General features: G+C 59.5%; 41 protein-coding genes (1 of these 41 only partly in view). 20 read left to right on the top strand and 21 right to left on the bottom strand.

The window, feature by feature from the left end:
- Positions 1 to 523: 523 nt before the first annotated feature.
- Positions 524 to 3,004, top strand: coding sequence for a glycogen/starch/alpha-glucan phosphorylase (locus tag ACFSYH_RS12955; RefSeq protein ID WP_377467456.1), 2,481 nt, complete (start codon positions 524 to 526; stop codon positions 3,002 to 3,004).
- A 301-nt stretch (positions 3,005 to 3,305) separates the two neighbouring features.
- On the opposite strand, the gene ACFSYH_RS12950 is transcribed toward ACFSYH_RS12955, so the two are convergent.
- From ACFSYH_RS12950 to ACFSYH_RS12925, 6 genes are all read right to left on the bottom strand, one after another.
- The gene (locus ACFSYH_RS12950; RefSeq protein WP_377467454.1) at positions 3,306 to 3,671 is read right to left on the bottom strand and encodes a hypothetical protein; all 366 of its coding nucleotides are present in this window, start codon (positions 3,669 to 3,671) and stop codon (positions 3,306 to 3,308) included.
- Between the two features lie 130 nt (positions 3,672 to 3,801).
- Positions 3,802 to 4,692, bottom strand: coding sequence for a succinate--CoA ligase subunit alpha (sucD, locus tag ACFSYH_RS12945; protein ID WP_377467452.1), 891 nt, complete (start codon positions 4,690 to 4,692; stop codon positions 3,802 to 3,804).
- A 19-nt stretch (positions 4,693 to 4,711) separates the two neighbouring features.
- Positions 4,712 to 5,878 (bottom strand): ADP-forming succinate--CoA ligase subunit beta, encoded by a 1,167-nt coding sequence (gene sucC, locus ACFSYH_RS12940; RefSeq protein ID WP_377467450.1) that lies wholly within the window; start codon positions 5,876 to 5,878, stop codon positions 4,712 to 4,714.
- A gap of 173 nt (positions 5,879 to 6,051) precedes the next feature.
- The gene (pcrA, locus tag ACFSYH_RS12935) at positions 6,052 to 8,541 is read right to left on the bottom strand and encodes a DNA helicase PcrA (protein ID WP_377467448.1); all 2,490 of its coding nucleotides are present in this window, start codon (positions 8,539 to 8,541) and stop codon (positions 6,052 to 6,054) included.
- Positions 8,542 to 8,713: 172 nt separating this feature from the next.
- Positions 8,714 to 9,196, bottom strand: a complete 483-nt coding sequence (locus ACFSYH_RS12930; protein WP_377467447.1) for a DUF456 domain-containing protein — start codon at positions 9,194 to 9,196, stop codon at positions 8,714 to 8,716.
- Positions 9,197 to 9,298: 102 nt separating this feature from the next.
- Positions 9,299 to 9,652 carry a hypothetical protein gene (locus ACFSYH_RS12925; protein WP_377467445.1) on the bottom strand — a complete coding sequence of 118 codons (354 nt, stop codon included), beginning with the start codon at positions 9,650 to 9,652 and terminating at the stop codon, positions 9,299 to 9,301.
- Between the two features lie 457 nt (positions 9,653 to 10,109).
- Between ACFSYH_RS12925 and ACFSYH_RS12920 the strand changes: the two genes are divergently transcribed.
- From ACFSYH_RS12920 to cobA, 5 genes are all read left to right on the top strand, one after another.
- On the top strand, positions 10,110 to 12,044 hold the full coding sequence (locus tag ACFSYH_RS12920; RefSeq protein WP_377467443.1) for a nitrite/sulfite reductase: 1,935 nt from the start codon (positions 10,110 to 10,112) through the stop codon (positions 12,042 to 12,044).
- A complete protein-coding gene (locus tag ACFSYH_RS12915; RefSeq protein ID WP_377467441.1) occupies positions 12,041 to 12,865 on the top strand; it encodes a phosphoadenylyl-sulfate reductase in 825 nt (274 codons plus the stop codon). Before ACFSYH_RS12920 ends, ACFSYH_RS12915 begins: the two co-directional genes overlap by 4 nt.
- Complete coding sequence (gene cysD / locus ACFSYH_RS12910; protein ID WP_377467439.1) at positions 12,862 to 13,797, top strand: sulfate adenylyltransferase subunit CysD; 936 nt, start codon at positions 12,862 to 12,864, stop codon at positions 13,795 to 13,797. Before ACFSYH_RS12915 ends, cysD begins: the two co-directional genes overlap by 4 nt.
- Entirely contained in the window at positions 13,797 to 15,101 is a 1,305-nt protein-coding gene (locus ACFSYH_RS12905; RefSeq protein WP_377467437.1) for a sulfate adenylyltransferase subunit 1, read from the top strand. Before cysD ends, ACFSYH_RS12905 begins: the two co-directional genes overlap by 1 nt.
- Positions 15,102 to 15,208: 107 nt before the next feature.
- On the top strand, positions 15,209 to 16,510 hold the full coding sequence (gene cobA / locus ACFSYH_RS12900) for a uroporphyrinogen-III C-methyltransferase (RefSeq protein ID WP_377467435.1): 1,302 nt from the start codon (positions 15,209 to 15,211) through the stop codon (positions 16,508 to 16,510).
- A gap of 244 nt (positions 16,511 to 16,754) precedes the next feature.
- On the opposite strand, the gene ACFSYH_RS12895 is transcribed toward cobA, so the two are convergent.
- The 3 genes from ACFSYH_RS12895 to ACFSYH_RS12885 form a co-directional block, all read right to left on the bottom strand.
- On the bottom strand, positions 16,755 to 17,540 hold the full coding sequence (locus tag ACFSYH_RS12895) for a sirohydrochlorin chelatase (RefSeq protein WP_377467433.1): 786 nt from the start codon (positions 17,538 to 17,540) through the stop codon (positions 16,755 to 16,757).
- A gap of 258 nt (positions 17,541 to 17,798) precedes the next feature.
- Positions 17,799 to 18,452, bottom strand: a complete 654-nt coding sequence (locus ACFSYH_RS12890) for a response regulator (RefSeq protein ID WP_377467463.1) — start codon at positions 18,450 to 18,452, stop codon at positions 17,799 to 17,801.
- On the bottom strand, positions 18,446 to 19,810 hold the full coding sequence (locus ACFSYH_RS12885) for an ATP-binding protein (RefSeq protein WP_377467431.1): 1,365 nt from the start codon (positions 19,808 to 19,810) through the stop codon (positions 18,446 to 18,448). Before ACFSYH_RS12885 ends, ACFSYH_RS12890 begins: the two co-directional genes overlap by 7 nt.
- 166 nt (positions 19,811 to 19,976) lie before the next feature.
- On the opposite strand from ACFSYH_RS12885, the gene ACFSYH_RS12880 reads away from it, so the two are divergent.
- Positions 19,977 to 21,737 carry a PspC domain-containing protein gene (locus ACFSYH_RS12880; protein WP_377467429.1) on the top strand — a complete coding sequence of 587 codons (1,761 nt, stop codon included), beginning with the start codon at positions 19,977 to 19,979 and terminating at the stop codon, positions 21,735 to 21,737.
- Complete coding sequence (locus ACFSYH_RS12875) at positions 21,734 to 21,970, top strand: hypothetical protein (RefSeq protein WP_377467427.1); 237 nt, start codon at positions 21,734 to 21,736, stop codon at positions 21,968 to 21,970. The genes ACFSYH_RS12880 and ACFSYH_RS12875 overlap by 4 nt, the downstream gene beginning before the upstream one ends.
- A 284-nt stretch (positions 21,971 to 22,254) precedes the next feature.
- Here ACFSYH_RS12875 and ACFSYH_RS12870 read toward each other — a convergent pair whose 3' ends face one another.
- From ACFSYH_RS12870 to ACFSYH_RS12850, 5 genes are all read right to left on the bottom strand, one after another.
- Entirely contained in the window at positions 22,255 to 23,853 is a 1,599-nt protein-coding gene (locus tag ACFSYH_RS12870; protein WP_377467425.1) for a hypothetical protein, read from the bottom strand.
- Between the two features lie 222 nt (positions 23,854 to 24,075).
- Positions 24,076 to 24,699: an aromatic ring-opening dioxygenase LigA gene (locus tag ACFSYH_RS12865; RefSeq protein ID WP_377467422.1), complete on the bottom strand. Its 624-nt coding sequence runs from the start codon at positions 24,697 to 24,699 to the stop codon at positions 24,076 to 24,078.
- A 119-nt stretch (positions 24,700 to 24,818) separates the two neighbouring features.
- The gene (gene guaA, locus ACFSYH_RS12860; protein ID WP_377467420.1) at positions 24,819 to 26,399 is read right to left on the bottom strand and encodes a glutamine-hydrolyzing GMP synthase; all 1,581 of its coding nucleotides are present in this window, start codon (positions 26,397 to 26,399) and stop codon (positions 24,819 to 24,821) included.
- A gap of 83 nt (positions 26,400 to 26,482) precedes the next feature.
- Positions 26,483 to 27,223 (bottom strand): hypothetical protein, encoded by a 741-nt coding sequence (locus ACFSYH_RS12855; protein ID WP_377467418.1) that lies wholly within the window; start codon positions 27,221 to 27,223, stop codon positions 26,483 to 26,485.
- 8 nt (positions 27,224 to 27,231) lie between these two features.
- Complete coding sequence (locus tag ACFSYH_RS12850) at positions 27,232 to 27,615, bottom strand: DUF3817 domain-containing protein (protein ID WP_377467416.1); 384 nt, start codon at positions 27,613 to 27,615, stop codon at positions 27,232 to 27,234.
- Positions 27,616 to 27,715: 100 nt separating this feature from the next.
- On the opposite strand from ACFSYH_RS12850, the gene ACFSYH_RS12845 reads away from it, so the two are divergent.
- The 3 genes from ACFSYH_RS12845 (at position 27,716) to ACFSYH_RS12835 (ending at position 32,219) form a co-directional block, all read left to right on the top strand.
- Positions 27,716 to 29,494, top strand: coding sequence for an ABC transporter ATP-binding protein (locus ACFSYH_RS12845; RefSeq protein WP_377467414.1), 1,779 nt, complete (start codon positions 27,716 to 27,718; stop codon positions 29,492 to 29,494).
- Positions 29,491 to 31,254, top strand: a complete 1,764-nt coding sequence (locus ACFSYH_RS12840) for an ABC transporter ATP-binding protein (RefSeq protein ID WP_377467412.1) — start codon at positions 29,491 to 29,493, stop codon at positions 31,252 to 31,254. The genes ACFSYH_RS12845 and ACFSYH_RS12840 overlap by 4 nt, the downstream gene beginning before the upstream one ends.
- A 290-nt stretch (positions 31,255 to 31,544) precedes the next feature.
- The gene (locus ACFSYH_RS12835) at positions 31,545 to 32,219 is read left to right on the top strand and encodes a YceI family protein (RefSeq protein ID WP_377467410.1); all 675 of its coding nucleotides are present in this window, start codon (positions 31,545 to 31,547) and stop codon (positions 32,217 to 32,219) included.
- A 5-nt stretch (positions 32,220 to 32,224) separates the two neighbouring features.
- On the opposite strand, the gene ACFSYH_RS12830 is transcribed toward ACFSYH_RS12835, so the two are convergent.
- On the bottom strand, positions 32,225 to 33,148 hold the full coding sequence (locus tag ACFSYH_RS12830) for an SURF1 family protein (protein WP_377467408.1): 924 nt from the start codon (positions 33,146 to 33,148) through the stop codon (positions 32,225 to 32,227).
- Positions 33,149 to 33,581: 433 nt separating this feature from the next.
- Here ACFSYH_RS12830 and pta point away from each other — a divergent pair, with 433 nt between their 5' ends.
- Both pta and ACFSYH_RS12820 read left to right on the top strand, forming a co-directional pair.
- Positions 33,582 to 35,726 carry a phosphate acetyltransferase gene (pta, locus tag ACFSYH_RS12825; RefSeq protein WP_377467406.1) on the top strand — a complete coding sequence of 715 codons (2,145 nt, stop codon included), beginning with the start codon at positions 33,582 to 33,584 and terminating at the stop codon, positions 35,724 to 35,726.
- Between the two features lie 34 nt (positions 35,727 to 35,760).
- Positions 35,761 to 36,957, top strand: a complete 1,197-nt coding sequence (locus ACFSYH_RS12820) for an acetate/propionate family kinase (protein ID WP_377467404.1) — start codon at positions 35,761 to 35,763, stop codon at positions 36,955 to 36,957.
- Between the two features lie 366 nt (positions 36,958 to 37,323).
- On the opposite strand, the gene ACFSYH_RS12815 is transcribed toward ACFSYH_RS12820, so the two are convergent.
- Positions 37,324 to 37,917 carry a hypothetical protein gene (locus tag ACFSYH_RS12815; protein WP_377467402.1) on the bottom strand — a complete coding sequence of 198 codons (594 nt, stop codon included), beginning with the start codon at positions 37,915 to 37,917 and terminating at the stop codon, positions 37,324 to 37,326.
- A 402-nt stretch (positions 37,918 to 38,319) separates the two neighbouring features.
- Complete coding sequence (locus tag ACFSYH_RS12810; RefSeq protein ID WP_377467400.1) at positions 38,320 to 39,450, bottom strand: GuaB3 family IMP dehydrogenase-related protein; 1,131 nt, start codon at positions 39,448 to 39,450, stop codon at positions 38,320 to 38,322.
- A 169-nt stretch (positions 39,451 to 39,619) separates the two neighbouring features.
- On the opposite strand from ACFSYH_RS12810, the gene ACFSYH_RS12805 reads away from it, so the two are divergent.
- On the top strand, positions 39,620 to 40,342 hold the full coding sequence (locus ACFSYH_RS12805) for an exonuclease domain-containing protein (protein WP_377467398.1): 723 nt from the start codon (positions 39,620 to 39,622) through the stop codon (positions 40,340 to 40,342).
- Positions 40,343 to 40,439: 97 nt separating this feature from the next.
- Here the strand turns inward: ACFSYH_RS12805 and ACFSYH_RS12800 are convergent, their stop codons facing one another.
- The 3 genes from ACFSYH_RS12800 to ACFSYH_RS12790 form a co-directional block, all read right to left on the bottom strand.
- Entirely contained in the window at positions 40,440 to 41,477 is a 1,038-nt protein-coding gene (locus ACFSYH_RS12800) for a pseudouridine synthase (protein ID WP_377467396.1), read from the bottom strand.
- Between the two features lie 2 nt (positions 41,478 to 41,479).
- Entirely contained in the window at positions 41,480 to 43,000 is a 1,521-nt protein-coding gene (gene guaB / locus ACFSYH_RS12795) for an IMP dehydrogenase (RefSeq protein ID WP_377467394.1), read from the bottom strand.
- 116 nt (positions 43,001 to 43,116) lie between these two features.
- The gene (locus tag ACFSYH_RS12790; protein WP_377467392.1) at positions 43,117 to 44,280 is read right to left on the bottom strand and encodes a MerR family transcriptional regulator; all 1,164 of its coding nucleotides are present in this window, start codon (positions 44,278 to 44,280) and stop codon (positions 43,117 to 43,119) included.
- A gap of 605 nt (positions 44,281 to 44,885) precedes the next feature.
- Here ACFSYH_RS12790 and ACFSYH_RS12785 point away from each other — a divergent pair.
- Positions 44,886 to 45,200, top strand: coding sequence for a WhiB family transcriptional regulator (locus tag ACFSYH_RS12785; protein ID WP_377467390.1), 315 nt, complete (start codon positions 44,886 to 44,888; stop codon positions 45,198 to 45,200).
- Between the two features lie 272 nt (positions 45,201 to 45,472).
- On the opposite strand, the gene groES is transcribed toward ACFSYH_RS12785, so the two are convergent.
- Positions 45,473 to 45,766, bottom strand: a complete 294-nt coding sequence (gene groES / locus ACFSYH_RS12780) for a co-chaperone GroES (RefSeq protein ID WP_377467388.1) — start codon at positions 45,764 to 45,766, stop codon at positions 45,473 to 45,475.
- Between the two features lie 514 nt (positions 45,767 to 46,280).
- Here groES and ACFSYH_RS12775 point away from each other — a divergent pair.
- From ACFSYH_RS12775 to ACFSYH_RS12755, 5 genes are all read left to right on the top strand, one after another.
- On the top strand, positions 46,281 to 47,501 hold the full coding sequence (locus ACFSYH_RS12775) for a class I SAM-dependent methyltransferase (RefSeq protein WP_377467386.1): 1,221 nt from the start codon (positions 46,281 to 46,283) through the stop codon (positions 47,499 to 47,501).
- 105 nt (positions 47,502 to 47,606) lie between these two features.
- Positions 47,607 to 48,746: a glutamate--cysteine ligase gene (locus ACFSYH_RS12770; RefSeq protein WP_377467384.1), complete on the top strand. Its 1,140-nt coding sequence runs from the start codon at positions 47,607 to 47,609 to the stop codon at positions 48,744 to 48,746.
- Between the two features lie 89 nt (positions 48,747 to 48,835).
- A complete protein-coding gene (locus ACFSYH_RS12765; RefSeq protein ID WP_377467382.1) occupies positions 48,836 to 50,161 on the top strand; it encodes a hypothetical protein in 1,326 nt (441 codons plus the stop codon).
- A gap of 26 nt (positions 50,162 to 50,187) precedes the next feature.
- A complete protein-coding gene (locus ACFSYH_RS12760) occupies positions 50,188 to 51,600 on the top strand; it encodes a hypothetical protein (protein ID WP_377467380.1) in 1,413 nt (470 codons plus the stop codon).
- A 32-nt stretch (positions 51,601 to 51,632) separates the two neighbouring features.
- On the top strand, positions 51,633 to 52,845 hold the 5' portion of the coding sequence (locus ACFSYH_RS12755) for a hypothetical protein (protein WP_377467378.1). Its footprint extends 203 nt past the window's final position; 1,213 of the gene's 1,416 nt are visible here — the first part of the coding sequence; its start codon is at positions 51,633 to 51,635; the stop codon falls past the right edge of the window.

Here is a 52,845-nt window from a genome sequence, read left to right as displayed (position 1 = left end):
TATTGAGATATCAAACAACAACCACACACCAACCCAAACCCCCACCACAACAGCAGGAACCCGAACCGGGGCAACCTCTCAACCCTACCAGCACCACACCACAACCACAAAAACGATCACAGCACAACACAGGAAAAGAGAAGAGGAGGTGGTCAGCATCATCCCCACCGGCATACCCCGTGGTGTCGTGCTGACAGATAAAAACATTAGTGGCCCACGACTATGAAAATCAAACCCACACAACGTGACACCGCACACAGCGGCTCCTAACTGCGTAAACGCACCTCAATCGTCGCCAATGCAGACAGAACTAAGAGACCACCATACGGTTCGCCCAGAGACCACCAAGCAGCGCCAAAAGTACGGGCACAAAGATTTAACCGAAATGCTCACGTCTACCGCGGTCCTAGCGCGATAGCATCGAACAGGTTCAACTTCCGCCTCCCCGCTCCCAGCGACTGCAGGCAAAGCAAGCCACACAGATCTCAGTTGAACGCCGAACACACAGTTAAGGACAGGCCCCATGGACGCACGGACATCAACCGTCTCCCCCGAGGCAGCGCAGGACCACGAACCATCTCCCGCATTGGATGCCACGGAGTTTGTCCGCGTTTTCACAAATGAACTGCAATACACCCGCGGTGTCACACTCCCGCAGGCTTCCAATCAAGATAAATACATCGCACTCGTGCGCACGGTTCTGCGCCCGCTGATTGACCGCTGGCAGGCAACGCAGGCCCGTCAAGCTGAACAGAACGGGAAGACAGTCGCCTACCTGTCGGCGGAGTATTTACTGGGCCCACAGACCGGGAATGCGCTGCTGTCTACCGGACTCGAGGACACCGCCCGCGAGGCGCTGTCCACCCTTGACATTGACCTTGACGAACTCATCGCGCACGAGATCGAGCCAGGTCTCGGGAACGGTGGTCTGGGACGTCTCGCCGCGTGCTTCATTGACTCCTTGGCGACCAAGGACATCTCAGCCATTGGCTACGGCATCCGCTACAACTACGGTATTTTCCGCCAGACGTTCGTCAACGGACACCAGGTGGAACAGCCAGACACCTGGATGTCACACGGTACGCCGTGGGAGATCACGCACCCTGAACTTGCACAACCTATCGGTTTTGCAGGTCGTGTTGAGGACACGATCAACTCCGCGGGGCAACCTGCCCGCAAGTGGGTACCGGGCTGGTACGTCCAAGCCGTGCCCTGTAACTATCTAGTTCCGGGCTACGGAACCGACACCGTCAACACGCTGCGTCTGTGGAGTGCCCGCGCAGCCGATGAGTTCAACCTGCACATCTTCAACTCCGGTGACTTCGAGAACGCGGTTCGCGCCCGCACCTACGCGGAGAACATCTCCAACGTGCTCTACCCAGAGGACTCGACTCCACAGGGTAAGGAGTTGCGCCTTCAGCAGCAGTACTTCTTTGTGGCGGCCTCCATCCGCGACCTCGTTGCACGCACCCTCGAACGCGGGGTTTCCTACGCGGACCTGCCACAGCACATCACGTTCCAGTTGAACGACACCCACCCGGTCGTTGGTATCCCGGAACTGATGCGCCTGCTTGTGGATGACCATGAGCTTGAGTGGGACGATGCTTGGAGCATCACCCGCGAGATCTTCAACTACACCTGCCACACCCTCCTGCCTGAGGCTCTTGAGGTGTGGCCCGTTGACCTGTTTGGCCGCCTGCTGCCGCGTCACCTTGAGATCATCTACCGCATCAACGAGGAGTTCCTGAACGAGGTTCGCCTCAATACCGGTAACGAACTGTTGGTCCGCCAGATGTCGATCATTCAAGAGCAGCCGTTCCGCGCAGTGCGCATGGCGCACCTTGCGACGGTCGGTTCACGTCGCGTCAATGGCGTTGCAGCATTGCACTCGCAACTGCTCAAGGACAATGTGCTCAAGGACTTCTCGGCGTACTGGCCGGACAAGTTCACGAACGTCACGAACGGTGTCACGCCACGAAGGTTCGTACGTTTGTCCAACCCGGAGTTGTCAGACCTGCTGAATGACGCGATCGGCACCGGTTGGGTGCGCGATCTCTCGCAGCTTTCGCAGCTTGAACCGCTTGCCGACGATTCTGGTTTCCTTGAGCAGTTCGCGCTGGTGAAGGCGCACAACAAGTCGCGTATCGCGGCGGTCCTTGCGGCCCGCGATGGTATTGAGCTTCCATCGGATGCGATCTACGACGTCATGGTCAAGCGCTTGCACGAGTACAAGCGCCAGTCCCTTAAACTCCTGCACGTGGTGTCGCTGTATGCACGCGTTCTTGCGGGAACCTTGAACGCTGAGGACATCGAGCCTCGCGTTGTCGTGTTCGGTGCGAAGGCAGCGCCGGGCTACCGCATGGCCAAGGAGACAATTGCCCTGATCAACGCCGTGGCGGCCCGGATCAACAACGCCCCCGAGCTTCAGGGGCGTTTGAAGATCGCCTTCCCAGCAAACTACAACGTCACCCTTGCAGAGAAGTTGATTCCTGCCGCTGACCTGTCCGAGCAGATCTCGTTGGCCGGTAAGGAAGCGTCAGGTACGGGAAACATGAAGTTTGCCTTGAACGGGGCGCTCACCGTCGGAACGCTCGATGGCGCAAATGTTGAGATCCACGAACTCGTGGGCGACGAGAACTTCTTCCTCTTCGGCATGACTGAACCTGATGCTGAGTCACTCGCTCAAGCCGGGTACGTGCCATCGAAGTTCTACGAGAAGGATGCCGATTTGAAGCTCGCAATCGACCTGATCGCCTCGGGTGCGTTCTCGAACGGTGACCGCAGTGCGTTCGAGTCGATTGTCTCGGACTGGCTGTGGCACGACCGGTTCATGGCTCTCGCTGATTTCCGCTCCTACCTGGACATCCAGACAAAGGTCGAGGAGAAGTACCGCGACAAGGCCGCGTGGAACCGTTCAGCCGTGCTGAATGTGGCCCGCACCGGGTTCTTCTCCTCTGACCGTTCGATCCAGGACTACCTGGACCGCATCTGGATGGAGAAGTAACCGGTACTACACCCGGGCAATCTGTAAAAGTGGTGTGACCTGCAACCTGTATAGTTGCGGGCCACACAACTTTTGTCTAGGAAGATACTAGATTTTCGACGAGTCGGGCTGGTGCGCTTTCATCTCTCGACCTAGCCGGGCTGGGTCGGGACGGGAGTGCGTGAGGTGACCGGATCGTCGCCAAGCCAGCGCCCCAAATTAGGGGTACTGGTTTTGTCTGGTGTGCGAGTGCCTGGGACACTCGCACACCAGACAAAACCAATACCCTTAACCACACCCACCCGCGCGGAAGGGGTGGAGATCAGCCGATGACGCCAACCCAGCCAAGCACGAGATACACGATGTATGGCAGCGAACCAATGACCGCGCCAAGTCCAGCTACGAGGAGGCGTCCACGCATCCGGTCGGTTTTTTGCAGGCACGCCCCTACGATCACAATCAGCACGCCAACACCAGCCGACAGGAATGCCAACGCCGGTGAGGTAACCAGCGCCACTAGCAGTGGGATCCAGAACCACGCGGTCTTGAACAGCGACGGTTCAGAAACCTTCTTAGCGACCTTGCGCGCCGCCTTCCTCTGCTCAGCGGCGGAAAGTTGGGTTGCCTTACGGACCTGTGGGGTGTGGGCCTTTTTCTTCTTCGAACGGCCCTTCGTTGCGTTTGCCATGACACGAATGTAGTCGTTGCGCCGTGAAAAACAAAAGGGCCGAACCTCCTAGATGGAGGTTCGGCCCTACGCAACGTCGAATTACGGGTACGACGCGTTGTTCCAACGCTTCTTCTATGGGAGGTAGGCGTCAGGCGGAAAGGATCTCACGCATGAGAGCAGCGGTTTCCGACGGGGTCTTGCCCACCTTCACACCTGCGGCTTCCAGCGCTTCCTTCTTCGCTGCTGCTGTTCCGGACGAACCGGAAACAATAGCACCAGCGTGTCCCATGGTCTTACCCTCGGGAGCGGTGAATCCAGCGACATAGCCGACAACAGGCTTGGTCACGTTTTCCTTGATGAAGGCTGCAGCGCGCTCTTCAGCGTCACCACCGATTTCACCGATCATGACAATTGCCTCGGTCTCTGGGTCTGCCTCGAACGCTGCCAGAGCATCGATGTGGGTGGTGCCGATGACAGGGTCACCACCGATTCCGATTGCGGTGGAGAATCCGAAGTCCCGCAACTCATACATCATCTGGTAGGTGAGGGTGCCAGACTTCGATACGAGTCCGATCTTTCCTCCACCAGTGATGTCGGCTGGGATGATGCCGACGTTGGACTTTCCGGGGCTGATGATACCTGGGCAGTTCGGGCCGATCAGGCGAACACCCTTCTCGGCTGCGAGGGTGTAGAACTCTGCGGTGTCTGCCACGGGCACGCCCTCGGTGATGATGACCACCAACGGCATGCCTGCCTCGATGGCCTCAACGACAGCGGCCTTGGTGAAGGCTGGTGGCACGAAGATGACCGACACGTCCGCACCAGTTTCCGCGATTGCGTCCGCTACCGAACCGAAGACAGGAACGGAAACAGTCTCTTCGCCGCGTGGGAAGTCAACCGAGGTTCCGGCCTTGCGTGGGTTTACACCACCAACAATGTTGGTTCCCGATGCGAGCATGCGGGTGGTGTGCTTTTGTCCCTCGGAACCGGTCATACCCTGAACGATGACGCGGGAGTTTTCGTTGATGAAGATAGCCATGTGTCTTCCTTCTTCCCTATCAGGCGTTCGCGAGTTCGGCGGCCTTATCGGCTCCACCGTCCATCGTCTCGGCAAGGGTTACGAGCGGGTGGTTAGCTGCCGTGAGGATCGCGCGACCCTCTTCAACGTTGTTTCCGTCGAGGCGCACGACGAGCGGCTTGGTTGCTGCATCGCCGAGGATTTCGAGTGCCTTGACGATACCGTTGGCCACCTCGTCACATGCGGTGATACCACCGAACACGTTGACGAACACCGACTTGACCTGTGGGTCGTTGAGGATGACATCAAGACCAGCGGCCATGACTGCCGCGGAAGCGCCACCACCGATGTCGAGGAAGTTAGCTGGCTTCACGCCACCGTGGTTCTCACCGGCGTATGCGACAACGTCGAGGGTACTCATCACAAGGCCAGCACCGTTACCGATGATTCCGACCTGTCCGTCAAGTTTGACGTAGTTGAGGTCGTTTTCCTTTGCCTTTGCCTCGAGTGGATCGGCTGCTGCCTTGTCCTCGAGTGCTTCGTGGTCTGGGTGACGGAAACCCGCGTTTTCGTCGAGCGAGACCTTTCCGTCGAGGGCAACGATCTTGCCGTCTTCGGTCAGGACCAGTGGGTTGACCTCAACGAGGGTCGCGTCTTCCTCGGAGTAGACAGTCCACAGTTTCTGGAACGTGTCAACGATCTGGTCCTTGATGTCGTCCGCGAAACCAGCAGCCTCAGCGATTTCGAGGGCCTTGGCAGCGTCGATTCCGACGTTGGGGTTGACCTCGATCTTTGCAAGGGCCTCTGGGCGTTCAACAGCGAGCTGTTCGATTTCCATTCCACCCTCAACACTTGCCATTGCAAGGTAGGAGCGGTTTGCGCGGTCGAGCAGCACCGAGAAGTAGAACTCCTGGGCGATCTTGGCGCCAGCAGCGATCATGACTCGGTGGACGGTGTGACCCTTGATGTCCATTCCGAGGATTTCGCTGGCGCGTTCTTCCGCTTCCTGTGGCGAGTGAGCGAGCTTAACGCCTCCTGCCTTTCCACGGCCACCGGTCTTTACCTGGGCCTTCACGACGACTGTTCCGCCGCCTAGTTTCTCTGCGCCTTCGCGTGCCTCTTGTGGAGTGGTTGCAACGACGCCGCCCAATACAGGTACGCCGTGCTTCTCGAAGATGTCGCGAGCTTGGTATTCGAACAGGTCCACCCTGCTGAGTCCTTCCATCGACCGGGCTAGAAAATATCTCGACGTCGAGACATTTTCTTAAGATTAACTGTTATCGGGTCTTAAGTCACACAAGGGCCTGTGGAGTGAACCACTTTTGTCAGCCTCCCGCGCAAAGCCCTGTGGTGAAAGGCATGGAGCCTCTCCGCCAAGTCCTAGAGTTTGGTGACCGGGGCAAACCTGAGAAGCAGCCGTTTCGGCCCATCTCCCCCGAAATCCACGGTGGCCGTTGCGTTACGCCCAACCCCCTCCACGGAGACAACCGTACCGAGACCAAACGAGTCGTGCGTTACCCGATCTCCAGCAGCCAGTTGCGGGATGTCTGCCTCAGACTTGGCCCTGGGGTTGTTGAACATCGGTGTCTTGTCTTGGGAAGTAGCTGGCTTCTTTTTCCACGCAGGCGTCGGGTCCCTACGCGGACCACGTCCACCGATGGGAGTGCCAAAGTCATCGTCGTCAGAGAAGGACCTCTGTGAGTATGAACCGCTTCCTGAACCATACGATGTTGGCGAACCGTAGCCGTATCGTGCTCGTGCGCTTTCCGCGCTGGATTGGCGGCGCGCCCAGTCCCACAGTTCCTCAGGAATCTCATCAAGGAACCGTGATGGTGGGAAATCGTTCGGGGCGCCCCACGATGACCGGGTGGAGGCACGTGTGATGTAAAGGCGTCGGCGCGCACGGGTGATTCCCACATAGGCGAGTCGGCGTTCTTCCTCGAGTTCGCTTTCATCCTGCAGAGCGCGCATGTGCGGGAAGGTTCCGTCCTCCATACCGGTCAGAAACACGACCGGGAACTCGAGTCCCTTCGCGGTGTGCAGTGTCATGAGTGTGATGACCCCGTTGTCGACGCGTGGTGTGTTCTCGTGCCCGGCATCATCGCTCGATGGAATCTGGTCTGCGTCCGCAACGAGTGAGACCCGTTCAAGGAAATCTGAGAGCGTCCCCTCGGGATTCTCCTTCTCGAACTCGGAGGCCACGGCATGCAGTTCTGCGAGGTTGTCCACGCGAGTGCCGTCCTGGGGATCGTCGCTTGCGCGGAGCTGCACAAGATAGCCGGTCTTGTCGAGAACGTCTCCCAAGATTTCCGCCGGGCCCGCCGTTTGCGCGGTTTCGCGCAGTTCCTTCATCAAGTCAGTGAAGGAGCGCAATGGGTTGAGCGTGCGTGCAGTCATGCCGGGAATCGTCCCGGCTGCGAACATCGCATCGTTGAACGACACCCCATCACGCTCAGCAGCCGCCGCAATGAGCGATTCTGCCCTGTCCCCTAGGCCACGCTTGGGTACGTTGAAGACGCGTCGCAGGTTGATGTCATCCGCGGGGTTATTGATTGCGTGCAGATACGCGATTGCATCCTTGATTTCCCTGCGTTCGTAGAACCTGGTGCCGCCGACAACCTTGTAGGGCAGGCCCACGCGGATGAGGACTTCTTCGAGTGCACGCGATTGGTTGTTGGTGCGGTAGAAGACGGCGATATCACCGGGTCGAACACCGTGTTCATCCTGCAGTTTGTCGATCTCTCGAGCAATATAACGAGCTTCTTCGTGCTCGTTGTCACCGACGTAACCCACGATCTTGGCTCCATCGCCAGCCGCGGTCCATAGGTTCTTCGCGCGGCGGCCACCGTTCTGGGAGATCACCGCGTTGGCTGCGGTAAGGATGTTCTGCGTGGAGCGATAGTTCTGCTCAAGCAGGATCGTGGTGGCGTTCGGGTAGTCCTTCTCAAACTCAAGGATGTTGCGAATGGTCGCGCCACGGAATGCGTAGATGGACTGGTCAGAATCGCCCACAACGGTCAACTCCCCGGGAGGCACCGCACCTTCTGCGGGACCAACAAGCATTTTGACCAGTTCATACTGGGCATGGTTGGTGTCTTGATACTCGTCAACCAGAATGTGCCGGAACTTCCGGCGGTAGTGCTCGGCAACCGCAGGTGCCTTCTTGAACAGTTCGACAGTGCGCACGATGAGGTCATCAAAGTCCATGGCGTTGGCCTGGGTGAGCCTACGTTGATAACGCTCGTATACGTCAGCGACGATCGCGTCATATTCGCTACCGCCAGGGCTCTCGCGAAGTTCAATCGGAGAGACGAGCTCATCCTTGAGATTGGAGATCTTGTGCGCCAAAGACTTTGCGGTGAAGCGCTTGGGGTCCAGATCAAGCTCGCGCAGGATCAGGGTGATGAGTCGCTGGGAATCTGCGGAGTCATAGATGGAGAACGATTTCTTCATGCCGATTGCCTCAGCCTCACGGCGTAGAATCCGCACACAGGTGGAGTGGAAGGTGGATACCCATATCCGTTCGGCGTCTGGCCCCACGATCTGGGCGACACGCTCGCGCATCTCTGCTGCCGCCTTGTTCGTGAAGGTGATTGCGAGGATCTGACTTGGCCAGGCTCGCCCGGTTGCCAAGAGATAGGCGATGCGGTGGGTTAACACGCGGGTTTTCCCGGAACCCGCCCCGGCAACAATCAACAGTGGCGTTCCAGCATGTTGAACGGCTTGTGCCTGCTGCGGGTTGAGCCCGTCAAGCAACCTGTCAACAGCAGCAGACGAGTTGTCCTCCGGCTCTGGAATGAACGCAAAGTCGGGGACTTCATCCTCGGCAGCGGACGTGAACGTGGGCAAGTTTCCAAACAAAGAATCCATAGCCTTCTAAGCCTATCCGTCTTGGCTGACATTCTTTTGTGTTCTACATCGCTCCACGCTGTTCTCCCCATCCGCTGGGGGCGGGCGCTACCAGCCCACCCGTATCGTCGGCAATCCGGATTTACGACGAGTCCACGGTATGCAAGGTTCTCTCGCGCCGTGCGTGGCCTGCTTAAGTGATGATGAGTCCGACAATCCACAGCGCAGTTGCGACAAGTGCCGCACACAACTCGACCAGGATGGTGAGTCCGGTGGCTTTGAGGGCCACGACCGTGGAACGCCACGCCGCATCAAGCTGCTGTTCACGAATGTATTCGCACACGAATACTCCGCCGATGAATCCAAGCGGAAGACCCAAGACTGGAATCACGAAGAATCCAACCGCACCAGCCACAAGGCCAATGAGAATTGACGAGTTTCGGACAGTCGAACGTTGAAGGTGCCTACCTGCAACAAGGAACTTCAACCCAATTCCACCGATCGTCACAACCGCTGCCGCAGCGAATATCCACCATGCCGCAGCGCCACCCGTGAGGATCGCCCACATGAGGATCGCACCGAGGACGATAAACCCACCCGGAATGATCTGAATGATCGCCCCGATGAGGCCCACCAGGATGGCCAGAGCGATGAATAGGTCTTGAGGAAAGATCATGATCCAAGGCTATCCGGACCCAGCGACATTCGTTCTTCCCAACCCCGAAGCCCAAAGAGGGCACGCAACCAGCAGGTGCATGCCCTCCAAGGAACAACAGTCTCAGAGGTGACGCCCGCCCCAGAACAGCGCGAGTGCGATGTTCACAACCGTCAGCACCCCGATCGTGGTGATCAGAGCGCGTGGTGCATCGTCTCCGGCCTTCTTCGCACGGAACGCGAGGACAACCACCACGAGGTTGATGAGCAATTTGATGCCGATCTTCATGTGGTTGACGGTTCCGTCACCCATTTCCGCGATCCCGACCATGAGCACACCGGTGACCAGCGCGGTGAGCGCCGCGTGCGGGATGCCCTTGTACAGTCCTGGCTTTTTGATTGTGGCAATCCACCCGCCAAGGACAATCGCCCAACTGACGAGGTGCAGGAACAGGAGCGCTACATAGAGGAAATTCATGTCTCAATCCTAGAGATTTTCCGGAATCGTTGCCATCTTGCTTAAGAAATTTTGGGAGTAGGGTCGATCACACAAAACGGCGATTTTCCTCGAAAACCCAAGATAGATTCCATGAATTGAGGTGACCTATGTGAACCTCTGTAAACAATCGTTAATTTGTCACGCACGTCGTTAACAATGGTTAACTCCATATTTTGGACGCCCTCGACGCAGTGTTTTAAGACGCGTACCGTTCCATTTATGACCCAAGGTGCCTCCTCGCAACTCGCTGCCGCATCAATGATGCGTGCTTCGTTTGAGGTGCCTTCGTTCACGTGTTGCTGTTGTTGATCGCTAACCAGCCCCCTCCCCGTAGTTCTGGGGACCGCCCTACTTAGTGGTGCATGATCAGAGCACACGCTTATCTACATCTGCGACCTGATCTAGGCACCAAGCATTAAAGAAGGACAGCCTAGAAATGACCTTGCACAACGCGAACGAGACCGGCAGCGAACCTGCCGAGCCGCAGAAGACCCCGCTTTCCGACGAGAAGTCAGCGCCGTCCGCGCGCACGGCAGGTGATGAGTCGGCTCAGGCAGCGACAGCCGATCGTCCTGCGCGGGCACCACGTGCAGCGGCAGCCGATCGTCCTGCGCGTGCGGTGGGAGAACGTCCTGCCCGGACTGCGGTTGAGCGTCCAGCTCGCCCCGCTGGCGAAAGGCCGGCAAGGGCTGCAGGAGATCGCCCAGCGCGTGCCGCACGTCCTAACGGGCAATGGAAGATCGATGGCAAGACTCCCCTCAATGCCAACGAGGAACTCAAGGCCAAGGACAACGGCCTGAACGTTCGCGAACGCATCGAGAACATTTACGCCAAGGGCGGCTTCGACTCGATCCCACTTGAGGACTTGCACGGACGGTTCCGCTGGTGGGGGTTGTACACGCAGCGTAAGCCTGGAATCGACGGCGGTCGCACGGCGCAACTCGAGCCGCACGAACTCGAGGACAAGTACTTCATGATGCGTGTGCGCCTCGATGCAGGCGCGGTAACCACCAAACAGCTTCGCGTGATCGGCGAGATCTCCCAGGAGTTTGGCCGCGACACCGCCGACATCACGGATCGTCAGAACATTCAATATCACTGGATTCAGGTCGAGGATGTCCCAGAGATCTGGCGTCGCTTGGAATCGAACGGCATGCAGACCACTGAGGCGTGTGGTGACGTGCCCCGCGTGGTCCTTGGCTCCCCGGTTGCAGGTATCGCGAAGGACGAGATCGTCGACCCCACTCACCTGATCGACCAGATCACCGAGAAGTACGTGGGCGATCCGGAACTGTCCAACCTACCCCGTAAGTTCAAGACCGCGTTCACGGGTCACCCAAGCCAGGATGTCGTTCACGAGATCAACGACGTCGGCTATGTCGCCTACGTCCACCCCGAGCACGGTGTCGTCTACGACCTGTGGGTTGGTGGCGGGCTTTCCGCGAACCCGCATCTGGGGCAGCGCCTCGGCGTGCTCGTGTTTGAACACCAGGTCGTCGATGTGTGGGTGGGCGTCACCCAGATATTCCGTGACTACGGTTACCGTCGTCTGCGCAACCGTGCACGCCTCAAGTTCCTGGTCAAGGACTGGGGGGTGGAGAAGTTCCGCGAGATCCTGGAGACCGAATACCTCGGCTACAAGCTGCTCGATGGTCCGCCAGCACCGCAGCCCAAGACACCGGGCGACCACGTGGGCATCCACGAGCAGAAGGACGGCAGGTTCTACATCGGCGTTGCACCGAACGTGGGCCGCGTTTCAGGCAGCATCCTGGTGAAGGTTGCGGACATTGCGGAGAGCGCAGGCTCTGAGCGGGTTCGGTTCACCCCGCACCAGAAGATGCTTGTGCTCGATATTCCAGCGGAGGAAGTCGACCGGGTTGCCGACGAGTTGGCTGCGTTGGGCTTGAACCCTCGCCCGGGTGCATTTCGCCGGAACACGATCGCCTGCACGGGTATCGAGTACTGCAAGTTGGCCATCGTGGACACGAAGGACACGGCAACTGCGGCTATCGCGGAACTCGATCAGCGTCTCGGCGATATCAGCCACCTCAAGCCGATCCGTCTGCACGTCAATGGCTGCCCGAACTCATGTGCTCGAATCCAAACGGCTGACATCGGCTTGAAGGGCCAGCTCATCATGAACGATGAGGGCGAGCAGGTCCCAGGCTTCCAGGTACACCTCGGAGGCGGTCTCGCATCGGAGACCCGCGAGGAGGCAGGGCTTGGCCGCACGGTACGTGGCCTTAAAGTCGCTGCGACCGATATCCCCAACTACGTTGAACGCGTGGTCCGCAACTTTGAAAAGGGACGTGAGGGCGACGAGACCTTCGCGCAGTGGTCTCATAGAGTTCCGGAGGAGGACCTGGTATGAGTTCGCTTGCTGAAGCCCGCGCAGCAGCACTCGCACGAGAAGCCGCCCGCACCGCGTCGCGCGAAGCCATCGCCGAACAGCGGAAGAGTGATTGGGCACGTCCGCGTCGTTCGACCGAGGAACTGCGTGCCCTTGCCCGCGAGGGCGAGGAACTGTTTTCCGGCTCCGGTATCGGAGCTGTAGATGAGGGTTCCTACGATCAGATCATCGATTGGGTCGCACGCACGTTCGGGTACCGTACGGCTGTTGCCTGCTCCATGGCGGATGCCGTGCTCCCCCACACCGTTCAGGGTGCGATCCCCTGGGTTGACGTCCTGTTCCTCGAAACCGGCTATCACTTCGCTGAGACTCTTGGTACGCGAAACAACGTGGAAAACTCGATGGAATTGACCATCGTGGACGTTCAGGCAGCCCAAAGCGTGGCCGAGCAGGATACGGCACACGGTAAGGATCTGTGGTCCCGCAACCCTGCTCTATGCTGCCAGTTGCGCAAGATGGAGCCGCTGACCGCCTCGCTCAAGGACTACGAGGTGTGGATCACCGGTGTTCGCCGCGATGAGGCCCCCACCCGCACCAACACCCCGCTGGTCACGTTCGATGAGAAGAATGGCCTGGTCAAGGTCAACCCGCTTGCAGCCTGGAGTCTTGATGAACTGCTCGGCTATGCGGCAGCCAACAACGTGATCATCAACCCCCTGCTCAACGATGGCTACCCCTCCATCGGGTGCCAGCCCTGCACCAAGCGCGTAGCCCCTGGTGAAGACCCGCGTTCCGGCCGTTGGGCCGGACTTGACAAGACAGAATGTGGATTGCACGTATGACCGCCAATAACTCGCACCCGGTTGCGGCCAGCCAGACCCACCAACTCGACCTTCTGGATGCTCTCGAAGCCGAGGCCATCCATATCATCCGCGAGGTAGCCGCCGAGTTTGAGCGCCCAGCGCTGCTGTTCTCGGGCGGCAAGGACTCCGTGGTGATGCTGCATCTGGCGAAGAAGGCATTCTGGCCTGCAGCAGTCCCGTTCCCTCTGCTGCACGTGGACACGGGCCACAACTTCCCTGAGGTGATCGACTACCGCGACGTGACCGTGGAGAAGATCGGCGCGCGTCTTGAGGTCGCCAAGGTTCAGGACTACATCGATGACGGCAGGCTCGCCGAACGTAGCGATGGCACACGTAACCCGCTGCAGACCCAACCGCTTTTGGACGCGATTGCGGAGCACAAGTTCGATGCCGTGTTCGGTGGCGGACGCCGCGACGAGGAGAAGGCCCGCGCCAAGGAGCGCGTGTTGTCCCTGCGCGATGAGTTTGGCCAGTGGGACCCACGCAACCAGCGCCCTGAACTGTGGAACCTGTACAACGGCAGGCACCGCCCAGGAGAACACGTTCGCGCGTTCCCGCTGTCCAACTGGACTGAACTGGACGTGTGGCGCTATATCGAACGCGAGAGCATCGATCTTCCATCGCTCTACTACGCGCACTACCGTGACGTGGTTGAGCGCGATGGCATGCTCCTAGCGGTCGGTGAGTTCATTACCCCGCGCGACGGCGAAACCGTCACGAACCGCCTCGTGCGCTACCGCACGGTTGGCGATATGTCCTGCACCGGAGCCGTTGAGTCCGATGCAAAGGACGTTGCCGCTGTCATCGCCGAGATCCAGGCAACCCGCATCACCGAACGCGGAGCCACCCGCGCTGACGACCGCATCTCCGAAGCGGCCATGGAAGACCGCAAGAAAGAAGGTTACTTCTAATGAGCACCCTCCTTCGCCTCGCCACTGCTGGCTCCGTGGATGACGGAAAATCGACGCTCGTCGGTCGGTTGCTGTTCGATTCCAAATCGGTTCTTGCCGACCAGATCGAATCGGTTGAGCGGGTTTCTCGCAACCGCGGTCTGGCAACCGCCGACCTTGCACTTCTGACCGATGGTTTGCGTGCGGAACGTGAGCAGGGCATCACCATTGATGTCGCCTACCGCTACTTCGCCACACCCAAGCGCAACTTCATTCTGGCCGACTGCCCCGGCCACGTGCAGTACACCAAGAACACGGTCACGGGCGCATCGACCGCTGACGTGGTTGTCCTCCTCATCGACGCGCGTAAGGGTCTGCTCGAACAGACCCGCCGTCACCTCGCAGTGGCCTCGCTGCTTCGCGTTCCACACGTGGTGGTCGCGGTCAACAAGATCGACCTCGTTGACTACTCTCAGGAACGTTACAAGGAGCTTGACACCCAAATCCGTGAGGCTGCGGCGGCTCTTGGCATTGACGCAATCGACACGATTCCGGTCTCGGCGCTGGAAGGCGCCAATATCGTCGACAAGTCAGACAAAACCCCGTGGTACGACGGTCCGGCACTGCTGGAACTTCTTGAGGACTTGCCCGGCGCGCAGGCGCCGCAGGATGGTTCGTTCCGCTTCCCCGTGCAGACGGTAATTCGTCCGCAGTCCTCGGCAGCCCCGGAATTCCGCGATTATCGCGGATACGCCGGTGCAGTGGCCGAGGGCGTCATCCGGGTTGGCGACGAGGTGGTTGTTCAGCCGTCCGGTCGCACAACCCGCGTTGACGGCATCGATTTTGCTGGCAAGTCGCTCACGGAGGCGTTCGCGCCGCAGTCCGTCACGATTCGGTTGTCCGACGAGATCGACATCGCCCGCGGCGATGTCATCGTCTCCGCTCAGGATGTTCCAGCCGCGGTCACGGAAATTGACGCGACCATCGCGTGGCTCGCTGAGCGCACGCTCGCGCCAGGTGCACGCGTTCTACTCAAGCACGGAACCAAGACCGTTCAGGCCATCGTGCGGGACGTGACCGGTCTGCTCGACCTCAACACCGCAGCGGTCAACCCAACCGAACAGTTGGGCCTCAACGACATCGGAACCGTGACCATCAAGGTCGCCGCTCCAATCATCGCTGAGGAATACGCTCAGCACCGCAACACCGGTTCGTTCCTGCTCATCGACCCTGCTTCGGGCTACACGCTTGCAGCAGGAATGGTTGGCAACGCTCTGACCGGTTCGATCGCCCCCGAAACTCGCTCGTTGCAGTACGCAATCTGACCGGCATCTGTTACGGACAAAGTAGTGCAGCGGAGTGTGGGGATTTCGCGGAGCAAACCCCTACCGAAGACGAATGCAGTTCGTAGCTAAACAAACAAAGGTTCATCATGTCCACGATCACTCCCATCGGTCTGCAACTGACCGGACGGCTCGCCGTCGTTGTCGGTGGCGGCCCTGTCGCAGCCCGTCGCGCTCGCCTGCTGGGGCGCGCTGGCGCCCGCCTCACGGTGATTGCGCCGCAGTTGTGTTCGGACATGACGGAACTGATCGCATCGCTCGACTTCGCGCACCGCACCACGGGAGGCGAACCCGCTACGTGGGTGCCACGCGGGTATGTTGATGGCGATGTGAGTGGCGCGTGGCTGGTTGCCACGGCGACCGGCAACCCGCAGATTGACGACGAGGTGGCAGCGTGGGCGGAGCAGCACCAGATTTTCTGCTTCAAGGGTGGGGATGCTGAGCATGCGACAGCCTGGGCACCGGCCCTCGTTGAGCATGGGGATGCGACCATTGCGGTCGTGTCCTCAAAGGCCAAGGACCCGAAGCCACGCCGGACCATCTCGCTGCGCAACAAGATTTCCTCACTGCTGCGCACCACCACGCTTGATCGTACGGCTTCGGCAGCGTCTTCTTCGTATGCGGTTGGCGCTGGGGAGGTTGTTCTCGTCGGCGGTGGACCAGGTGCCGTTGAACTGCTGACCCTTGCCGCAAAGCAGGCCATCGATTCCGCTGAGGTTCTGGTGATCGACAGGTTGGCTCCCCGAGAGGTATTGAACTGGGTGGGTAGCGGCGTCGAGATCATTGACGTTGGAAAGTCCGGTGGGGATCACCCCGTTTCGCAGTCGGAGATCAACGAGATCCTCGTGGATCGAGCACTTGCTGGACGCCGGGTGATTCGGCTCAAGGGTGGGGACCCCTACGTGTTTGGTCGCGGTGGCGAAGAGTTGGACGCCTGCCGTGCGGCAGGTGTTCCGGTCAGCGTGATTCCAGGCGTGACCTCCGCTGTATCGGTTCCCGCAGCAGCCGGCATCCCCGTAACGCACCGTGGTGTTGCCCGCGGGTTCTCGGTCATCACCGCGCACTCCGACCTTGGTGCTGCTCCGCTGGCGGACAACCACACGCTCGTGCTGCTCATGGGCGTGGCGCAACTCGAGAAGGTCTCCACAACCCTCATCGCCCAAGGCAATCCTGGTTCCACTCCGTGCGCGATCATTGAGGATGGCTTTGGCCCTCGTCAACGTACTACGGTTGCGACGCTGGAAACCCTTGCTCAGAGGGCCCGCGAGGCAGACGTGAAGCCGCCCGCCATCACCGTGATCGGCGATGTGGTGCTCCGCGCCGATGCGCTGCGGGACAGTTTCTCAGCATTCAGTCTTGCGGATTCATCGCTGCCAGGCTCGTCGCTCTAGGATTTCCACCCGTCTTCAGCCTCCGCAGTCAGCAAACTTCATACCCAGCCGACACCTCGCTTAGACATAGGTTCGGTGGGGCGAAAATGGTCCGGATACCCAACTTTATGTTGGGTATCCGGACCATTTTCGCCCCACCGAGTTTTCTGTCCGAACGATGACTGAATCATTCAACGTTCAAGGCCCAAAGTGTTGCTGGGCGGCTCACCTACGACATGGGTTTTGGGTGTCTCAGGAGTGCTGGTTACAGAGCGGCTTGATAGCGCTCCACAACGATCTGCGCGAGACGTGGGTCAGCGCCCAGAGGTTCGGTCACCAGCACGTTGATTTCGGGGGTCTCTTCTGCGGAGTCCGCCTCGATTGTCAGCGGTTCGGCCGCGATCTTGTGTAGCTTGTTCTGGAAGAAACCCGGACCGAGCAGGTAGGAACTGAGCACGATGTTGACCGGTTCGGTAGGTTGCTCGGCATTCACCGCGTAGGCGTCCACGGCAGCGCTGATCGTCTCAGACACCGTTGGGGAGGATGCGCTCAGATAGCCGATACTCACCGCAGGTGCTCCCTCGCCGTGACGCTCCGACAATGCGATACGCAACAGCTCGGCTTGCGCGGTTATGTCCTCTTGTGCCCGGGCGTCCGAAGAACCAGCAGCAATAAGAATGACATGGGTTGGCCGGTCGGTGGCCTCTGCGATGCGGTCGACTTGGATCTCCGCGAGCGCAGAATGAGGACCCAGCGTTGACGTGCCAACGGTGTCGCGTGCCTGACGGTTGCGCTGGCGTACCGCACCAGCTATGTCATGCACGGTGTGGTAGCCGGTGGACAACAGGAGCGGAACTACAACGGCCGTTTCCTGCGCGGAGAGCCCTTCGAGCACCTCGTCAACCTGCGGGTATTGCACATCGACATAGGTTTCAAGGACCTTGGTATCGGGCAGAAGCGCTTGGGCCTGAGCGACAACTGAGCTGATGACCTCTTGTCCGACCGGGTTATCGGTTCCGTGGGCGGTCGCTACGAGTACTGGGAGTGCCATCCCTATATTCTGCCTAATTTCTGCACGCCAAGCATAGATGGCATGCAAAGCGGACTCTTGTAACCCGCTGTTACAGACACATCGACCCACAACGAAGCGCTCACCGTCGAGGGGCTGAAATTGGTCCGGTGGCGTGTATTTTATACACGCCACCGGACCAATTTCAGCCCCTCGATTTTTGGGTTGCTCTCAAAGTGGGGGTAAGTGTGGTGTGGGGAGCATAAGTTTTGGGGGAAGGTACGTGTGGTTGGGAGATGGCTAGAGGAGGCGACGCTGGGCAGCCCAACGCGTGAGTTCATGGCGGGACGACAGTTGAAGTTTCCGCAGCACTGCTGAGACGTGGGTTTCCACGGTCTTGATCGAGATGAACAACTCCGCGGCCACCTCACGGTAGGTGTATCCGCGAGCGATCAGTCGCATGACCTCCTGCTCTCGGGCGGAGAGTTTATCCAGATCATCATCGACAGTCGCAGTCGTGTTCTGAGTCTGAGCACCGAACGCATCGAGCACGAATCCAGCCAACCTCGGCGAGAACACAGCATCCCCACCATTGACCCGAGCGATGGCATCGAGCAGTTCGGGACCGGAGATGTTCTTGGTGACATATCCGCGAGCGCCTGCACGAATCACGGCAACGACATCCTCTGCGGCATCGGACACGGACAGGGCAAGGAACCTGGTACCGCCAACGATGTCACCGCAGCGGGTCAATACCTCGGCCCCTCCGCCGCCCGAACCACCGGGCATGTGTACGTCCAGTAGAACCACATCGGGTAGGTGCTCATGCAGCGCGATGACAGCATCATCCACGTTCGCGGCTTCGCACACCACGTTGACCTGATCGTTCAGGCTGGCCCGAACCCCTGCGCGGAACATGTCGTGATCGTCAATGATCGCAACCCTAATCACGATGCCTCACCTCTCTGAGTTGTCGATTCTGCGGACTGTTCACCTGATGTCTCCGTGGCCTTACGCGGAATCCTCAGCGACACTTCCGTACCACCAACAGCCATCTTACGGAACGTTGCCGCGCCACCTCGGCGTTCCACCCGTCCGATGATCGATTCGCGTACACCAAATCGGTCTGGAGCGATCTGCGAGATGTCGAAACCTTCGCCACGGTCGGTCACATACACCTCAAGCGCCTCGTCGCGTACCTCAAGGTAGGCACTCACCGGTGGTTCACCGTGCCGCACAGCATTCTTGAGCGCCTCTGCCATGGCTGCGAGGAGGGCCTCGCTGTCCTGGTCTGGCACCGCATCGCCAACCACGACCAGATCGATCGAAATGGTTTCATCTCCCCCGCCAGCCAACACTAGGTCGTTCTCGACCTGGGCGACAATTGCTCGGGCCTCCTCGGCCAACGATGTTCCGCTTGAGGCTCGGTCGTTGTACAGCCACGCCCGCAGTTCGCGTTCCTGGTTCCGTGCCAAACGCGTGACCTCGCCAGGCCTGTCGGCTGAGCGTTGGATCAGTGCAAGCGTCTGCAACACGGAATCATGCAGGTGCGCGGCGATCTCTGCGCGTTCCCGGGCGAGGGCGGAGCGGGCACGTTCCTCACCGAGTTGATTCACCAACCGCAACCACCAAGGAGCAAGAACCAGTGCGACTCCGAGCAGAACCGCGATGGCCGCGATCAAAGACTGCATCATCGGGCTCTGGTCTTGGTCACGTCCCACCAACATCAGCACACCCACGACCACAAGACCGACACCACCGGCAAGACGCAATACGCTCGCCGGAGTCTTGGCCGTACCGGTGCCCAGCAGTTGCCCACGCTGCGCCGAATCAAGCTGACTCCACGCAAGGAGCAGACCCGCGCCGACAACCAGCACCGACAAGACCCACGACCACTGCAACTGATATCCAAACCGGTACGCAACCAGTAGGACCGTCACCGTCAACAGGATCAGACCAAAAGCGATATCGCGCACAGGAATCCGACGCAACCACTCACGGAACCTGAACGAAGGACTGTCACCTGTGGACTCGTCGACAATCAGCGGCTTGGCCAGCCGGGCACTCGGATCCAGTTCCCGCGCCAGTTCCTCCGGCTCACCGGCGGGGATGGTAATCCACAAAAACACATATGCGACCACACCGATACCACCGGCCAGTCCCAACAAAATCATGAAGATGCGCAGGTGCTTAACATCAATACGCAGGTGCGCAGCGAGACCTGCGCACACTCCGGCGAGGCGCGCACCCGATGGAGGGCGGCGCAACGGCAGGCGGGGCCGTGAATCAACCTGCGGCAAGAAAATAGACACCCTTCGATCTTCACACATACGCCCATCCAATGAGCCGTACAAGCGCCCCACTTCGCGGCAAATCGGGGAAAAATCAGGGTAGTCAGGGTTACCCCGAGACGCGCTCCCACCAAGATCAGGGGAATACCCGATAGTTTCGGTTCAGCACGAACGGAAAGATAGAAGCATGAACACTTCAACTCCTGACAACAACGGCTACCAGCCACCATCGAACGGCTGGGTACCGCCAGCGCCACAATCTCCTCAGAATGGCAACCACGGCGGCTACAAGTTCTTCCAGAGCATCCGGCAGTCCGGATTCTTCCGCTCTGAATCACGTTGGATCGGAGGTGTGGCCGGAGGGCTCGCCCGCCGGCTCAACGTTGATCCGCTCGTGGTCCGAGTAGTCTTCATCCTCCTCGGAATCGTGACCACAGGATTCGCTCTCCTCGCCTATGCGGCGGCCTGGGCGCTGCTTCCAGAAGAACGCGATGGGCGCATCCACGCGGAGGAAGCGGTTCGCGGAAATTTTGATGGAGCCCTCATCGTCATCGGTCTAGCGGCGTTGATGGGCTTTGGATCGCTAGGCAGTTTCTTCCTGTTCGCTGAGGCATTGCCGGGGCCTCTGGTCGGGCTGCTGTGGTTCGCGTTCATAGCGGCAGTGGGTTACGCGGTGTACGCAATCTACAACGAGTCTCAGAAGAAAACAGGTCAGAACCCGCCGTTCGCCCCTCCCACTCCGGGTTTCTCAGAGTCAGGGGCACCACAGCAACCTGTACCAGGAGTACAGCATCCCGAATCAGAACAGTCGATCTCGAACCTGTCCGAAGAACAGCAGACAACCGAGTTTCCCTCGCACAACGATGAGGCTTCATCCGAGCAGTCTGCCGCGGAGGCAACGGAACAGTCCGACTCAGTCGACGCTGCGGACTCAGATGGCTCTCCCACCGCGGACACAGCCATCATCTCGGTGCCTGACGTATCTCACCAAGGCGGCAACATGAACGATACCCAGACCATTCCCAACCCCGATAGCACGCAGCCCTACGCACACGGATTCACGGGTGGAGGATCTGACAACTACACCGAGACCGCTCACGGCGACTGGGCACACGATCAGTCCGGGTGGTCGAACAATCAGGCAGATTGGTCGGGCAAATACAATTGGGACGGCACTCGGGCCGCTGAGTGGACCCCGCCAACACCAGAACCCGCAAAACCAAAGGGACAGTTCGCCATCGGTTTCGGTCTGACCCTGGTACTGGCTGCAATCCTTCTCGGCGTAGTCCACTTCGGCTACCTCGAGCAAGGCTCAGTCGCTCTGTCACTTGTGGTCAGCATCGCAATCATCCTGGGTGGTCTCATGGTGATCGTGAACGGGCTTCGTGGACGGCCGTCTGGAGGTGCAGGTTTCTTCAGCGTCATGGCGCTCATCGCTGCGCTCTTCTTCGGAATCACCGGCGTGGCAGGAGCAAACTTCAAGGCACAGAACTTCACTGGTATCAGCAGCCAGTCGTTGACCCCACAGAGCATTGCGGAGATTGAGGGCGGCTTCTCGTTTGGGGTGGGTGACCTGCACCTCGATCTGACGGAGATCCCACTGTCCGAGTTCGCGGAACGATCCGAACCACTCGACATCGACGTTTCAGGTGGCGTTGGCGAAATCACCGTGATCTTCCCATCGACGATTAAGTTCCATACCGAAAGTTCTCTTGGCGCCGGTGAGTACAGCGACCCACACCAAAACAAAAGCAGCCGCGTGGTCGGCACCCAGAGCTACAGTCAAGACAGCAGTTCGACTCTCACGGACCCACCCGAGGTCAACGTCAACATCAGTCTCGGTTTAGGAAGCATCGACATCAGCGGAGTATCCGATAGCCGGACATTCCCCGGCGAAGACCCCACGAACACGTTGAGTGACAATGAAGAAGTTGAGGTAAACCGATGAGCAACCAGCCAGAGTCCGTTTCGCCAGCTCCAATCGCTGAGCAACAGCCGGCTCGCACGAGGGTCCGCTACGGCACGCTCGTGTGGGGACTGATCATCGCCACCATCGGTGTCGTCCAAATGCTCGGTTCGCTGGGCTACACACTCGACCTGCAACTGATCCTGATCATCGCACTGGGTGTCTGCGGGGTGCTGCTGGTGGGTAGTTCGATCGCCAGGTCGACTCGTTCCTGACAGGAACACTCACGCAGCGAACAAGCCGGTGGGGCTGTTTTGGTCCGGGTACGCAGTTTCTGACTGTGTACCCGGACCAAAACAGCCCCACCGAGTCATTGTGAGATTCCGATGAACGACGAGTGGGCTGGGCCGCCAGTTTTATCTGGCGGCCCAGCCCACTCGTCGTTAAGTGAGTGTATACGACACTCACAGACCTACTTCCCACCTGAAGAGCGGCCAAACTAGCACTCGCAAACACGGTGAGTGAAGAATCCAGCACTCTCAAACCGGAAAGGACCGATTTACTTCAGGCGATCTTGCGGGCTCTGCCACGAGATAGCGCCAGTGATCGGGCGGGGTTCCTTGGCCTCGCTTTCCGTAACCTCACGCTTGGCGTCGGGAGCGAACGGGCTTACCTCGGCGGCACTCGCCGCCGACTTGGCTGACGTTTGTGACACTGGAGCAGCAGGGGCATCTGTTGGCGAAGCGGCTGAGCCTTGAGAACGCGAACGCCTGGTTTCACCGCCAACGATCGGGATGGTTCCGGTCATTCCGGTTCGGGTCTGTTCCTCCTCAACCCGGCGACGTGATTCGTTGAGAGCCCGCTGCGAGCGGGACGCCCGTGAGATCGATGCTGAGTTCTCGGGTGCGATCAGGTCATCAAAACTTGGGATGGCTGGCAACGCCCCAGTCGAGGCCGATGCTGCTGAACGCGCCGACGTCGCGGTGTGAGCGGAGGTCGCGGTTCGAGCCGAAGTCGCCGAACGGACCGAGGCAGAAGATCGAACCGGAAGCGGCGAGCGCGTCAGTGGACGTAGCCCGTTCTGTCCACCTGTCGCCGGGTTAACTACCGGTGTCGCACCCGTTGCCGCTGATGGGACAGATGGGACGTTGGTTGCGGGAAGGGTAGAAGATCCCGGGCCATTTGGCACAGTTGGCTGCATGCCAGTGGTCGCGCGAGTCGAGTTACGTGATGGCGCGACAACTGGGGTTGGTAGGGTCGGCGGCTTGGTCAACTCACGTTCTGCACGTGGAGACATGGAGACGGGTTCTGATATGTCAGTTGGCTTCGTTGCAGCGTCCGGTGATGAGACTCGCGTTTTGGTTGTATCCCCAGCCTGGGTATCCGAGTGTTCAGGACTTGGTGCGCTCGCATGCACGGGCGAGGTCGCTGCATTCGGGAAGACGGTGGTGATTGGCCTACGTTCGATAGGAGCGACGGAAGCAGATGACGTAGCGGCTGGTGGAACCGGTGCGCGAGATGGCGCTGGGACCGGTCCGGCACCAGGCACGGGAACCGAGGCAGTCGGAGCGCTTTGGACGGAGGTTACTGCCTCACCGGCACGCGAACTGGACGCGACGTCGGGAGCCGAGGGCTCGTCAGAGAGATGGGACTCCGCGTTCAGTACGGTTCCGTGCTGGTTCGCCACAACCACGGGCGCACTGGAGTCAAGGTCGATCACGATCGGTGGTCCGCCAGCTGATCGGCGTAATGCCCAGCCGATGATGACGAAGACGAGACCGGTACCCATTGCTAGGGCGGCAACCCCGAATGAGACCACCGAAGTGAACAGCGATGAACGTAGGAAGGCTGCATTCATGACGACCTGGCGGGTCGGATCGTCTTGGGCAAGTTCGGCATAGGTCTTTCCACCACTCGCCTCAAGAGCGTGCTTGTTGATCGCCTCGGCCTGTGCGTAGGCCGAGAGCGGGTCGTTGACGAGACGGTCGGCAAAAAATGGAGCGTCCTTTGCCACATAGATGTTTTCAGATGCAAGTTGCTGAGAAACCATCGCCCAGGCGATCCCACCACCAAGAATCATCAACACACCAACGATGATCGCAATCAAGCCACCAAACCCCAGCGCGGGTGTCGGCTTGATCGTAATTCGTGAACTCACTGTTCCTCCTTGTTGCGGACGCTGGATCGGGCAGCGCCTGCTTTCCCTGCGACAAGCGAATACATCAACTCGGATGTTTCGTCTGCCTTGAATTTACCGAAACACAAAGGCATCGGCATCGCGGCACACGCGTGAATACAAAAAGTGTGGGAAGCCATTTTGGCTTCCCACACTTTTTACGTTCTGCTATTCGATCAAAGATTCATGTGATCGAGACCTGCATCACTCGGAGGCAACTGCCTTCTTGGTTTCGACGACTGCGCCGTCCGAGAGGCGGATGATTGCGTAACCGGTGAGGCCGAAGACCACACCGACACCCATGACGAGGGTTGCAACGCCGAAGGAGACCACCGACGTGAACAGCGAGGCACGGAGGAACGAACCGTTCATGACCGAGGTGCGCTTTGCTCCTGCCGCGTCGGCCTTTGCCTGTGCTTCAACAACTGCTGGGTCTTCGTCGGTTGCGCCACCAGACTTGAGCGCAGTTACTTCGTCCTTGTACTTGTTACCGATTCCGCCAAGCTCGGCGTAGGTCTTGTTGCCGAGTTCCTCAGCGAACTCCGCTGCGTTGGAGATCGCTGGGTCGAGGGTCGCAACGTCTGGGACTGCGAGTGCGTGGGTGTTGATGATGTCGGCCTGCGCGAATGCGGTGAATGGGCCGGCAACCTGCTTGCCTGCGAAGGAAGCTGCATCCGCAGAAACAGTGATGCGCTCGTCCTTCAGGTAGCCGCTTGCGAAGATGTAAACCGCGAGACCTGCAACGAGCATGACCGCACCGAGGATGGTGACGATCAGACCCAGGAGCTTAGGGGTCTTGTTCTGGTTTACGGTGACTGTGGTGGACATGGGGTTTACCCGCTTTCCGTGGTGAGTGGTGATGTCTAAGAACCAACAAGATATTTATATCCAGTTAAATGACATAGGACGTAGGCATTGAGTCCTAGACCGATATCATTTTTGCAAAATTATTCCCACTCGATTGTTCCTGGCGGCTTAGATGTCACATCGAGCACGACTCGGTTTACTTCTTTGACCTCATTGGTGATGCGGGTCGAAATCGTTGCGAGCACCTCGTAGGGTACGCGTGACCAGTCGGCTGTCATGGCATCCTCGGAGGAGACAGGACGCAGCACGATGGGGTGTCCATACGTGCGCCCATCACCTTGAACACCCACGGAACGGACATCCGCGAGGAGAACGACCGGGCACTGCCAGATGTCGCGGTCGAGTCCAGCCTTGGTGAGTTCTTCGCGCGCAATCGCGTCTGCCTCACGCAACAGATCCAAACGTTCGGCGGTCACTTCGCCGACAATTCGGATACCAAGACCCGGTCCTGGGAATGGCTGACGCCACACAATCTCATCCGGCACTCCGAGTTCCACACCAACAGCGCGGACCTCGTCCTTGAACAGGGCGCGGAGCGGTTCGATCAGTTTGAACTGGAGGTCGTCTGGCAGACCACCCACGTTGTGGTGCGATTTGATGTTTGCCGCGCCCTCGCCACCGCCGGATTCGACAACGTCCGGGTACAGGGTTCCCTGGACGAGCCACTTGACCTCGGCCCCGGACTCACCAGCTTCCTCAACGATCTCACGCGCTGCCGCTTCAAAGGTGCGGATGAACTCGCGGCCGATGATCTTGCGTTTGGTCTCTGGGTCGCTCACGCCTGCGAGTGCCTCGAGGAACTGTTGGCGTGCGTCAACAACCTTGAGTTGAACGCCGGTAGCCGCAACGAAGTCCTTTTCCACCTGCTCGACCTCACCTGCACGCATGAGACCGTGGTCCACGAATACGCAGGTGAGTTGGTTGCCGATGGCACGCTGCACGAGTGCTGCCGCAACGGATGAGTCAACGCCACCGGACAGGCCGCAGATGACGCGGTCTTCTCCGACCTGCTCGCGGATGTGCGCGATCTGGTCGGCGATGACGTTGCCTGGGGTCCAGTCAGGGGTGAGGCCGGCACCGTTGTAAAGGAAGTTCTCGAGCGCCGCTTGACCCTGCAGGGAGTGCTTGACCTCTGGATGCCACTGCATTCCGAACAGTTTGCGGTTGGCGTCCTCAAACGCGGCCACCGGGGCGCCGGGCGAGGTTGCGAGCACGGTGAAGCCCTCTGGAGCCGCGTGCACTGCGTCGCCATGGCTCATCCAGGTGCGCTGCTGCGCGTCGGAGCCGCTCAGGAGGGTTCCAGAGACGGTGACGTCGACATCGGTTCCACCGTATTCGCGGACGCCGGTCTGTGCGACGGTTCCACCGAGCGCGTTCGCCATGGCTTGGAAGCCGTAGCAGATGCCGAGGACGGGCACACCGGCTTCGAACAGAGCCGCGTCAACGGATGGAGCACCCTCCTCATACACGGAGGATGGTCCACCGGAGAGGATGATGGCCGCCGGGTTCTTGGCGAGCATCTGCTCAACAGTGAAGGTGTGGGGGACGATTTCGGAGTAGACGCGGGCCTCGCGCACACGGCGTGCGATGAGTTGTGCGTATTGGGCACCAAAATCGACCACGAGGACGGGACGTGGTGAAGATCCTTGAGTTTGGGTCACGCCACTATGTTACTTGGGTTTGCGCGGCAAGGATGGATCAGTCTCGTGATCCAGCGCACCCGCGCAGTGCAGGTTGATGGTGGTTAGCAGACGTATCCGCCGTCTTCAAGTCCTGCGGTGATCTCAAAGATGTTGGTGCAGGCATTGTTGCCGGCGATGAGATACGCCCCTGGGAACCCGTATCCCAGTAGGCGCCACTGGAGCGTGTGTCGGTATTCGTGGGCGAGCACCTCGGCGATTTCGGGTCTCGCGAGAAAATCGTCTTGGGCAGCAGATGTCAAGAACGTGTTGCCGTACATCGTGCCGCCCCGCTGCGCCCAGATGCTGGTGTCAGAAAAGCAGGCGTTGATCCATCTGCCACTCAGTACCGCCGAGTTTTCTGACGATTCGGGACTATATGACTTAATCACGTTCCCAGTGAGATCGAGGGCCACACAGTCGCTGCCCAGATCGACAGCCTGCGACAGGGAGATTCGCCCCTGCGCGAGAGATTCGTAGGACCGCTCCCCCGCACAGCGCGCCGCCGCGAAGCCTCCCGACCTTAGGACATCGGCCAACGACCCGGCCATTTGTCCCACGGGATCGCACAGTTGGTTCTCAAGTCCATTCGCGACGAGCAGGTCCCGCATCAGGGCCAACTCGCCTTCGCCGAGTGGGACCTGAGCAACGGCGCGCTGCGGCGTCGCAGCCATACTGTGCAGCGCTGCTTGCGGTTGCGCCGCCAGCGGCAGCACCACCGCAGTCGCAGGGGTCGCCCCTTCAACGAGTACGAGCACTAGGGTGAGGGAACGCAGGAACAACCCGACTCGTCGAAAAGCAGCCATCAGAACCGTTACCTGCTGCTCAATAACTCACGAGCAGCGGCAATGCGGGCACGGGCCTCCTTGGTGACGCGGGCCTCCACGATGAACGACAGCACGGGGACAACACCAGCGAGCACAAGGGAGATGAGGCGGCCAAACCCCCATCGCATCTTGATCCACAGGTCCACGACCGTGATCAGGTAGACCACATAGATCCACCCGTGCGCGAACGGGATCCACGCAATGTACGGTTTCAGATCTGTGCGTTTGAAAACGTAGATGATGAGCATCTCCACAACCAGCAACAACAACATCACACCGGTGATGATCGCCATGACCCGATACCTGGTCAACGCGGATTCTGCCTTGCGGATCGTAAGGTCTTGATCAATGGGCGGCTGAGCCGAGGTCATGATGCTCTTTTCGTGAGATGTGTCGATTCGCGGGACGAGTCATGCGACTTCGCGGAAATAAACTCGCATGGACCCCGTCCCCAGCCTAATGTAAAACCTTGTGTGGAAAATACCTCAAGCAACGCCCTCCACCAAGGCTCTATCGTCCGTTCCGCGCTACTTCCTGTGGCTGGCAGGGCAACAAAAACTGATCCTGACCGGTGCCACGGTGCTCGGAATCATCAGTTTCCTTGCCCCAGCAGCCAGGCCGTACGCGATCGGACAGGCGATCGACTCGGGTCTTGGCAACGGGCTCACCAACGAAATATGGCTCTGGGCAGCAGTCGTCCTCGGCGCTGGTCTCATCCAGGTTGTGACCGGAGCTTACGGCCACCGTCTCGACGTACTGTCCTGGCTGCGCGCTGCACTCGCCACCTCGCGTCTGATCGGACACAAGGTATCGAGTGCTGGCGACGCAATCAGCGTGGAACTGCCAACCGGTGAAGTGGTCTCCTCCGTGACCTCAGACGCGCACCGTATCGGTGACCTCTATTTCCAGGCAGCACGCTTCTTCGGGTCGTTCGCGACCTACATCGTGGTGTCGTTCGTGATGTTCCAGTCCTCGGTAAAGCTGGGGTTTGTGCTGTCCATTGGCCTTCCTACCGTGGCAGTCTGTTTGCTGTTCCTGATCCGACCGCTGCAAAAGCGCCAGGAATATCAGCGTGAGGTCACCGGTCGACTCACCTCGCTCGGCGCGGACACCGTGACCGGCCTGCGTATCCTGCGTGGAATCGGCGGCGAGTCCGTGTTCACCGCGCGGTATCGCGATCAGTCGCGCAAGGTTGAGAACGCTGGTATCTCCGTGGCCAAGGTGCAGGCCAACATGGATGGACTGCAGACTCTGCTTCCCGGCCTGTTCGTTGCCCTGTTCCTTTATCTTGGCGCACACGAGGCATTGACCGGCGCAATCACGCCCGGCCAACTTGTCACGTTCTACGGTTATGCGACGTTCCTGGTCTGGCCGATCCAGAACCTCATTCAGTCCGTGCAGATTCTGACCCGCGCGAACGTTGGTGCCCGCAGGGTGCTCAAGGTTCTCGCGGTCGAGAACAACACTCCGGATACGGGCTCCGTGACGTCTCTTCCAACCAACGGCGTTCTTGTGGACACCGTCTCCGGTGTTCGGCTCAAGCCCGGTTCGTTCACGGCGCTCGTTGCCGAGGACCCCGATGTCTCCGCTGCGATCGCCACCCGGATGACTCGCTTCAACGACGCCGAGGAAGCAGACACCCCCGTGACGTTCGGTGGCACGCTCCTACGCGACTATGCGAAGGGGCCACTGCGCGAAACCATCGTGCTGTCCGAAGCAACCCCGCACATCTTCGCGGGCACCCTCCGCGATGGACTCGTCACACGGGGCAATCGCACCGACGCCGAAATCCTTGAGGCGCTCACCGTGGCAGACGCACACGACGTCCTGACCTCGCTCCCTGAGGGACTCGACTCCGAACTTCCCGAGAAGGGTCGTTCCCTGTCAGGCGGACAACGTCAGCGCGTCTCGCTCGCTCGAGTGCTCCTGACCCGCGCCCCGTATCTGGTGCTCATCGAACCTACCTCGGCCGTTGACGCACACACGGAGTCCCGCATCGGCGCCAAGATGGTGAACTACCGTCGCGGTGGCTCCACGCTCGTGGTGACCGCGAGTCCACTCGTCCTTGAGCATGCCGATCACGTGGTGGTGCTTGGCGAAGACGACAGGGTTGCAGGCGAGGGCACTCACGCATCCCTGCTACACGAAACCGGTCCGGTCGGTGCACTCTACCGAAGCATCGTCGGCCGTGACCTCGACGAGGTCAACACGGTAGATACTTCAGGCACCACAAAGGAGGTGAATGCATGAGCGCCACCGATTCCACCAAACTTCCCGTAGCCGACGGAAACGCCGTCAAGCGCTACGCGCTGGGGCTGGCCCACAAATACCGCAAACAACTCATCGTTATCGTGGTACTGCACGGGTTGGCGGCAGTGGCAGGTCTGGCTGGTCCGATCCTCATGGGTCGACTCGTGGACGAGGTCACCGCGGGAACAACCGCTCAGTTCGTCAATACGGTCATCATCATCGGAGTGATTGCCGTCGTCGCTCAGGCAGCGATCACCCGGTACGCCCGCGAATACGCGATGGTCTTCGGCGAGAAGGTGTTCGCGCGGCTCCGCGAGGAGTTCCTGGAGACCGCGACCGCGTTGCCCCTCTCGATTGTCGAGCGTTCAGGCACCGGTGACCTGGTCTCCCGCACCACGCACGACATCAACCGGGTGCAGCACACGATCCGGTTCGGCGTACCACAGATTCTGGTGTCCGCCGCAACGATCGTGATCACGCTTTTCGCAGCGATCTTCGCCTCTCCGATAGTCGCACTCGCACTGTTTGTCAGCATTCCGGTGATGTATTTCGTGGGCAGGTGGTACCTACCACGGGCACCTGAGGCGTACATCGCAGAGTCAGCGTCATACACCGAGATGTACGCCGATATCACCGAGTCCGTCGAGGGATCACGCACGATTGAGGCATTGTCCTTGACCGAGGCCCGCAAAGGACAGGTCGCTGATGACATCAAGAAGGCCATCAAGGCTGAACGACGCACGCTGAATCTGCGTACCGTCCTGATCCCTGGAATGGACTTCGCATTTGCGATCTCCCCTGTTGTGGTTCTCGTGTGGGGTGCCTGGGCAGTCACGCAAGGCCACGCATCGGTTGGTGCCGTGACCACGATCCTGTTGTACTCCACGCAACTGATCGGCCCCGTGTGGGATCTGGTGTTCTGGCTCGATGAAACCCAGGTCGCCGCCACCTCGATGGCACGAATCATCGGCATTGGTGAGGTTGAGAACGACCGCACAGTAAAGGACTCCGCCCCCGAGCACGAGCGCATCTCTGGTGCAGGCATCGAATACGCCTACCGTGAGGGTCATAATGTCCTGCACGGTATCAACATTGATCTCGCACCCGGTGAGCGTCTTGCCGTGGTTGGCCCGTCTGGCGCGGGCAAGTCCACGCTTGGCCGCATGTTGGCTGGCATTCACCCGCCGACCGGCGGCTCAGTCACCGTGGGCGAGGTTCCTCTGGTGGATCTTCCACTTGAGGATCTACGTGGCCATGTTGCGCTGGTGACCCAGGAACACCACGTGTTCGTGGGCACACTCGCGCAGAATCTGCTGCTTGCCGCTCCAGACGCTGACGAGACCGCTCTCCAGCGTGCGCTTCTCGCGGTTGGCGCCCAGGAGTGGGCGAACAGGCTCCCGGAGGGCTTGCAGACCGAGGTTGGTTCAGGTGGACACACACTCACTCCGGCGCAGGCTCAGCAGATTGCGCTTGCCCGGTTGGTTCTGTTGGATCCACATACGCTGATTCTCGACGAGGCCACCAGTTTGCTTGACCCACGTGCGGCTCGTGATCTGGAGCAGTCCCTGAACGCGGTCCTTGAGGGCCGTACCGTTGTGGCGATTGCACACCGGCTGCACACCGCGCATGATGCGGATCGTGTTGCTGTGGTGACGGATGGTCGAATCAGCGAGATTGGCCCGCACCACGAGTTGGTCGCCGCGGGTGGGGAATACGCGGACCTGTGGCATTCGTGGCACGGAGATAACGAGGACGCGTAGTGAAGCCAGGAACCTCGCGCAGCAGGTTCCTGGCGTAACGCAGCGGACGAAGTTATCGACCAACGAACAACAAGACAACGAGGACGCGTAACTTTCTCGTTCGATGGGGCGAAATTGGCCCGGATGCACACATTTGGTTAGTGCACCTGGATCAATTTCGCCCCATCGGTTTTTGCTAGTTTTTTTCAGGCGAAGAGTCGGACCCTGCACAACCAGTCCACCGGAGTGCAGGTGGGGAGAACTCCAGGATTCATAGTGTTTCCACAGCAACGCGTGTCATGCTGTTGCGCATGAGCACAGCCCGCAAACTCATCATCAGTCTTGTCCTAGTCGTCCTTGCCGGTGTCGCGGCGGTGGCGATATACGTAGTCGTGCAGAACAGCCGTGCCCCAGAGGCATTGAGTGCAGACATGGAGTCATCGAGTGACGCGTTTGACCCCGCTGCGTTGACCGGCACCTGGACCGTCACAGACAACTCGGTCGCGGGTTACCGCGTCGATGAGGTTCTCAGCGGTCAGGACGTGACCGTGGTCGGACGCACCGCGGACGTGTCGGGAACAGTCGAGATCGAAGACTCCGCGATCACCTCAGCAACGCTGAGCGTTAACCTCGATTCAGTGGAGACGGATAACTCGAACCGCGACGGTCAGTTCCGCGAACTGCTCCAGACCTCTGAGTATCCGAACGCAGAGTTCGTGCTGGATGAAACGTTTAAGATCACAGAGGGAACCCCTGCCGAGAACAACGGTGTGGTCTTTGAGGTTCCGGGCACACTACACGTTGCCGGAGCCAGCGCCCAGGTGACCGCAAGCATCACCGCAACGCTCGCAGGGGAGGTCACCAACCTCGTCGGAAGCATCCCCATTGTCTTTGCAGACTTTGACGTTGAGGCACCTAGTCTCGGCTTTGTGAAGGTTGAAGAGCAGGGACTCGTTGAGTTCTCCCTTGAACTCACACGCGACTAGTCAAGTTACCTCGTGTGAGCGTCAAGTTGGTCGAACGGATTGCTGGGCTGGCTCTGAGCAGAACGTTTCGCGTCATCGCGAACCAAACGGAGCCACAGCGCAACAGCGAACCCGCCGAACACCCACCACTGGATTGCATAGAACAGGTTCTGCAGGTTGAGGCCATCGCTACCCTCGATGCTCGGCCGCGGTAGCAATGTGATGTCGCCTGGTTGCGCCGGAGTCGAGGACTGCACAACAAAGTAACCGCTGTAGATAGGGTTACCCCACGCATTGGCCAGTTGTGCGGAACTGAGCGCACTGGTCTGTCCAACAGGAAGAGATCGGGTTTCCGCAGCCTCGGACGCTTGAAGCCAGCCCACCAAATCCACTTGCGAGGTGGGCGGCTGCAGAGTCGCAACCCACTCGTCGGCAATCTGCCCCGACTCCGATACCGCATCTGTTGGAATCCAGCCACGCACGACAGGCAGACGAGGCTGCCCGGACAGGTCAGACCACGATGCGCCGCCGAGGCCATCGTCGGTAACGAGCAGAGAATCGAGGACGAGGAATCCCACCTCCCCCTCAACGTGGCGGCCCACCACAAGCAATTGGTTCTCAGGTTCGTAGATGCCCGAAACACTCACCCGCTGCCCCACCAGAGAGCCGGGGAACGGGGCCTGCGGTGCAAGCACTTCCCCGAGCAGGCTCGGTTCCTGTGCAGCGGCCTCAGCCAGTTCATGCTGCTGGGCAAGGTTTGCGCGCTCGTAAGCGCGCTCCAACTGCCAGATACCCAAGCGGGCACACACGAACGCGGCTGCCAGAAAAACAATCAGCAGGACAATCTTTTGCGGACTCAGCGCGATCTTCACCATCGCGGCGGCCAACGCACCACCCTGGAGGGTCTCTTGGTCGGAGGCGTCGATGCGTGATTCGTCGTCTTTCTGCACCCCACCAGCCTACCGGCGTCGTTGGCCGGCATGAAACCTGCTCTCTTGAGTAGTTTGTCACGAGGTTTGCGGGAACTATTTCGGACCGCAGCGAAAACGGGAGTCAACTCACACCCCTCTGGACGAGTACTCTCGTGAGCGACCTCACCTGACGAAAAGGCCACAAACCAGCGGTTTCATAGGCCCTCTAGTCCTAAAGGCCCATGCCCATTCCCACAATGAGTGCAATGAATGTAACGAACAACCCACATCGTGCGACGGGTAGGGCACCCTTATTTGTGAAAAACTTGGGGAGGGAAAGAGACGTCGAAACACGTGCATTCTCGCACGCGGAGTCGCCGCCTGGGCAACTGAAATCCAAGGACCTTGGAGGCTGGTGCCAGATCCCCACTCACTCGCGCGAACAACACGCATTACGCACCGGAGGAACATCGTGAGTAGCACGACCAGAAGCGTCTATATTTCTTCCCCAGAGGGAGACACCGGAAAATCCACAATCGCTCTGGGCGTCGTTGACCTGCTCAGCCGCCAGGTGCAGAAGGTTGGCGTGTTCCGTCCGATCACCCGTAACGGCGCAAACAACCCCGAGGAAGACGCCAAGGGCCGCGACTACGTGCTCGAACTGCTGCTCGCACACGATGGCGTTGACCTTCCCTACGAGCAGTGCGTCGGTGTCACCTACGCGGATGTTCACGCAGACCCCGAAGAAGCCCTCGCCACGATCATCAACCGCTACAGCGAAATGGCTGAGCAATGCGACGCAGTCGTGATCGTTGGTTCGGACTACACTGACGTGGCCACCCCAACGGAACTCGCGTTCAACGCTCGCATCGCAGCGAACCTCGGCGCTCCGGTCCTCCTTGTGCTTGCTGGCGACGACCGCACGGCCGCTGGTATCCACCAGCTCGCCGAGGTCTCCAAGGCGGAACTCGAGAACCACCACGCACGCATCCTCGGTACGATCATCAACCGCTGCCAACCAGGCAACGCGGACTCGATCAAGGAACTGTTCACCGATCCGGCGACCCCGGTCTGGACGGTGCCGACCGAACCATTCCTCACCGCGCCGACCGTTGGCCAGTTGATGAAGGCCGTCGGCGGACATCTGGTCACCGGTGAGGAGGAACTTCTTGGCCGTGAGGTTCTGGATGTGCTCGTCGGTGCGATGACGTTCGAGAACCTCCTGGAGAAACTCATCGACGGTGCCGTTGTCATCACCCCCGGTGACCGTACCGACGTGCTCCTTGGCCTGCTCGTGGCACAGACCGCCAAGTCGTTCCCGAGCCTTGCAGGCATTATCCTCAACGGTGGCGTATACCCACCAGATCAGGTGGCCCGCCTCCTCGACGACATCAACCCATCGGTGCCCATCATCCAAACCGAACTGGGAACCTTCCGCTCCGCTTCCGCAGCGGCAAACGTGCGTGGACGTCTGACAGTGGACTCGCAGCGCAAGGTCGACACCGCTCTCGCCCTGTTCGAGCAGAACATCGACGGCGCAGCGCTCCTTGAGGCCCTGCGCGTGCAGCGTCCAGATGTGGTCACTCCGCTCATGTTCGAAAACGAACTGCTCTCCCGTGCCCGCGCCGATCGTAAGCACATCGTGCTTCCGGAGGGCAACGACGATCGCATCCTGCGTGCAGCCTCCACTCTGTTGCAGCGTCAGGTCGCAGACCTCACGATCCTCGGCGACGAGACCAGCGTTCGCGCCCGTGCCACCGAACTCGGTTTGGACATCTCCGCCGCCCGCGTGCTCGACACCAAGTCCGGTGAGCTGTTCGAAGAGTTCGCCGCCAAGTACGCCGAGATGCGTGCGCACAAGGGCGTCACCGTGGAGCGTGCCCGCGAAATCGTTGCCTCCGTGTCGTACTTCGGAACCATGATGGTTCAGCTCGGATACGCAGACGGCATGGTCTCCGGCGCAGCCCACACGACCGCGCACACGATCCGCCCGGCCTTCGAGATCATCAAGACTGTGCCGGACACCTCGGTCGTCTCGTCCGTGTTCATGATGTGCCTTGAGGACCGCGTCCTCGTATACGGTGACTGCGCCGTCAACCCGGACCCAACAGCGGAGCAACTCGCGGACATCGCGGTTTCCTCCGCTGACACGGCCCGCCAGTTCGGCGTGGACCCACGCGTCGCGATGCTGTCCTATTCGACCGGTGACTCCGGCAAGGGCGCGGACGTGGACAAGGTCCGCGAAGCCACCGAGATTGCCCGCACCCGCCGACCAGACCTTGAGATTGAGGGCCCAATCCAGTACGACGCTGCCGTGGACGCATCGGTAGCGGCGTCCAAGCTACCGGACTCCGCCGTGGCTGGCCGTGCAACCGTCTTCGTGTTCCCCGACCTCAACACCGGTAACAACACGTACAAGGCCGTTCAGCGTTCCGCTGGCGCGGTTGCTGTGGGGCCGATCCTCCAGGGTCTGCGTAAACCAGTGAACGACCTCTCCCGCGGTGCTCTCGTCCAAGACATCGTCAACACCGTAGCAATCACAGCGATCCAGGCCCAGGCGCTCTCCGCCGCTCAGGCCGCAGACGCTGCGGGCGCGAACGCCACCAACGCCGGCTGAACCATCACGCACAAGAAACGAGAATTCACACATCATGAGCAAGACCGTTCTGGTTATCAACGCCGGTTCCTCATCCATCAAGTACCAGTTGACCGACCCCGTTGACGGCACCGCTGTCGCCTCAGGCATCGTGGAGCGCATCGGCGAGGACATGGGTATAGTCACCCACAAGTACAACGGCGAATCCCACACCACTGAGCTTGTCATCGCTGACCACGGCGTTGGTCTGCGTAAGGTTCTGGAACTGTTCGAGCAGTACGGGCCAGACCTTGAAGAGGCTGGGATCGTCGCGGTTGGACATCGCGTGGTTCAGGGCGGTTCGGTGTTCCCCGGCCCAACCGTTATCACCGACGAGGTCGTTGAGCAAATCCGTGGTCTCATCCCACTGGCTCCGCTACACAATCCAGGTCACGTGCGCGGTATCGAGGTAGCCCGCGAATTGTTCATGCAGGTGCCGCACGTGGCGATCTTCGATACGTCATTCTTCCAGACCCTCCCGGCCGAGGCGTACACTTACGCATTGCCCAAGGAGATCACTCAGAAGTTTGCGATCCGTCGCTACGGCTTCCACGGTACCTCCCACCAGTTCGTATCCCGCGAGGTTGCGAACGTTCTGGGTCTGCCCAACGAGGAGGTCAGCCAGATTGTCCTGCACGTCGGTTCCGGCGCCTCGGTGTCCGCGGTGCAAAACGGCAGGGCAGTCGAGACCTCAATGGGTCTGACCCCGCTTGAGGGCCTGGTCATGGGTACCCGTACCGGTGACATTGACCCCGCCGTGATCTTCCACCTATACCGCACCGAGGGCCTGTCGATTGATGAGATCGACACCATGTTCAACAAGCAGTCAGGCCTCAAGGGTATGGCCGGTCAGAACGACTTCCGCGAGTTGCTGCGCCTGATCGATGAGGGCTCCGCCGACGCGAAGCTCGCTCTCGACGTGTTCGTGCACCGCTTGGTCAAGTACATCGGTTCGTACATGGCCGTTTTGGGTGGCCTACCGAATGCCATCACCTTCACCGCTGGTGTCGGGGAGAACAATGCTCTGGTCCGCCAGATGGTGGCCGACCGGCTTGCAGGCTTCGGGATCGCCCTTGACCCTGCCCTGAACGAGGTTCGTTCCGGTGAACCGCGCATCATCTCAACCCCAGATTCGACGGTCAAGATCCTGGTCGTTCCAACGAACGAGGAACTTGAGATCGCGCGTCAGACGGTTGCGAAGATCGCCGAGTAGTCTCACGTGAAAGTGCCGGTGCCCGTCACATGACGGGCACCGGCACTTTTTGTTGTGTTGTTTGGCTTGGTCCCTACTCAGCGTGGTTTTTCTTGGCGACGATCCGGCTAGGTCGCGCCGCCATCGCACCTTCCAGCACGCTGATGGAACGCAGAGTTTATCTACCGAAGGCATACCCAAGCAGCAGGCTCATTAAGGAGCTCTACCAACTCAGGAATACGTTGCGCAGGTTTTTCAAGCAATGCGTTGAAATCGTTCCATGCGAGGTCCGCAACCCAGAAAACTCGCTGATCAGCTAGGTCATCTAGTGGGGTAACTAGACCTCAATTGTATGCTGATTGTACGTACAAACAACCTCAACTCCATCTAGAAGAGGTTTACTGGCAGTGTTTGCCCGCCTTCGCGCTGCACTTCTAGTTCATCTAGTGAGTTTGCAGCCTCCGCATCGAGCACAAGCAGTACGTTTCCTTCCTTCTCGATCAGTTCGAGCCCGCTGCCTGAACCCGGTTCCAGTTCAGCCGGTAACGCCTGGATGACTGCATCGCTCGTAATGTCCGTTGGGAATAGATAGGCTTGCACACTCGCTACGTCCTGACCGCCCAGGTGCAATGCAAGGCCGCGCTGCCGGAAGACTTCTTCGCTTGAGCATGAGGCGCCACCCAACTCTGAGTTGGAAACTTCGGCGAGAAGGCAGAGCCCACTTTCCTCCTCCGCGGCAGCCCAATAACGAGCAAACGCCGACTCACCGATAAATCTCACCGTATCGGCCGTAATCCCTTGGCTTTCACCTGCAACAAACTCTGGAGCAGGGTCCGTCGCGTTGAGCGGTTCTTCGAGAATTGGGATCGCTGGACCCGACGCGGTAGGGGTCGAATCGCTTGTTTCACTACATGCGCTCACCAGAGCGAGAGCAGCAATCGCGCTGACAAGGGCGGTTGGTCGTGGTGCTTTGATGGTCATATGGGAGTTCTCCTGAAACCCGATCAGATTCTCTTCAACCCTATAGCAGTTCACTCTTGCGGACAGTTCTTATCTGAGGAGATTAGACCCCAAGCGGGGTTGAAACACAGGCCACGCTGGAGGCTAACACACGACGGGACACAAGAGTTCTCTCCCTCATTGAGTAACCGGATACAGCTTGCCAGGTCACCACTCCAACGCACGGTGTGCTGGCAGATGAGGGCTCGTCGGCAATGACAGGTACATTCCTGCACACACGGAACCTATAACGCCTTGACCGGCACAGATCATACTTTCTCACACAGATCCAACTAGGAGACTCAGGAGTTCTGCCCTCTGTCATACCCGAGTATGACAGTGGGGCCGCCCGGCAATGCCGGACAGCCCCACTCACACACAGAATCAGTCGATTGAACCCTGGTACGGGGACACGACAACCTCGATGCGCTGGAACTCCTTGAGGTCCGAGTAACCTGTCGTTGCCATCGCACGCTTCAGAGCGCCGATCAGGTTCAAAGTGCCGTCTGCCTGACGGCCAGGGCCGAACAGGATTTCCTCAAGGCTGCCCTTGGTGCCCACCTCGACCCGCTCGCCACGTGGCAACTGCGGGTGGTGCGCCTCGGAACCCCAGTGGAAGCCCTTACCCGGTGCTTCCTCGGAACGAGCGAGGGCCGCACCGATCATGACTGCATCCGCACCGCATGCAAACGCCTTCACGAGGTCACCAGAACGGCCAATACCTCCATCTGCGATGACGTGAACGTAACGACCGCCCGACTCGTCAAGGTAATCGCGGCGTGCAGCGGCAACGTCCGCGAGCGCGGTAGCCATCGGAGCGTGAATACCCAGAGTGGTACGAGTGGTTTGAGCGGCACCGCCACCAAACCCGACCAGAACACCTGCTGCACCGGTACGCATCAGGTGCAAAGCGGCGGTGTATGAGGCTGCGCCACCAACGATGACTGGAACGTCGAGTTCGTAGATGAAGCGCTTGAGGTTCAGCGGCTCGGCCTGCGAGGACACGTGCTCGGCAGAGACCGTGGTGCCGCGAATGACGAACAGGTCAACGCCCGCGTCAACGACGGTCTTATAGAACTCCTGCGTGCGAGCCGGAGACAGAGCACCTGCTACGGTTACGCCGGAATCGCGGATCTCCTTCAAACGCTGGGTGATGAGCTCGGCTTTGATCGGCTCGGAGTAGATCTCCTGCATTCGCGCGGTCGACGTGGCGGGGTCCAGTTTCGAGATCTCCGCAAGCAGTGCTGTCGGGTCCTCGTATCGGGTCCACAGGCCCTCAAGGTCCAGCACGCCCAAACCGCCGAGCTTACCCAAGGCGATAGCGGTTGCCGGACTCATCACCGAGTCCATCGGCGCTGCCATGACGGGAAGGTCGAAGTGATAGGCGTCGATCTGCCAAGCAGTGGAGACGTCCTGGGGGTCACGGGTACGGCGCGATGGCACTACCGCGATGTCATCGAACGTAAACGCCCGGCGTCCGCGCTTGCCTCGGCCAATCTCAATCTCATTAGTCACTGGTTCAGATTACCGTGTTTTTGCCGCTGAGTGGCCGTTCCTCGGCGAACTTGTAGCGAAGTGTGATGCATCTCGGCTGTGGCGCAGGTGCACCCGTGAGACGAAAGACTCTAGTAATGTCGGAGGGTGCTGTCATGATCGAAGCACCCAACGCGAAAGGACCATCAACGTGGCACAACAGGACTGGGTCAACGGCACGTTTCTCGGGTTTGACACCGAAACCACGGGCGTTAACACTGCTGTGGATCGCATCGTGACGGCGGCGATCGTGCTTCGCACACCGCAGGAGACGCTCGTGCGTACCTGGCTGATTGATCCGGGCGTTCCCATTCCCGCCGAGGCTGCGGCAATTCACGGGGTGACGACTGAACATGCGCAGGCCTACGGCGTCTCCCCCCAGCAAGGGCTTGAAGAGATCGCTCAGGTCATCGCGGAACACCTTGCGGTGGACCATCCGCTCGTCGCGTTCAATGCGTCCTTTGACATCGCCATCCTGAACACCGAACTCGCTCGCCACGGCCTGCCAACCATCGAGGAGCGCATTGGTCGGGCTTTCTCCCCCGTCATCGACCCACTCGTGCTTGACCGGGCGCTCGACCGTTACCGTAAGGGCTCACGCAAGCTTGGGGATCTGTGTGCGTTCTACGAGGTCCAGGAGACCGGAACGTTCCACACCGCCGATGCAGACGTGATCGCAACGCTTGATGTACTGGCCAAGTTGCTCGAACGCTACAGCAATGTCAGCACCATGACCCTCAAGGAGCTGCACACCTATCAGGAGGGCGCCCACTCCCGTTGGGCCAAGAACTTCAACTCCTACTTGGCGAGCAAGGGGCGCACGGCGGACGTCGACGAGCACTGGCTTCCCGGCAGCCCTGTGGAAGTGAGTTAAGCGGGCACTAGTTCTGCAAGCGGCAACCCTGCCACAGATGCCCCGCCGCACATGCTTGTTCCACTGGAAAGCCCTGCCCCAGTCGGCCTTGTTCCAGTCAGTTCTGCCACAGGTCAAGCACTCGGCGTGACTCAAACCTTCGCCGCTCCCCTGTCACAGGATCATTGAACTCAATGGACCGTGAGAGCAACTGCAACGGGTTGCTGTAGTCATCGCTCTCCACCGAATAAAAGGTTGGGTAGTAGTTGTCATTCAGGATGCCCAACCCGAGCGATGCCATGTGGATGCGCAACTGGTGAGTCTTACCGGTGTGCGGAGTGAGTCGATACAACCCCACTGCGGCGTGCCCAGCGTGAGTTTGCGGATCACAACTCTTGGTATCGAGCAGTTCCACTAGGCTCTCAGTGTTTGGCTCGCCCTCAATCGTTTGCGCCCACATGATGCCTGGTTCCTTCTTGATCCGTGAACGCACAGTGGTGGGTAGTTCAAGATCAGCCCGGACAGGCGCTACCGCCTCATAGGTTTTATCTATCGTGCGCTGCGCAAACAGGTCATGATACGGGCGACGCAACTCCTGGCGTTTCGTCATCACCAGAACGCCAGCGGTGATCCGATCGAGTCGGTGCGCCGGACTCAACTCAGGTAAACCCAACTGCCTGCGCATCCGCACCAAGACCGACTCAACCACGTAAGCACCCTTGGGCGTGGACGCCAAAAAGTGCGGCTTATCCACCACGAGTAGATCGTCATCCTCAAAAAGGATGTCCACCTCGAACGGAACCGGCTTCTCAGGGGCCGGATCGCGATAGAAGAAGATCAACGCACCGGCGCGATACGGCGAGCCGAAGGGCCACGGGCGACCCAACTCGTCGACAATCTCGCCGCGGTCAAGTTTGCCCAACATCTCGCTCGGGTCCGGAGCGAACCGCCACCGCACATACTCCTCAAGCGTGCCAAACGACGGCGCATAGACCCTCTCACGCACCGGCTCTTCTGAGCCCAACTCGCTCGCCTCGGCCTCTGTGCGCACACGCGCACCCCGGGGCAGGACTGCCCCGGGGTGCGGAAGCTGCATACGAACGGGGTTGAGCCCGTCGCGCACAGGAAGCGGAGCGGGACGCTTAACGCGCCCCACTGTCAGCGGCTTCCGTAGTTTGGTGCCTCGACGGTCATCTGGATGTCGTGTGGGTGTGACTCCTTCAAACCTGCCGAGGTGATGCGCACGAACTTGCCGCGTTCCTTGAGTTCAGGGATGGTACGGGCCCCAACGTAGAACATCGACTGGTGCAGACCACCCGCGAGTTGGTAAGCGACAGCGGACAGCGGACCGCGGTAAGGTACCTGACCTTCGATGCCCTCGGGCACGATCTTGTCATCCGAGGCCACATCGGCCTGGAAGTAACGGTCCTTCGAGTATGACTTCTTACCGCGCGAGGCCATCGCACCGAGCGAGCCCATACCGCGGTAGTGCTTGAACTGCTTGCCGTTGACAAACACGAGGTCACCGGGGGACTCGTCACAGCCAGCGAGCAGCGAACCGAGCATGACCGACTCCGCACCGGCCACAAGAGCCTTGGCGATGTCACCCGAATACTGCAGACCACCGTCCGCGATCACCGGGATACCGAAGTCTCGCACGGCGCGCGAGGCCTCATACACGGCGGTCACCTGAGGAACGCCAACACCTGCGACAACGCGGGTCGTGCAGATCGAACCTGGGCCAACGCCAACCTTGACGGCATCCGCGCCAGCCTCGGCCAGTGCTCGAGCACCCGCGTAGGTCGCAACGTTTCCACCGATAATCGAGACCTCTTTGAAGAACGGGTCCTTCTTGAGGTTCGAGATCATCTCCAGCAGGAGGCGCGCATGTCCGTTGGCGGTGTCCGCCACGAGCACGTCAACGCCCGCCTCCGCGAGCGCCCGCGCACGGTCAACCGCGTCGCCGTAGAAACCGATTGCCGCACCAACGCGCAGACGGCCTTCGCCGTCCTTGGTCGCGTCTGGGTACTGCTCGGTTTTGACGAAGTCCTTGACGGTGATGAGACCCTGCAGCCGGCCCTCATTGTCGACGAGTGGGAGCTTCTCGATCCGGTTCTTACCCAGGAGGTGGGCTGCGTCCTCACGGGAGATGCCCACTGGTCCGGTGATGAGTGGCATCGCTGTCATAACCTCGCGGACGCGCGTAGTGGCCCAGTTAGCTGGGGGAACGAAGCGTAGGTCGCGGTTGGTGATGATACCGATGAGTTTGTTGTCTTCCTCCACTACCGGAAGGCCGGATACGCGGTACTGGCCGCACAGGAGGTCAAGTTCCTCGATGGTAGCATCTGGACCAACCGTGACCGGGTCCGTGATCATGCCGGACTCGGAGCGCTTCACGGTGTCGACGTGCGCGGCCTGGTCCTCGATGGAGAGGTTGCGGTGGATGATACCGATGCCACCTTGTCGGGCCATGGCGATTGCCATGCGGGCCTCGGTCACGGTGTCCATCGCCGCAGAGATGAGCGGAACCTTGATGTTGATGTCGCGCGTCAGACGGGTGGTTGTGTCGACCTCACTTGGGATGACGTCTGTCTCGTTGGGGAGCAGCAGGACGTCATCGTAGGTCAATCCTAGAAATCCGAAAGGGTCATTCGACTGGGTGGAAGACATGTCGGTCATGACCAAATATTACGCCGAAACGCACGGGAGTTTTTGCTCCGTACCGTCAATGAGACGAGCACCACGGCGGGAGGCGCCTGCGAGATGGAACACACGCCTCGGAGCCACCAGTCTGCTCAGAGTCGGAACGTCGAGTCGTCGTCTGACCAGTATTCTGCGCCGGGAGCCGCGGCACGCACCGCCGCGTACACCTCGTGGTAGAGCGCTCGGAAGGAGTTGATAGCGCTGACCTGACCGAGATGGCGCACTGCCCGAGTGTCGACTCCCTCGCGCACACCAACGTAGATTGGCAGTTCCGGAAACTCCTGCGTCAGGCTGTGCAGGATCTCAAGCGACGGGGTCGCATGATCCGAGACGAAGGCAACCACGGATGGGCGCACAATTTTGATGAGTTCGGAGACTCGTTGTGTGTTCCCCGGCCCGAGGATCACGTGAGCGTTGCACTTGTTTTGCAGAAGTGCCGCTACAAGGACATGTGCGGGCAGCGACAACTCGTCCAGAGCCGAGGAAAAGACGAGCGTGATGTTCTTGAGGCGTGAGGGATGCGGCCGATCCGCTGTCGCCAGATCAGGACGTACTTCACCAACGTGGTCCGCAAGCGCTCGCTGCGCGAGAAACCCCACGAGTAGCCGTGGTGCCTTGCCGGGTGAGGAGAGCACCGTGTGGGTGGATATCCGGTCAAGTGCCGGGCGCACAAGAAGTTTCCACCAGTCGATCAGCGATTCATCGGAAGCGACGGTCAACAGCTCGGTGCAACGTTCTTCATCGTCCCGCAACGCTGCTGACACCAACTCGGTGCAGCGAGCCTTGTAGTCGTTGTATTCAACCGCGTGTGGTGTGCTCGGCGCGATGCGGAGCACTGAGTTTCGACCCGAACCTCGCTCGCGCCGGGCACGGGCGAGAGACGTAGTACTCGACGAAACTCCGCCTTCAACGAGTTCGACTGGGCGAATCTTTGGGGTGACCATGCCCTTCTCACGCAGGACTTCCTGCAAGAGTCCTTCCGCCGCTTCCAACGTGACCCCATCCTCAGCGGCTTGCTGGGCAGCATGGACCGCCTCAGCGGCGGTCGCTCCGCGCAACAGATAGGTGCGCAGAGTCATGAGCTTTGCAAGGTCGGTATCGGTATAACGACGGTGAGAACCACTCGAATGCTGGCTTGGGCCCATTCCGTGTCGCCTGGCCCAGGTTCGCAAGGTCGCCGGTGCAACGCCTAAGCGTTCCGCCGTCGCGGAAACCGAATAGGTCTGGCGCGAATTGATGAGGTTCTCGCGATTCATATGAACTATGCGCTTCCTTGCTCACTACATCGAGGGCTAGAGGATGATGACATCGAAATAACTCGTTCCAGAGAACTCGCCAAAACGATTCAACATCGTTTCACCCACTCCTTCAACCCCAAACACATCTTGTGTCACGGAGTCCTGCCGATCCCTGATCTTGAAACTATGCGCTAGCGGTTCTCTCCGCAACTCAGAACCGCGAATTAAGGCCGAAATGTGGGCTTTTCCAAAGAAGCCTGCCACAGAGTCACGAGGCGGTCCCCGCTGCGGCTCAGTCCGTCATGGTCGGGACGGCGCGAACGCATATGCCCATGCTAAGCCCACGACGCTCCAGAAGGGACCCAAGTCCCGCAATGGGGAGTTTTCACCCCCGGCATCCACTGTGAATAAATGTTGAAACGATATAAGTTCGTCATAGCGAATCGCTTCACAGCCGCTAGAAACGATTCATGACCGCTTCTTGAATCGGTCAGAGTGCGTGTCCATGTCGCCGCGAGACTCGCTCGACACGGTTTGTTCTTCGCAGAACAACACACCACCACAGCAGTGGGTCTGATGTTCACATCAGATCTGCTGGGCAACGAGAGTAACAGGAGGGCAACATGACTGACGTATCACGCCTGCCAGGACCCGTCATTGAACTATGGGAATGGCAATATCAAGGTAATTGCCGAGACGCTGACGAAACACTCTTCTTCCACCCTGAAGGTGAGCGGGGTTCCACCCGCCGCCGCCGTGCCGAAAAAGCCAAGGCCATCTGCGCGACCTGTCCTGTACTACAGCAGTGCCGTGAACAGTCTCTGCGAGTTCGTGAACCATACGGCGTATGGGGTGGGCTCAGCGAAGACGAGCGTAACGCCATCCTTGCAGAGCGCGACCGCAAGGCAACTCATGGAAAGTTCCGCACGACCGCATAGCCGTCTCCCTGCACCATCTCCGCTTCACGGGCGGGCCAAGCTTCCAGGCGCTGGCCCGCCCTTCGCTATATCCATACGCCATGAGCGTGGTCAGAACGTGTGGACAGTTCGGATACGTCGATGGGGCGGTTTTGATCCCAGTGCATGGTTTTTGTGTATACCTTTGGGTCAAATTGACCCCATCGAGACGTGGCCTCTCCCCAGACACAACAAAAAGGGGTGGCCCCAACCAAACCGGTTGGGACCACCCCTTGAGCCGTTCGCGTCTGCGATCAGCCGACGATTGCGAGAACGTCGCGAGCCGAGAGAATCAGGTATTCCTCGCCTGCGTACTTAACCTCGGTGCCACCGTACTTGGAGTAGATGACCTTGTCGCCGACTGAGACATCGACTGGCACGCGGTTGCCGTTGTCGTCAACACGACCCGGACCCACAGCGATTACTTCACCTTCCTGAGGCTTTTCCTTGGCGGTGTCTGGAAGGACCAGACCCGAAGGAGTAGTGGTTTCAGCCACGATCGCCTTGACAACGATGCGGTCTTCAAGCGGCTTGATGGAAACCGACACGCGGACCACCCTTTCGCGATGAGTTGGTATGAGTTCAAGGTGTCCATCTGATCTGTCCGGGCCGTCGTCGCGGTGTCGACCAGGCGATCAAATGTTCCATCACTAATGTAGAACCGGCATTAGCACTCGGTCAAGGCGAGTGCCAATTGTTTCGGGAAACTGCCTGCCATTCCGCTGACAGCGCACAGATCCTTATTCAAGTTCGGCCTTTGGGTACGCACGGGCCACTCCCCTCTCCATATTTGCGACGAGTTGGTGACGGATGGCCTTCAGCTTGCGGCAAGGGTGAGGCAGCGCTGGGAGGCGGGTCTCGTCGCCAGACAAAAAACGCTCCAAGCGGCAGCGACCGCACTCGCAAACGCACCAAGAACTTGAGAGTGACCAAAGCGCACTCTCACGCACTGCGAGTACGGGATCGGTCACTCTCAAAGGGAAGGATGAGCACATCTGGGTAGGAGCGGCACCGAAAGAAACCAATCCGTCGCTACCCACACCAGCGTGAAACAATGGCGGGATGGACCTCGCACTACTCGAACAGCTCACCTCTGACACCGGTCGCACACTCTTCGCGGACATCGCCACCCGGCAGGGCGAGGACCCCCTCCGCATCAGCGCTGCGCTACGCAAGGCAGGATATGAACCAGAGCTGATTGCAGCGGCGCTCACCCAGACCCGATTGCGGACCAAGGCACATGCGAAGCTTGGTGACTTCGCCGAACGTATGTTCTTCACCGCCAACGGAGTCGAGCAGGCGACACGGTTGAGCGTCGCCGCACATCATGCCCAACGTTTCCTCGGCGCGGGAATCACCAAGGTTGCGGACCTGACCAGTGGTATTGGCGCCGACTCCATGGCGTTCGCCGCGCTCGGCCTCGATGTGCTCGCAACGGACATCGATCCTCTCACCGCGGCTATGGCGGTGGAAAACCTACGCCCCTTTCCTAACGCATCCGTACGGACAGCGGACGGACTCGCAACAGATTTTGAGGCCGAGGGTATCGACGGCATCTACGCTGACCCTGCGCGTAGAGATGGAACCGGACGCAGGGTGTGGACCCCTGAGAGTTTCCTACCGCCGCTCGACGCGGTGTGGAACCTACGTTCACGTGTGGCGGGTGTTGGCCTCAAACTCGGCCCCGGCATTGCGCACGCGGACATCCCAGATGGATGCGAGACCCAATGGGTTTCGATTGACGGAGATGTCGTTGAGGCAGGGCTATGGTTCGGTAGCGTGGCCCGAAGGGAAGGCTTCGGCGCTCTCGTATTGACTACTACCCCCAGCGGACTTCGAGCCACAGAGTTCACAGGCGATGGGCTCGACGGTACGGTACACACCATCGACGCAGCATCGGAACTGCGCGAATACCTACACGAACCCGACGGTGCGGTTATCCGGGCAGGGCTCGTGGCTCATCTCGCCAACGAGTTGGACGGCGCACTGATTGACCCGAGCATCGCGTACTTCACCAGCGACACACCCGTGTACGCGGATGGAAGCTCCCTCAGCCAGGCCTACCGGATAGTTGAGGCCATTCCATATAACGTCAAAACCCTTCGTGCTTACCTCAAAGACCGTAAAGTTGGCAGAGTCACGATCAAGAAACGCGGCATCAGCGTCACCCCCGAGCAACTGCGTCCGCAACTCGCGCTCAAGGGTGAGAACGAAGCCACGATCATCTTGACTCGTGTCAACGACAAGAAAACGGCAATCATCGTGGACCCGCTCCAGCCATGACAGGAGAAGTCCACGCTCGGGGTTCAGCTCCTCCCAGACCAGCCTGAACCCCACGCGGCCCGCGCAATCGCAGTTCACACGCACCAACCACAGGAAGGCGAGGACATGGCCACCCCCATCCCGTTCTCATCCTCTCAGCGCTCCACCCTCGGTGTGGAGTGGGAACTCGCCCTCGTTGACAAGGACTCAGGCGACCTACGGCAGGTTGCTCAGACGATCCTGGATGCGGTGTCCCCAGACGGCTCGCAACACCCACACGTGCGGCAAGAACTGCTGCTCAACACCGTCGAGATCGTGACAGGAGTGTGCAACACCGTGGCCGAGGCGGGCGAAGACCTGCAACGCTCAATTGAACTTCTGCACACCCTTGCCGATCCCCTACGAGTTGAGTTGATGTGTGCGGGCACCCACCCGTTTGCACGCTGGAACAACCAGAAGGTCACGGACAAGGAACGCTACGCGACGCTCATCGACCGGACCCAGTGGTGGGGCCGACAGATGCTGATCTACGGCATCCACGTGCACGTTGGCGTGGAGGACCGGAACAAGGTTCTACCCATTTCACGTGCGCTGCTCAGCTATCTCGGACACATCCAGTCACTGTCAGCGTCCTCCCCGTTCTGGGGCGGCAAGGACACTGCCTACGCCTCAAACCGTGCACTCATGTTCCAGCAACTTCCGACGGCAGGTCTCCCCACCAACTTTGATGAGTGGTCCGAACTCGAACAGTATGTCGATGACATGGTCAAGGTCGGCGTGATCGACGAATTCAACGAGATTCGCTGGGATGTCCGCCCATCACCGCACTACGGCACAATTGAGGCGCGCATCGCAGACGGAGCATCCAACCTGACCGAGGTGCTCGCGCTTGCCGCGCTCACACAGTGCCTCGTCGAACACTTCTCCACACTGCTCGATGAGGGCAAGCCACTCCCACACATGCAGCCGTGGTTTGTTCAAGAGAACAAGTGGCGGTCCGCGCGTTACGGCATGGATGCCATTTTGATTCTCGACGAGTCTGGTCGCGAAGACCTAGTCAGCGACGATCTGCTTCGGTTGCTTCGGGAGCTGGAGCCCACCGCTGCGCGGTTGGGCTGTGAAACCGAACTCGACTATGTGCGGGTGATTCTGCGTAAGGGCGCCTCTTACCAGCGCCAACGCGCCGTCGCTCGGCGCAACGGTGGCGATCTAGGTCAGGTTGTCTCCCACCTGGTCAAGGAGTTCCGCGAAGGTAAGCCGCTCTAGCGAATCGCCTCAGCGGTGCGTAGCGGGGTACGCCGCAGGCATACCCCGGCAAAGGTGCCCGCCCACTGACGTAAGGAAGGCCCCAGGACGTGAGGAATCGTCGGAAAGCAGCAGCAATAGTTTTGTGCGCCCTGCTCGCCGTGTCTGCCTGCACGTCACCACCTGCGAGCGCGCCCGCTCCTGCTGCATCGAACACCGCCTCGGACCTGCCGGTCATCAACACGTCCATCAGCCACGAGGTACCTACGGCCCTACAACACGCACGATTCTTTGACCGCCCCATCAGTGACTTCGAGGTCACCGTCGTCCCATCCTCCACGTTCGAGCGAATCAAGCCAGACGATCCTCGACTCACAAGCACGCAACGCCCGGTCATTCAGAGCCCATGGTGCAGCGACCTGGAGGATCAACTCATTGGACCCGACACCGACTTTGCTCTGCGCACCCCGGGCGGATCCTGCGACCCCGATGCGCCGAAGGAGTCTACCCCGGGCGTGCTGGACGGCGACAGGTTCATCCCGTTCACCGGATACACGCCCGACCCACCACAATCCCCTCAAAGTCGCATCAACGTAATTCCTCTGAGCTACACCGAAGATGGCGTCCTGCTGGACTATGCCAACATATCTGGGGACAGCATCCTGTGGACCGAACTCGTGTACGCACGTGCAGACACCATGACGATGCACAAAGCAGTGAGTTTCGAAGACCTTACGAACATCGACCCCGAAAACTACTACATCAACCACACCATCAACCTTGGCGGATGGGTGGATAATGACACGCTCATCCTCCCCACGTTTATGAGCGCCCACGCTCAGAACTCCGAGTACGGCATTGGAGTCATCTCAATCGGCCTCGATGGAACCAACCCTGCCGTCGAACTCTTCGATGCAGCACCCCAGCGCTGGACTCAACGCGATGAACCGCTGTTTGCCACACGCGAAGAGGGACAGGTGACCCTCCTACGCCGAACCGGCATCAGCCAATACAATCCCGTCTACACCAATACTGAGTCCTCCACATACCTACCCCAGAGGGTCGAGTACAACTGGGCAGGCATGATTGACGGACGACTCCTCATCGCGGTTGACGCCGGGCTGATCCTTGTTGATGAGCAGACGCAAACAATCACTGTCATCGAGATGAATTCCGTTCCAGGGTCCGAATCAGGAAACTATTCCCCCACGCCGCTGCTCACCGATACACACCTGCTGTGGAATTACGTTCCCTACAACTCCCAGTATTCCGGGATATATGCGCTCAACCGTGAAACTCTGGCCGGTGTTATGACACTAGTTGAAGGAAGCCCGCACGATCTCAGAGTGGCTTCCGAGAAATTTACGGTTGACCTGTATAAATTCATGTATGAGGTGGAGGGAAAATACCTCGAGACCCACATCTCTCTCCCCTAGCGGCGGACTCACAAGGGAGGTGCGCAGTGGAGCGAAGGACCCTACGCGTACTGCTTCTTGCGTGCGTATTCCTCACCACGAGTTGCACGCCGCCCACCGTATCGCCTAACCAGCCCAACCCCGCTGTCCCCAGTTCCACACCGTTACCAGCCCGTTCATCTGAGAACGCCATCTACGGAAATGAACTGCCTGCCGAATTACAAGACTTCACGTTCTTTGGAGAACCCGCGGCGGAATACACCGTCAACGTGGTTACACCGCGGCTATTCGAACGCTTCGTTTCCTTCGATTCCACTCTGAGCGCACCAGAACCATACCGCGAAGAATCCGCGTACGAGTCTGAACATGTCGAGTACCCGAGCGAATGCCAAGGCGGATCCGTATACCGCCTCGTGAGGGAACTTGACTTCGCGGTGGCAGTCGAAGGCCCCGACTGCGCGGGAGCGGGCAGCGGAACAACGATTCCCGGGATACTACGAAACAACGTGTTCACCCCGTTGGCCGGATACGAGGAGTACATCGACACTTCAAAAGACTGGGACGTAGTTACGGTTACTGCCGAGGAACACACAGTTGTTTGGTACCTGACTCCCATCGATGAGAGCGCCGATGCGGTTTGGTTCCTGTTCTCAACCGACCTGCAGACCCTCACAACTAGCTACCTTGGCAACAACAGCGACCCCATATTTGAACAGAGTTCCGATCCTGCTTATGTCTTCCCACCATATTCTGGGACTATCGCTGACGGGCGATTCGTGTTCACGTTGTTCACCATGCCGCAAGACACGGATCTGCGCTGGGCGTACATGGGTACATCTGGCGGATATGCCGAAGCCGGTGACGCTATCACCGAAGCACTCTTCTCGATCCGGCTCGACGGAACTGATGCACGCAAGGAACTCGACCCGATCCTCTTCTTCGACCCCTACAACAACCCGCAGAAACCCCTCATCGTCGCTGCGGGGAAAGATACCTATGCCCTACTCCAACGAACAGGCACCGGCGCATTCACAGAGATCTGCTCATTCGGATGGAACACCGAACATCGGCCATACCCTAGCGAAATCGCCTACTGGAGCGAATACGATAACGGAAGGATCGTGCTCCTCACCGGAAAATACATCGTTGTGGCGCAAGAAGCCGACCGGAACCTAACTATCGTCGACAGCGGTATCGATGTCAGCAACGGAATCACCGGTTACCACCACGAACCGTTGGTCTTGGAAGACTATCTCGTGTGGGCGTACTACCACTGGGATAACGAGGTGACCGGCATTTACGCACTCAACCGCACCAACTACCGAGGCGTCATGACCCTCGTCAACGATATGCCGGGCTCTTCAGCACTAGAAAACGGCTCACTTCGCGTCCAGTTCCCCGCCGACGAGGACCAAAACGGGAACCCGTTATATCGCCAGGGCTACATACCTCTCCCCTAGTCCAGCACCACCAATCACCGAGGAAGTCACCAATGAAGCAAGTACGCACACTAACACCCGTGGTGTTCAGTGCGCTATTGATCGGCGTGCTTGGTTCATGTACTGCAAACCCGGTAGTAGTTACGCCCACGCAATCTCCTACGCAAAGCCCAGTTTCCTCACCGCACGACACTCCCCCAGAAGACGCTGTAGTCAGCGACGAACTACCCAAAGAACTTCTCGGATACACATTTTTTGGCAAGCCAGCGGCCGAGTACAAAGTCACCGAAGTATCAACCAGAAGATTCGAGAAGGTACGCAACCTTGACAGGTTCCCCAACGAGTTCGCCTCCTGGGAAGAACTCTACGGAGAAGACTATTGGGGTCAGGGAGGCGACGACTGCACGGGTGGACGCCAGTATCAGCCGTTCGGAAACGCCGTGTTTGCAGTCCAGCAAAACGAAGCCGCATGCACTGGCTCCATCGGTGGAACGGACACGCCCGGAGTCCTAGTTGACGGCGTATTCAAAGAGTTCATCGGCTACAAGGCGGCTCTCAACGATGCTGACACCCACATGGTCAATCCCATCGGGGTAACCGATGAACTAGCGATATGGACGATCTCACACCATCACACCGAGCAATTAACTGAATGGCTCATGTTCGCAGGCAACCTAGCAACCCGCGAGACCACTCTTTTAGCCAAGAGTAGCGATCCGTTACCAGAAGGTGGGAACACCCCGCCCGACTATGCACCACACTGGACTTTGGTGATAGATGACAGGGTGTTCTTCATCGTATCTACGGAGCGGTCACCCGACGACTTGATCTGGCGAGAAGGGCCTGAGTCGTCCGACGGAGGCGGCCTTGTGGATGTTCTGTTCTCCGTCAAGGTGGATGGAACCGACCTGCGCAAAGACATAGATCCCGTGATCGACGCTAGTGACAATGAAGAAGCCCTCCTACTAACCGCAGACACAACCCACTACACCGCAGTAGCACCGAATGAAGCTGGAGCGTTTGAGGAAGCCTTCTCCGTAAAGTGGCAGACCGACTATATGCCGCACTATGCAGATCTGATCGGGACACCACGCTTACAAGGCTCAACGCTCACAATTTCCGTGGGCCCGAACCTTGTCATCGCGCGGAAAGGCTCCGATACGCTCACGGTCGTGCGTGATGCAGCAAACCCCAGCAACAGTGAAGGTAACTATTACATACCGACCCAGGTGGTAGGCGATCACGTCCTGTGGGTGCACAGCCGTT

This window comes from Populibacterium corticicola (genome assembly GCF_042683685.1).
GTDB classification, from domain to species: Bacteria; Actinomycetota; Actinomycetes; order Actinomycetales; family Cellulomonadaceae; genus Timonella; species Timonella corticicola.
Note: the sequence above shows the minus strand (reverse complement) of the source record. Positions and strands in the feature narration are given on the sequence as shown.

Excerpts from the sequence above, each read along its gene's own strand:
- ACFSYH_RS12815 (WP_377467402.1), bottom strand. The coding sequence starts at position 37,917 with ATGACCATCAAAGCACCACGACCAACCGCCCTTGTCAGCGCGATTGCT.
- ACFSYH_RS12775 (WP_377467386.1), top strand. The coding sequence starts at position 46,281 with ATGGACCTCGCACTACTCGAACAGCTCACCTCTGACACCGGTCGCACA.
- ACFSYH_RS12840 (WP_377467412.1), top strand. The coding sequence starts at position 29,491 with ATGAGCGCCACCGATTCCACCAAACTTCCCGTAGCCGACGGAAACGCC.
- ACFSYH_RS12950 (WP_377467454.1), bottom strand. The coding sequence starts at position 3,671 with ATGGCAAACGCAACGAAGGGCCGTTCGAAGAAGAAAAAGGCCCACACC.
- ACFSYH_RS12925 (WP_377467445.1), bottom strand. The coding sequence starts at position 9,652 with ATGAATTTCCTCTATGTAGCGCTCCTGTTCCTGCACCTCGTCAGTTGG.
- sucD (WP_377467452.1), bottom strand. The coding sequence starts at position 4,692 with ATGGCTATCTTCATCAACGAAAACTCCCGCGTCATCGTTCAGGGTATG.
- pcrA (WP_377467448.1), bottom strand. The coding sequence starts at position 8,541 with ATGGATTCTTTGTTTGGAAACTTGCCCACGTTCACGTCCGCTGCCGAG.
- ACFSYH_RS12955 (WP_377467456.1), top strand. The coding sequence starts at position 524 with ATGGACGCACGGACATCAACCGTCTCCCCCGAGGCAGCGCAGGACCAC.
- ACFSYH_RS12865 (WP_377467422.1), bottom strand. The coding sequence starts at position 24,699 with ATGTCCACCACAGTCACCGTAAACCAGAACAAGACCCCTAAGCTCCTG.
- ACFSYH_RS12920 (WP_377467443.1), top strand. The coding sequence starts at position 10,110 with ATGACCTTGCACAACGCGAACGAGACCGGCAGCGAACCTGCCGAGCCG.
- ACFSYH_RS12905 (WP_377467437.1), top strand. The coding sequence starts at position 13,797 with ATGAGCACCCTCCTTCGCCTCGCCACTGCTGGCTCCGTGGATGACGGA.
- ACFSYH_RS12895 (WP_377467433.1), bottom strand. The coding sequence starts at position 17,540 with ATGGCACTCCCAGTACTCGTAGCGACCGCCCACGGAACCGATAACCCG.
- ACFSYH_RS12835 (WP_377467410.1), top strand. The coding sequence starts at position 31,545 with ATGAGCACAGCCCGCAAACTCATCATCAGTCTTGTCCTAGTCGTCCTT.
- ACFSYH_RS12915 (WP_377467441.1), top strand. The coding sequence starts at position 12,041 with ATGAGTTCGCTTGCTGAAGCCCGCGCAGCAGCACTCGCACGAGAAGCC.
- ACFSYH_RS12820 (WP_377467404.1), top strand. The coding sequence starts at position 35,761 with ATGAGCAAGACCGTTCTGGTTATCAACGCCGGTTCCTCATCCATCAAG.
- cobA (WP_377467435.1), top strand. The coding sequence starts at position 15,209 with ATGTCCACGATCACTCCCATCGGTCTGCAACTGACCGGACGGCTCGCC.
- cysD (WP_377467439.1), top strand. The coding sequence starts at position 12,862 with ATGACCGCCAATAACTCGCACCCGGTTGCGGCCAGCCAGACCCACCAA.
- ACFSYH_RS12855 (WP_377467418.1), bottom strand. The coding sequence starts at position 27,223 with ATGGCTGCTTTTCGACGAGTCGGGTTGTTCCTGCGTTCCCTCACCCTA.
- ACFSYH_RS12785 (WP_377467390.1), top strand. The coding sequence starts at position 44,886 with ATGACTGACGTATCACGCCTGCCAGGACCCGTCATTGAACTATGGGAA.
- ACFSYH_RS12875 (WP_377467427.1), top strand. The coding sequence starts at position 21,734 with ATGAGCAACCAGCCAGAGTCCGTTTCGCCAGCTCCAATCGCTGAGCAA.
- guaB (WP_377467394.1), bottom strand. The coding sequence starts at position 43,000 with ATGACCGACATGTCTTCCACCCAGTCGAATGACCCTTTCGGATTTCTA.
- ACFSYH_RS12930 (WP_377467447.1), bottom strand. The coding sequence starts at position 9,196 with ATGATCTTTCCTCAAGACCTATTCATCGCTCTGGCCATCCTGGTGGGC.
- ACFSYH_RS12880 (WP_377467429.1), top strand. The coding sequence starts at position 19,977 with ATGAACACTTCAACTCCTGACAACAACGGCTACCAGCCACCATCGAAC.
- ACFSYH_RS12850 (WP_377467416.1), bottom strand. The coding sequence starts at position 27,615 with ATGACCTCGGCTCAGCCGCCCATTGATCAAGACCTTACGATCCGCAAG.
- ACFSYH_RS12790 (WP_377467392.1), bottom strand. The coding sequence starts at position 44,280 with ATGAATCGCGAGAACCTCATCAATTCGCGCCAGACCTATTCGGTTTCC.
- ACFSYH_RS12770 (WP_377467384.1), top strand. The coding sequence starts at position 47,607 with ATGGCCACCCCCATCCCGTTCTCATCCTCTCAGCGCTCCACCCTCGGT.